48 protein-coding genes are annotated in these 57,671 nt (G+C 70.0%); 34 read left to right on the top strand and 14 right to left on the bottom strand.

The genetic code is table 11. From position 1 onward, the window contains the following. Positions 1-122: 122 nt before the first annotated feature. Together queF and ilvA are read right to left on the bottom strand one after the other, a co-directional pair. Positions 123-956: an NADPH-dependent 7-cyano-7-deazaguanine reductase QueF gene (gene queF / locus KF708C_RS00915; protein ID WP_059410450.1), complete on the bottom strand. Its 834-nt coding sequence runs from the start codon at positions 954-956 to the stop codon at positions 123-125. A gap of 105 nt (positions 957-1,061) precedes the next feature. Further along, positions 1,062-2,588, bottom strand: coding sequence for a threonine ammonia-lyase, biosynthetic (gene ilvA, locus KF708C_RS00920; protein ID WP_020205858.1), 1,527 nt, complete (start codon positions 2,586-2,588; stop codon positions 1,062-1,064). 249 nt (positions 2,589-2,837) lie between these two features. Between ilvA and otsB the strand changes: the two genes are divergently transcribed. The 3 genes from otsB (at position 2,838) to otsA (ending at position 6,976) form a co-directional block, all read left to right on the top strand. Continuing rightward, positions 2,838-3,689 carry a trehalose-phosphatase gene (otsB, locus tag KF708C_RS00925; RefSeq protein WP_059410451.1) on the top strand — a complete coding sequence of 284 codons (852 nt, stop codon included), beginning with the start codon at positions 2,838-2,840 and terminating at the stop codon, positions 3,687-3,689. A 97-nt stretch (positions 3,690-3,786) separates the two neighbouring features. Continuing rightward, entirely contained in the window at positions 3,787-5,544 is a 1,758-nt protein-coding gene (locus tag KF708C_RS00930) for a glycoside hydrolase family 15 protein (protein WP_052166018.1), read from the top strand. 40 nt (positions 5,545-5,584) lie between these two features. After that, entirely contained in the window at positions 5,585-6,976 is a 1,392-nt protein-coding gene (otsA, locus tag KF708C_RS00935) for an alpha,alpha-trehalose-phosphate synthase (UDP-forming) (RefSeq protein ID WP_029044212.1), read from the top strand. Positions 6,977-7,048: 72 nt separating this feature from the next. Here the strand turns inward: otsA and KF708C_RS00940 are convergent, their stop codons facing one another. The 8 genes from KF708C_RS00940 to KF708C_RS00975 all read right to left on the bottom strand — a co-directional run bounded on the left by KF708C_RS00940 (position 7,049) and on the right by KF708C_RS00975 (position 15,353). Further along, a complete protein-coding gene (locus tag KF708C_RS00940) occupies positions 7,049-7,648 on the bottom strand; it encodes a nucleotidyltransferase family protein (protein WP_059410452.1) in 600 nt (199 codons plus the stop codon). Beyond that, entirely contained in the window at positions 7,645-8,673 is a 1,029-nt protein-coding gene (locus KF708C_RS00945) for an XdhC family protein (protein WP_059410453.1), read from the bottom strand. Before KF708C_RS00945 ends, KF708C_RS00940 begins: the two co-directional genes overlap by 4 nt. Beyond that, positions 8,646-9,251 (bottom strand): CoxG family protein, encoded by a 606-nt coding sequence (locus KF708C_RS00950; RefSeq protein ID WP_059410454.1) that lies wholly within the window; start codon positions 9,249-9,251, stop codon positions 8,646-8,648. The genes KF708C_RS00945 and KF708C_RS00950 overlap by 28 nt, the downstream gene beginning before the upstream one ends. Further along, positions 9,242-10,531: a vWA domain-containing protein gene (locus KF708C_RS00955; protein WP_059410455.1), complete on the bottom strand. Its 1,290-nt coding sequence runs from the start codon at positions 10,529-10,531 to the stop codon at positions 9,242-9,244. The genes KF708C_RS00950 and KF708C_RS00955 overlap by 10 nt, the downstream gene beginning before the upstream one ends. A gap of 3 nt (positions 10,532-10,534) precedes the next feature. Further along, the gene (locus KF708C_RS00960; protein WP_020205866.1) at positions 10,535-11,428 is read right to left on the bottom strand and encodes an AAA family ATPase; all 894 of its coding nucleotides are present in this window, start codon (positions 11,426-11,428) and stop codon (positions 10,535-10,537) included. 213 nt (positions 11,429-11,641) lie between these two features. After that, a complete protein-coding gene (locus KF708C_RS00965; protein WP_059410456.1) occupies positions 11,642-12,442 on the bottom strand; it encodes an FAD binding domain-containing protein in 801 nt (266 codons plus the stop codon). Between the two features lie 14 nt (positions 12,443-12,456). After that, positions 12,457-14,850, bottom strand: a complete 2,394-nt coding sequence (locus tag KF708C_RS00970) for a xanthine dehydrogenase family protein molybdopterin-binding subunit (protein ID WP_059410457.1) — start codon at positions 14,848-14,850, stop codon at positions 12,457-12,459. An 11-nt stretch (positions 14,851-14,861) separates the two neighbouring features. Continuing rightward, on the bottom strand, positions 14,862-15,353 hold the full coding sequence (locus KF708C_RS00975) for a (2Fe-2S)-binding protein (protein ID WP_020205869.1): 492 nt from the start codon (positions 15,351-15,353) through the stop codon (positions 14,862-14,864). Here KF708C_RS00975 and KF708C_RS00980 point away from each other — a divergent pair. The 18 genes from KF708C_RS00980 (at position 15,352) to KF708C_RS01065 (ending at position 36,648) form a co-directional block, all read left to right on the top strand. After that, the gene (locus KF708C_RS00980) at positions 15,352-15,588 is read left to right on the top strand and encodes a hypothetical protein (protein WP_059410458.1); all 237 of its coding nucleotides are present in this window, start codon (positions 15,352-15,354) and stop codon (positions 15,586-15,588) included. The two genes, KF708C_RS00975 and KF708C_RS00980, sit on opposite strands and share 2 nt — an antisense overlap. A gap of 183 nt (positions 15,589-15,771) precedes the next feature. Next, on the top strand, positions 15,772-16,350 hold the full coding sequence (locus KF708C_RS00985) for a YqaA family protein (protein ID WP_020205871.1): 579 nt from the start codon (positions 15,772-15,774) through the stop codon (positions 16,348-16,350). A 168-nt stretch (positions 16,351-16,518) separates the two neighbouring features. After that, positions 16,519-20,493 carry a DUF3683 domain-containing protein gene (locus KF708C_RS00990; RefSeq protein ID WP_029044214.1) on the top strand — a complete coding sequence of 1,325 codons (3,975 nt, stop codon included), beginning with the start codon at positions 16,519-16,521 and terminating at the stop codon, positions 20,491-20,493. A gap of 100 nt (positions 20,494-20,593) precedes the next feature. Further along, entirely contained in the window at positions 20,594-21,028 is a 435-nt protein-coding gene (locus KF708C_RS00995; protein WP_059410459.1) for an HIT family protein, read from the top strand. A 136-nt stretch (positions 21,029-21,164) separates the two neighbouring features. Next, positions 21,165-23,057, top strand: coding sequence for an ABC transporter ATP-binding protein/permease (locus tag KF708C_RS01000; RefSeq protein WP_059410460.1), 1,893 nt, complete (start codon positions 21,165-21,167; stop codon positions 23,055-23,057). Positions 23,058-23,110: 53 nt separating this feature from the next. Further along, complete coding sequence (locus tag KF708C_RS01005) at positions 23,111-23,524, top strand: gamma-butyrobetaine hydroxylase-like domain-containing protein (protein WP_059410461.1); 414 nt, start codon at positions 23,111-23,113, stop codon at positions 23,522-23,524. A gap of 101 nt (positions 23,525-23,625) precedes the next feature. Continuing rightward, complete coding sequence (gene ubiE / locus KF708C_RS01010) at positions 23,626-24,357, top strand: bifunctional demethylmenaquinone methyltransferase/2-methoxy-6-polyprenyl-1,4-benzoquinol methylase UbiE (protein WP_020205876.1); 732 nt, start codon at positions 23,626-23,628, stop codon at positions 24,355-24,357. Positions 24,358-24,408: 51 nt separating this feature from the next. Beyond that, complete coding sequence (locus KF708C_RS01015; RefSeq protein WP_059410462.1) at positions 24,409-25,389, top strand: Tim44 domain-containing protein; 981 nt, start codon at positions 24,409-24,411, stop codon at positions 25,387-25,389. Positions 25,390-25,590: 201 nt separating this feature from the next. After that, a complete protein-coding gene (locus KF708C_RS01020) occupies positions 25,591-26,277 on the top strand; it encodes a ubiquinone biosynthesis accessory factor UbiJ (protein ID WP_020203143.1) in 687 nt (228 codons plus the stop codon). Between the two features lie 70 nt (positions 26,278-26,347). Continuing rightward, positions 26,348-27,925, top strand: a complete 1,578-nt coding sequence (gene ubiB / locus KF708C_RS01025; protein WP_020203144.1) for a ubiquinone biosynthesis regulatory protein kinase UbiB — start codon at positions 26,348-26,350, stop codon at positions 27,923-27,925. Positions 27,926-27,977: 52 nt separating this feature from the next. Further along, on the top strand, positions 27,978-28,652 hold the full coding sequence (locus tag KF708C_RS01030) for a methyltransferase domain-containing protein (RefSeq protein WP_059410463.1): 675 nt from the start codon (positions 27,978-27,980) through the stop codon (positions 28,650-28,652). A 286-nt stretch (positions 28,653-28,938) separates the two neighbouring features. After that, a complete protein-coding gene (locus KF708C_RS01035; protein ID WP_020203146.1) occupies positions 28,939-30,375 on the top strand; it encodes a sodium:solute symporter family protein in 1,437 nt (478 codons plus the stop codon). Positions 30,376-30,583: 208 nt separating this feature from the next. Beyond that, positions 30,584-30,955 (top strand): FmdB family zinc ribbon protein, encoded by a 372-nt coding sequence (locus KF708C_RS01040; protein ID WP_059410464.1) that lies wholly within the window; start codon positions 30,584-30,586, stop codon positions 30,953-30,955. A gap of 14 nt (positions 30,956-30,969) precedes the next feature. Further along, positions 30,970-31,671 (top strand): DUF502 domain-containing protein, encoded by a 702-nt coding sequence (locus tag KF708C_RS01045; RefSeq protein WP_020203148.1) that lies wholly within the window; start codon positions 30,970-30,972, stop codon positions 31,669-31,671. Between the two features lie 43 nt (positions 31,672-31,714). Next, on the top strand, positions 31,715-33,520 hold the full coding sequence (gene aspS, locus KF708C_RS01050) for an aspartate--tRNA ligase (RefSeq protein WP_029043640.1): 1,806 nt from the start codon (positions 31,715-31,717) through the stop codon (positions 33,518-33,520). A 349-nt stretch (positions 33,521-33,869) separates the two neighbouring features. After that, entirely contained in the window at positions 33,870-34,760 is an 891-nt protein-coding gene (locus tag KF708C_RS01055; RefSeq protein WP_059410465.1) for a TauD/TfdA dioxygenase family protein, read from the top strand. Positions 34,761-34,773: 13 nt separating this feature from the next. Next, the gene (locus KF708C_RS01060) at positions 34,774-35,634 is read left to right on the top strand and encodes an HpcH/HpaI aldolase family protein (protein WP_059410466.1); all 861 of its coding nucleotides are present in this window, start codon (positions 34,774-34,776) and stop codon (positions 35,632-35,634) included. A gap of 27 nt (positions 35,635-35,661) precedes the next feature. After that, positions 35,662-36,648 carry a Bug family tripartite tricarboxylate transporter substrate binding protein gene (locus KF708C_RS01065; protein ID WP_059410467.1) on the top strand — a complete coding sequence of 329 codons (987 nt, stop codon included), beginning with the start codon at positions 35,662-35,664 and terminating at the stop codon, positions 36,646-36,648. 13 nt (positions 36,649-36,661) lie between these two features. Here the strand turns inward: KF708C_RS01065 and KF708C_RS01070 are convergent, their stop codons facing one another. After that, the gene (locus KF708C_RS01070; protein WP_063922930.1) at positions 36,662-37,405 is read right to left on the bottom strand and encodes an IclR family transcriptional regulator; all 744 of its coding nucleotides are present in this window, start codon (positions 37,403-37,405) and stop codon (positions 36,662-36,664) included. A 153-nt stretch (positions 37,406-37,558) separates the two neighbouring features. On the opposite strand from KF708C_RS01070, the gene KF708C_RS01075 reads away from it, so the two are divergent. The 6 genes from KF708C_RS01075 (at position 37,559) to KF708C_RS01100 (ending at position 42,688) form a co-directional block, all read left to right on the top strand. After that, the gene (locus KF708C_RS01075; RefSeq protein WP_059410469.1) at positions 37,559-38,461 is read left to right on the top strand and encodes an isocitrate lyase/PEP mutase family protein; all 903 of its coding nucleotides are present in this window, start codon (positions 37,559-37,561) and stop codon (positions 38,459-38,461) included. Then, positions 38,458-39,702, top strand: a complete 1,245-nt coding sequence (locus KF708C_RS01080) for an aconitase family protein (protein ID WP_020203155.1) — start codon at positions 38,458-38,460, stop codon at positions 39,700-39,702. Before KF708C_RS01075 ends, KF708C_RS01080 begins: the two co-directional genes overlap by 4 nt. Further along, positions 39,699-40,226, top strand: a complete 528-nt coding sequence (locus KF708C_RS01085) for a hypothetical protein (RefSeq protein WP_020203156.1) — start codon at positions 39,699-39,701, stop codon at positions 40,224-40,226. Before KF708C_RS01080 ends, KF708C_RS01085 begins: the two co-directional genes overlap by 4 nt. Positions 40,227-40,396: 170 nt before the next feature. Beyond that, the gene (locus tag KF708C_RS01090) at positions 40,397-41,323 is read left to right on the top strand and encodes a hypothetical protein (protein ID WP_059410470.1); all 927 of its coding nucleotides are present in this window, start codon (positions 40,397-40,399) and stop codon (positions 41,321-41,323) included. A 112-nt stretch (positions 41,324-41,435) separates the two neighbouring features. Then, the gene (gene nudB, locus KF708C_RS01095) at positions 41,436-41,909 is read left to right on the top strand and encodes a dihydroneopterin triphosphate diphosphatase (RefSeq protein ID WP_020203158.1); all 474 of its coding nucleotides are present in this window, start codon (positions 41,436-41,438) and stop codon (positions 41,907-41,909) included. Next, entirely contained in the window at positions 41,906-42,688 is a 783-nt protein-coding gene (locus KF708C_RS01100) for an endonuclease/exonuclease/phosphatase family protein (protein WP_043366615.1), read from the top strand. Before nudB ends, KF708C_RS01100 begins: the two co-directional genes overlap by 4 nt. Before the next feature lie 88 nt (positions 42,689-42,776). Here the strand turns inward: KF708C_RS01100 and mobB are convergent, their stop codons facing one another. Further along, positions 42,777-43,310, bottom strand: a complete 534-nt coding sequence (gene mobB, locus KF708C_RS01105) for a molybdopterin-guanine dinucleotide biosynthesis protein B (protein WP_059410509.1) — start codon at positions 43,308-43,310, stop codon at positions 42,777-42,779. A 118-nt stretch (positions 43,311-43,428) separates the two neighbouring features. Here mobB and clsB point away from each other — a divergent pair, with 118 nt between their 5' ends. From clsB to KF708C_RS01135, 6 genes are all read left to right on the top strand, one after another. Continuing rightward, positions 43,429-44,775, top strand: coding sequence for a cardiolipin synthase ClsB (gene clsB, locus KF708C_RS01110; RefSeq protein ID WP_059410471.1), 1,347 nt, complete (start codon positions 43,429-43,431; stop codon positions 44,773-44,775). 376 nt (positions 44,776-45,151) lie between these two features. Then, entirely contained in the window at positions 45,152-45,742 is a 591-nt protein-coding gene (locus tag KF708C_RS01115; protein WP_029043643.1) for a TetR/AcrR family transcriptional regulator, read from the top strand. A 75-nt stretch (positions 45,743-45,817) separates the two neighbouring features. Beyond that, on the top strand, positions 45,818-47,605 hold the full coding sequence (locus tag KF708C_RS01120) for an acyl-CoA dehydrogenase C-terminal domain-containing protein (RefSeq protein WP_059410472.1): 1,788 nt from the start codon (positions 45,818-45,820) through the stop codon (positions 47,603-47,605). A 246-nt stretch (positions 47,606-47,851) separates the two neighbouring features. After that, positions 47,852-50,275 (top strand): 3-hydroxyacyl-CoA dehydrogenase/enoyl-CoA hydratase family protein, encoded by a 2,424-nt coding sequence (locus KF708C_RS01125; RefSeq protein WP_059410473.1) that lies wholly within the window; start codon positions 47,852-47,854, stop codon positions 50,273-50,275. 18 nt (positions 50,276-50,293) lie between these two features. After that, positions 50,294-51,493 carry an acetyl-CoA C-acyltransferase gene (locus tag KF708C_RS01130; RefSeq protein ID WP_029043644.1) on the top strand — a complete coding sequence of 400 codons (1,200 nt, stop codon included), beginning with the start codon at positions 50,294-50,296 and terminating at the stop codon, positions 51,491-51,493. A gap of 127 nt (positions 51,494-51,620) precedes the next feature. Further along, the gene (locus tag KF708C_RS01135) at positions 51,621-52,397 is read left to right on the top strand and encodes an enoyl-CoA hydratase (RefSeq protein ID WP_020203166.1); all 777 of its coding nucleotides are present in this window, start codon (positions 51,621-51,623) and stop codon (positions 52,395-52,397) included. Positions 52,398-52,401: 4 nt separating this feature from the next. Here the strand turns inward: KF708C_RS01135 and KF708C_RS01140 are convergent, their stop codons facing one another. Both KF708C_RS01140 and KF708C_RS01145 read right to left on the bottom strand, forming a co-directional pair. Beyond that, the gene (locus tag KF708C_RS01140; RefSeq protein ID WP_059410474.1) at positions 52,402-54,606 is read right to left on the bottom strand and encodes a TonB-dependent receptor; all 2,205 of its coding nucleotides are present in this window, start codon (positions 54,604-54,606) and stop codon (positions 52,402-52,404) included. Positions 54,607-54,879: 273 nt separating this feature from the next. Next, positions 54,880-55,284, bottom strand: a complete 405-nt coding sequence (locus KF708C_RS01145; protein ID WP_020203168.1) for an acyl-CoA thioesterase — start codon at positions 55,282-55,284, stop codon at positions 54,880-54,882. Between the two features lie 190 nt (positions 55,285-55,474). Between KF708C_RS01145 and KF708C_RS01150 the strand changes: the two genes are divergently transcribed. Then, on the top strand, positions 55,475-57,373 hold the full coding sequence (locus KF708C_RS01150; RefSeq protein ID WP_059410475.1) for an ABCB family ABC transporter ATP-binding protein/permease: 1,899 nt from the start codon (positions 55,475-55,477) through the stop codon (positions 57,371-57,373). Positions 57,374-57,671: the final 298 nt, after the last annotated feature.

Below are 57,671 nucleotides of genomic sequence, written 5' to 3' on the forward strand. Positions count from 1 at the left end.
TTTGACTTTGAAGTGGCTTTTGACTTTGAAGTCAAGCAGTTGACTTCGAAGCTAAGCAATTGAATTCAAAGCCTCTGAGTATAAACTACCAAGAAATCCAAAACTCCCCCAATCAAAAAAATCTACTGCCGACCATTCCGTCGATTATCCGGCCACGGAGTATTATAATTAGTCCGAAACGGATTAATATCAAGCCCCCCCCGCCGCGTATACCGCGCATAAACCGCCAGCTTCACCGGCCTGCACTCCCGCATCACATCAACAAAAATCCTCTCCACGCACTGCTCATGAAACTCGTTATGGTTGCGAAACGAGATCAGATACTTGAGCAGCCCTTCCTGGTTGATCGGCGCGCCGACATATCGGATCTGCACGCTGCCCCAGTCGGGCTGGCCGGTGACGAGGCAGTTCGACTTGAGCAGGTGCGACACCAGCGTTTCCTCGACCGGCGGCTCGTCCTGGTTCGCGCGCAGCAGGTGCGGCGCGGGTTCGTAGATGTCGGTCTCGATGTCGAGGCGGTCGAGCTGGATGCCGTCGAGTTCGCCCATCTTCTGGCTGCCGAGGTCGGCCTCGTTCACCAGGCGGACCTGCACGGTGCCGCCGGTGGCTTCGGAGAGGTCGTGGTGCAGCAGCTGCTGCACGGCCTCGGGCGAGGCGATCTTGCTCTGGTTGAACGAGTTCAGGTACAGCTTGAACGACTTGGACTCGACGATGTTCGGCGTGTCGGCGGGAATGATGAAGCTGGCCAGCGCGACCTGCGGCTTGCCTTTCAGGTTCAGCCACGACAATTCGTAGGCGTTCCAGATGTCCACGCCGAAGAAGGGCAGGGCGCGGCCTTCGGCCAGGCCGATCTCGGTGCGCTTGGGCTGGCGCGGGATCGGGAACAGCAGCGTGGGATCGTATTCGGTCTTGTAGGCCGAGGGCTTGCCCAGCGGCGAGTGTTCGGGGAGGCTCATGGGGGCTCCGGGGCGGTGGGTTTTCTCCCTCTCCCGCCGGCGCGGGAGAGGGAGGAAGACCTCGGCTATCGGTCAGGTGGCCGGGCGGTCCGGCGTTTCGGCAAATCAGGACAGGAACAGCTTGTACACCGGATTCTCCGTCTCTTCCCAGTGTACGTAGCCCAGCGTGGCGAGGAAGGCGCGGAACGCGCGTTTCTCGTTCTTGGGCACCTGGATGCCGACCAGGATGTTGGACGTGTCGCCGCCCTGGTTGCGGTAGTGGAACAGGCTGATATTCCAGTTCGGGCTCATGCTGGAGAGGAAGCGCATCAGCGCGCCCGGGCGCTCGGGGAACTCGAAGCGGTACAGCAGTTCGTCGTGCGCGAGCGGCGAATGGCCGCCGACCATGTAGCGGATGTGCTGCTTGGCCAGTTCGTTGTTGGACAGGTCCACCGTCTCGAAGCCGTGGCGGCGGAAGCCCGCGGTGATCTTCTCGTTTTCCGCGCGGCTGCTGATCTGCACGCCGACGAAGATGTGCGCGGTGCTGTTGTCGGCGATGCGGTAGTTGAACTCGGTCACGTTGCGCGTGCCGACCTGTTCGCAGAAGCGGCGGAAGCTGCCGCGCTCCTCGGGGATGCTGACCGCGAACACGGCTTCGCGCGCCTCGCCCACCTCGGCGCGCTCGGCGACGAAGCGCAGGCGGTCGAAGTTCATGTTGGCGCCGCAGGCGATGGCCACCAGGTGCTGGCCCTTGAGCTTCTCGCGCTCGGCGTAGAGCTTGAGGCCGGCCACGGCCAGCGCGCCGGCCGGCTCGAGGATGCTGCGGGTGTCCTGGAACACGTCCTTGAGGCCGGCGCAGATCGCGTCGGTGTCCACCAGCACGATCTCGTCGACCAGCTCGCGCGTGATGCGGAAGGTTTCCTTGCCGACCAGCTTGACCGCGGTGCCGTCGGAGAACAGGCCCACTTCCTTGAGTTCCACGCGCTTGCCGGCGTCCACCGAGCGCTTCATCGCGTCGGAATCCACGGTCTGCACGCCGATCACCTTGATCTCCGGGCGCACCGCCTTGATGTACGAGGCGATGCCGGAGATCAGCCCGCCGCCGCCGATGGCCACGAACACCGCGTGCAGCGGGCCCGGGTGCTGGCGCAGGATTTCCATCGCGATGGTGCCCTGGCCGGCGATCACGTCGGGGTCGTCGAACGGGTGGATGAAGGTCAGCTTGTGCTTCTTCTCCAGTTCCGCCGCGCGGTTGTAGGCGTCGCTGTAGGAGTCGCCGTGCAGCACGATCTGCACCCATTCGCCGCCGCGCTCGCGCACCGCGTCGATCTTCACCTGCGGGGTGGTGACGGGCATCGCGATGATCGCCTTGCATTGCAGGCGCGCCGCCGACAGCGCCACGCCCTGCGCATGGTTGCCGGCCGAGGCGGCGATCACGCCGCGCCGCAGTTCCTCGGGCGTGAGCGAGGCCATCTTGTTGTAGGCGCCGCGCAGCTTGAACGAGAACACCGGCTGGGTGTCCTCGCGCTTGAACCACACCGAGTTGCCGGTGCGCGCGGACAACTGCTGGGCAAAGGTGAGATCGGTTTCCTGCGCCACGTCATACACTTTGGTGGTCAGGATTTTTCTCAGGTAATCGGTTTTGCGGGTCATCGTGGACAGCCAGGGCAGGGATGGCGAAACCGTCAATGATAAAGGATGGCGCGCCGCCCGATGCCCGCGCCGGCACCCGGCGCGCGCGCAGCGCGGGCCGCGCAGCGCGCCGGGAGCAGGCTGGCGCACGTGCCCGGCGCCCGCACCGCGGCGGTGCAGGCGCCGGCGTGGTGCAGCCCGCGCGGCCGCGCACCATGTAGGACGGCGCCCGGTGGACGCTGTCAAAACACTCTGATACGGTGTAGCGCAATGCCTCCCTTGCCTCTCATCGAACCCGACACGGCGCTGTTCCTGGATTTCGACGGTACGCTGGCGGACCTCGCGCCCCGCCCTGACCTGGTACGGGTCGAACCGGAACTGGTGGGGACCCTGCGCGCCCTGCACCGCCACCTGGACGGCGCCGTGGCGCTGGTGTCCGGGCGGCCCATCGCCGAGCTCGACGACTTCCTCAAGCCCCTGCAATTGCCCGCGGCCGGCGTGCACGGCGCGGAACTGCGCGACGCCGGCGGCCGCCGCCTGCGCGAGCCCGATCCGGGCGTGCCGCTGCTGCTGCCGCCGCTGCAGGCGCTGGTGGCGGCGCACGCGGGGCTGCAGCTCGAGCGCAAGTCCGTCGCGGTCGCGGTCCATTACCGCGCCGCGCCCGAGCTGGAGGGGCTGGTGCGCGACTTCGCCGCGCGCCTGGCCGCCGGCGCGCCGGGCATCGAGGTCCTGCACGGCAAGATGGTGGTGGAGCTCAAGCCGGCCGGCATCGACAAGGGCGGCGCCATCGACACCTTCATGCGCGGCCCGCCGTTCGCGCGGCGCCGGCCGCTGTTCGCCGGCGACGACATCACCGACGAAGCCGGCTTCGCGGTGGTGCGCCGCCTCGGCGGCCTGGGCGTGCTGGTCGGCGAGCGGCCCAGCGCGGCCTCCGTCAGCGTGGCCGGGCCGGCGGCGCTGCGCTGCTGGCTGCACCGCTCGGCCAAGGCGCTGGAAGTCATGGCGGCGGCCGGCAATATGCCCACGGCGCCCACGGCGCCTACAGCGCCCGCTTCGCACGCTTCGCCTACGCCGTCCGCGCCACCCGCCGAGTCCGCCCCCACATCCACGACGACGCCTTGAGGGAGAAATCGCTGTGAGCCAATCATCCACCGAGGACAGCCAGCCGCGTGCCGCCGGCGCCACCCGCCACCATGCCGATCCCTCGCTCTCGCTGGGCATGATCGGCAACTGCGCGATCTCCGCGCTGGTCGACGGGCGCGGCCGCTACGTCTGGTGCTGCCTGCCGCGCTTCGACGGCGACCCGGTCTTCAACGCGCTGCTCGACCCGGGCGAGAACGCCGGCCACTTCGCCATCGAGATCGAGGATTTCCAGGAAGCGCAGCAGTGGTACGAGCCGAACACCGCGGTGCTGCGCACGCGGCTGACGGACCGCCACAACAACTGCATGGAGATCACCGATTTCGCGCCGCGCTTCTTCCGCCTGGGCCGCTATTTCCGGCCGACCACGCTGATCCGGCGCATCCGCCCGGTGCGCGGCGCGCCGCGCGTGCGGGTGACGGTGGCGCCGCGCTTCGACTGGGGCCGCGTGGCGCCCGAGATCACGCGCGGCAGCAGCCACGTGCGCTACATCGGCGACGGCATGACGCTGCGCATGACCACCAACGCGCCGCTGACCTATGTGCTGTCGCGCACGCCCTTCCTGCTCACGCGCAGCCTCGACTTCATCCTCGGCCCCGACGAGACGCTGCAGGGCGGGGTGGAGGAGATCGCGCGCGACTTCGAGCAGGAGACCACCGCCTACTGGCGCCTGTGGAGCCGCCGCCTGGCGGTGCCGCGCGAATGGCAGGATGCGGTGATCCGCGCCGCCATCACGCTCAAGATGTCGCTGTTCGAGGAGACCGGCGCCATCGTCGCGGCCATGACCACCAGCATCCCGGAGGCGCCCGGCAGCGGCCGCAACTGGGATTACCGCTTCTGCTGGCTGCGCGACGCCTTCTTCGTGATCCGCGCGCTCAACAGCCTGTCCGAGGTGGGCACGATGGAGGACTACCTGCGCTGGCTGTCCAACGTGGTGATGCAGTCCAAGGACGGCCACATCCAGCCGCTGTACGGCATCGGCCTGGAGCTGGAGCTGCCCGAGAGCGTGCTCGATCACCTCTCCGGCTACCGCGGCATGGGGCCGGTGCGCGTGGGCAACCAGGCGCAGGAGCACTTCCAGCACGACGTGTACGGCAACGTGGTGCTGGGCGCGGCGCAGGCGTTCCACGACCACCGCCTGCTGCACCGGGGCGGCGCGGCCGAGTTCCGCGTGCTGGAGACCGTGGGCGAGCAGGCGGTGCGCGTGTTCGGCACGCCCGACGCCGGCATGTGGGAGCTGCGCACGCGCGCGCGCGTGCACACCTCGTCGGCGCTGATGAGCTGGGCCGCGTGCGACCGCCTGGCCAAGATCGGCGACGCGCTGCAGCTGGCGGGCCGCGCGGCGTACTGGCGCCGGCACGCGGACGTGATGAAGGAGCGCATCGTGCGCGAGTCGTGGAGCGAGGAGCGCCAGGCGTTCGCCGAGAGCTTCGGCGGGCGCGAGCTGGACGCCAGCGTGCTGCTGATGGCCGAGGTCGGCTTCATCGCGCCGCAGGACGAGCGCTTCATGTCCACACTCCGGGCGATGGAAGCCTCGCTGTGCGACGGACCCTACATGCGCCGCTACGAGGCGCCCGACGATTTCGGCAAGCCCGAGACGGCGTTCAACATCTGCACCTTCTGGCGCATCGACGCGCTCGCCCGCGTGGGGCGCCGCGAGGAGGCGCGCGAGATCTTCGAGGCCATGCTGGCGGCGCGCAATCCGCTCGGCCTGCTGTCCGAGGACACCCATCCCGTCACCGGCGAGATGTGGGGCAATTTCCCGCAGACGTATTCGATGGTGGGCCTGATCAATGGCGCCACGCGCTTGTCGGCACCGTGGGACGCGGTGATCTGAGCCGGCGGGCGGGCCGCGGCGCCGCACCACAAAGGAAGACATGGGCAGACTAGTTGCGGTATCCAACCGCGTGGCCGACCCCCGCAACATCGCCGCGGGCGGGCTGGCGGTGGCGCTGGGCGAGGCGCTCAAGGCCACCGGCGGCGTCTGGTTCGGCTGGAGCGGCAAGATCGTGGAGACCGCGCAGGGCGGCACGCCGGGCGAGGGCGAGCTGCACATCCAGCAGGCCGGCAACGTCACGCTGGCCACGGTGGACCTGTGCCGCGAGGACCACGACGCGTATTACCAGGGCTACAGCAACGGCGTGCTGTGGCCGGTGTTCCACTACCGCATCGACCTGGCGGATTTCGATTCGGCCCACCTCAACGTGTACCGCCGCGTCAACCAGCTGTTCGCGCGCAAGCTCGCGCCGCTGCTGCGCCCCGACGACGTGATCTGGATCCACGACTACCACCTGATTCCGCTGGCGTCGGAGCTGCGCGCGATGGGCTGCGGCCAGCGCATCGGCTTCTTCCTGCACATCCCGCTGCCGCCGCCGCTGATCCTGGCCGCGATCCCGCAGCACGAGTGGCTGATGCGCGCGCTGTTCGCCTATGACCTGATCGGCTTCCAGAGCCAGCTCGACCTCGAGCATTTCTCGCGCTACGTGCAGCGCGAGGCGCAGGCCGAGCCGATGGGCGACAACCGCTTCCGCGCGTTTCACCGCACCGTGCGCGCGCAGGCCTTCCCGATCGGCATCGACGTGGACGAATTCGCCGCGCTGGGCCGGGGCGACGAATCGCGCGAGACCTACGAGATGATGCGCGGCCAGTACGCCACGCGCCGGCTGCTGCTGGGCATCGACCGCCTCGATTATTCCAAGGGCCTGCCGCAGCGCCTGAAGGCGGTGCGGCAACTGATGGCGCAGTACCCGGAGAACCGCCGCAGCGCCACGCTGATCCAGATCGCCGCGCCCTCGCGCGAGACCGTGGACGCCTACGCCGACCTGCGGCGCGAGATGGAGGGGCTGTCGGGCGCGATCAACGGCGAGTACGGCGAGCTGGACTGGATGCCGGTGCGCTACATCCACCGCACCACCGCGCGCCGCCGCCTGCCGGGGCTGTGCCGCGCGTGCCGCGTGGCGCTGGTGACGCCGCTGCGCGACGGCATGAACCTGGTGGCCAAGGAGTTCGTCGCCGCGCAGGACCCGGACGACCCCGGTGTGCTGGTGCTGTCGCGCTTCGCCGGCGCGGCCGAGCAGCTGCGCGAGGCGCTGCTGGTCAATCCCTACGACATCAACGCCACCGCGCAGGCGATCCAGCAGGCGCTGCACATGCCGCTGGCCGAGCGCCAGTCGCGCCACCAGAAGCTGCTCGAGCGCATCCGCGCGCAGGACGTGCACTGGTGGCGGCGCGAGTACCTGCGGACGCTCTCGGAGTCGGACGGCAACTGACGGCGGGACGACGAGACGACGAGACGACGAGATGGCCGGGCGGCGCCGGCGCGGCGGCTGCCGGCCGGGCGCTCAGCCCGCCAGGTCGCCGGCCACGTCCACGTCACGGAAGGCGCCTTCGTCTTCGGTCGGGATGCGGATCACCGGCTGGCTTTTCAGCAGCGCGCGCGCGCCTTCGTCGCCGTCGAGCGCGAGCAGCGCCGCGCGCCAGGCCGCGCCGAACCCCACCGGATGCCCGCGCCGGCCGTCGCGCCACGGCGCGGCGATGGCCCCGGGCGCGGTGACGGCCAGCGCCACCGCGCGGATCAGCTCCGCGGACAGCCACGGCATGTCGGCCAGCGCCACCACCCAGCCGCGCGCGGCCGGCGTGGCGGCGATGGCCGCGGCCAGCGCGGCGCCCATGCCGGCCTCGGCGGCCGGGGCCTCGAGCACGCGGCAGCCGGCCGCGCGCAGCTCGTGCGCCAGCGCCGGGTGGCCCGGGCGGATCACGGCCAGCGCGCCGGGCAGCGTGGCGGCCAGCGTGCGCGCGCTGCGCCCGGCCACGGTGTGGCCGTCGGGCAGCCGGGCGAGCAGCTTGTTCTGCCGGCCGCTGGCGTCGAAGCGGCGGCCGTAGCCGGCCGCCAGCAGGATGCCGGTGGGCGGCCCGGCGGCATCGGGCGCCGCCCCGCTCACGAGTCGACGCCGCAGGAGCTGGCCGGGTCGGCGGCCAGCTCGCGCGCGGCCTTGGCGCCTTCGACCTGGAGGATGTCGGGCAGCGAGACGTGGTTCTTGGCGGCCACCACCTCGGCCAGGATCGAGATGGCGATCTCCGGCGGCGTGCGGCTGCCGATGTAGATGCCGACCGGGCCGTGCAGGCGCGCGAGCTGCAGGTCGTTGAGGTCGAATTCCTTGAGCCGCTCGCGGCGCGCCTGGTTGTTGCGGCGCGAGCCGAGCGCGCCCACGTAGAACGCGCGCGTGCGCAGCGCTTCCATCAGCGCGAGGTCGTCGAGCTTGGGGTCGTGGGTGAGGGCGATCACGGCGCTGCGCTCGTCGAGCTTCATCTCCATCACGGTGTCGTCCGGCATGGTGCGCACCATCGTCACGCCGGGGATGTCCCAGGTCTCGGTGTATTCCTCGCGCGGGTCGCACACCGTGACCTGGAAGCCCAGCCCGACCGCGATCTGGCACAGGTACTTCGACAACTGCCCGGCGCCGATCACCAGCATGCGGTAGCGCGGGCCGTGGATGGTGAGCAGCGTGCGGCCGTCGAAGGCAAGGCCGTCGGTGGCCTCGGCGTGGCCGAGCGTGGCGCGGCCGCTGGCCATGTCCAGCGAGCGCGCCACCAGCCGGCCTTCCTCCACCGCGGTTAGCAGCTCGGCCAGCCCGCTGGCGGGGCCGAGCGGCTCCGTCACCAGTTCGATGGTGCCGCCGCAGGGCAGGCCGAAGCGGTGCGCTTCCTCGGCGCTGATGCCGTACTTGACGGACTCGGGGCGCGCGCCGGCGATGCCCTCGCGCCGCACGCGGTCGATGAGGTCATCCTCGATGCAGCCGCCCGAGACCGAACCGACCACCAGGCCGTCGTCGCGCACCGCCAGCATGGCGCCTTCGGGCCGGGGCGACGAGCCCCAGGTCCTGACCACCGTCACCAATAGCGTGCGGTGGCCTTCGGCCATCCAGCGCACGCTGCTTTTCAGGACTTCGAGATCCACGCTGTCCATGATCGTTTCCGCTTCGATTCACCGTTCTGTTCACCGGGCGCGCCGCCGTCGACGGCTGGCGCCCCATCCGTGGCGGTATCGTCCGCCGTTGTTGTCTCCCCCTGCGCCTGGGCTTCTGCCTGCGCCTGCGGGTCGCCGCCCAGCGCCGCCGTGAAGCGGTCGAAGAAGGCGTCGGCCATCTTGCGCGCGGCCGCATCCACCAGCCGCGAGCCGATCTGCGCGATCTTGCCGCCGACCTGGGCGTTGACCGTGTAGGTCAGCAGCGTGTGCTCGCCTTCGGGCGCCAGCGTCACGTGCGCGCGGCCCTTGCCGAAGCCGGCCGCGCCGCCCTGTCCGTCGAACTGGATGGTGTAGCTGTCGGGCGCCTGGATGTCCTGCAAGGCCATGCGTCCCTTGAAGCGCGCCTTGACCGGGCCGACCGCCGCGGTCAGCGCCAGCAGGTAGGCGTCGCCGAGGTCGCCGTCAGGCTCGATGCTCTCACATCCCGGGATGCACTGCTTGAGCAGGGCCGTGTCGTTGAGGGCTGCCCAGGCGGCCTGCTGCGCCACCGGCAATTGCCTGGTCTGTGTCATTTCCATGATGGGGCGGTCTCCTTGTCTTGTCTGCCGGGTCTTGTCTGCAACGGGTGCGTGGCGGGCGGCGCGTGGCGCGGCTCGGCCAGCAGCGCCTCGAGCGCGAACAGGTTGTCCAGGTTGTGGGCCGGACGCAGCGCGTCCACGTGGGGCAGGATGGCCTGCACGCCACGCGCGCGCGGCGTGAAGCCGGCGTAGCGCAGCAGCGGGTTGAGCCACAGGATGCGGTGGGCGAAGCGGCGCAGGCGCGCCATTTCGGTCTCCAGCAGGCCGATGTCCTCGTGGTCCAGGCCGTCCGTGACCAGCAGCACGGTGGCGCGCCCGGACAGCGTGCGGCGCGCCCACTGGCGGTTGAACGCGGCCAGCGCGGCGCCGATGCGGGTGCCGCCGGCCCAGTCGCGCACCTGGCCGGCGATGGCCTCGACCGCCTCGTCCGGGTCGCGCTCGCGCAGCGCGCGCGTGATGTTGGTCAGGCGGGTGCCGAACAGGAACACCGAGAGCCGCTCGCGCGACTGCATCAGCGCGTGGCAGAAGTACAGCACCGCGCGCGAGTACTGGCTCATCGAGCCGGAGATGTCGAGCAGCAGCACCAGCGGCGGGCGGCGCTCGGCCTGGCGGCGGAATTTCCAGCGCAGCCATTCGCCCTGCTGGCGCACCGCGAGCCTGGCGCTGGCGCGCAGGTCGGCGCGCGGCCCGCTGGCGGCGGCGCGCAGGCGGCGCGTGCGCTCGGTGGCCAGGCGCGCGTGGCGCGCGCGGATCATGTGCCGCAGCGCGCGCCATTCCTCGGCGCCGAGCGTCTCGAAATCGCGCTGCGCGAGCCGCTCCTGCGCCGAGAAGGTGAGCGGGGCGCCGAAGCGTTCCCCGGTTTCCTCGTTCTCCTTTTCGCGCCGGGCGGCCCGGGGCGGCTGCCGCGCGGCCAGCGCGTCGGCCAGGCGGTTGCCGCGCCGCGGCGGCGGCGTGCCCGCGTCCACGCGCGGCAGCAGCAGCGCGCGCAGCTTGCCTTCCCAGTCGGGGTCGCGCCAGAACAGGTCGAAGGCGGCGTCGAACAGGGGCCGCTGGTCGGGGCCGCCGACCATCAGCGCGGCCATCGCCGCGCGCACTTCGTCGCGCCGGCCGATGTCGACGTATTGCAGCGCGTCCAGCGTATCCGCCGCGTGCGCCGGCGACAGGCCGAAACCGGCGTCGCGCAGCAGCCGCACGAAGTGCGCGACATTGCGCGCCAGCATGGGCAGGGCGCCGGCGGTGGGCGTGCCGGCGGGCGTGGCGTCGGGGTGCAGCCTCGGCATGGCTCAGCCTCCCGGCGCGCCGGCCAGCAGCTCGGCCACGGTGGGGCCGTCCACGCGGGCGAGGTCGTCCTGGTATTTCAGCAGCACGCCCAGCGTGTCGCGCACCGACTGCGGGTCGAGCTCGCTCACGCCGAGCGCGGCCAGCGCGCGGCACCAGTCGATGGCCTCGGCGATGCCGGGCGCCTTGAACAGGTCGATGCCGCGCAGCCCGTGCACGAAGCCGATGGCCGCGAGCTGCAGCGCGGCGGCGGCCTCGGGGGCGCGCGCGGCGACGATCTGCAATTCGCGCTCGCGCTGCGGATAGCCCATCCATTGATAGAGGCAGCGCCGCTTGAGCGCGTCGTGCACCTCGCGCGTGCGGTTGGACGTGACCACGATCAGCGGCGGCTGTTCGGCCTGCACCACGCCGATCTCGGGAATCGACACCTGGTATTCGGACAGCACTTCCAGCAGGAAGGCCTCGAACGGCTCGTCGGCGCGGTCGATCTCGTCGATCAGCAGCACGCGCGGCATGCCGGGCGCGGCCGGGTCGGGCAGCAGCGATTCGAGCAGCGGGCGCTTGAGCAGGAAATCGTCGTGGTAGAGCGACTGCGCCTCGGGCCGCTCGCCGCGCGCCTCGGCCAGGCGCAGCGCCATGATCTGGCGCGGGTAGTCCCACTCGTAGAGCGCGCTCGACGCGTCCAGCCCTTCGTAGCATTGCAGGCGCAGCAGCCGCGTGCCGAGCGCGCCGGCGATGGCGCGCGCCAGCGCGGTCTTGCCCACGCCGGGCTCGCCTTCGAGGAACAGCGGGCGCTGCATGCGCAGCGCCAGGTAGAGCACGGTGGCGGTCTCGCGGTCGGCGAAGTATTGCTGCGCCTCCAGCAGGGCGGCGGTGTGGTCGATGGAGGTGGGGAGCATGGTGTTGGGGGCGCGGAGCGAGGCGGTGGGTTTGCGTGGGCTTGGTGGTGCTGCAGGCGCTGGCCCTCTCCCCCAGCCGCTCTCCCGCGTGCGGGAGAGGGGAGAATACCGACGGTGCCTGCATTGCTGTCGGCGTGCTCCCCTCTCCCACTTGTGGGAGAGGGGTCGGGGGAGAGGGCGGGCGCCCGCCAGTGCGAAAGCGCCCGCGCGGCCTCAGCCGCCGCCGGCCTGCTCCACCGCCCGCGCCGCCAGCACCGGGATCAGGTGCGCGCGGTACTCGGCCGACGCATGCAGGTCGGCGTTCAGCCGGCCCGCGTCCACCGTGACCGCGCGCGCCGCTGCCGGCGTGAAGCTGGCCGACAGCGCCTGCTCCAGCGGCGCGCAGCGGAACACGCTGTCGGCCGCGCCGGTGACGGCCACGCGCACCGCGTTGCCGAAGCGCGCCACCATCACGCCGACCAGCGCGAAGCGCGAGGCCGGGTTGCGGAACTTGACGTAGGCGGCCTGCCCGGGGACGCGGAAGCGCACGGCGGCGATCAGCTCGTCGGGCTCCAGCGCCGTCTCGTAGAGGCCCTTGAAGAAGTTGTCGGCGGCGATGTTGCGGCGGTCGGTCACCACCGTGGCGTCGAGCGCGAGCACCGCGGCCGGGTAGCACGCGGCGGGGTCGTCGTTGGCCAGCGAGCCGCCGAGCGTGCCCATCGCGCGCACCTGGCGGTCGCCGATGCCGCCGGCCAGCGCGGCCAGCGCGGGAATCGCCCTGGCCACTTCCGCGCTGGCGGCGACGTCGGCGTGGCGCGCGGCCGCGCCGATCACCAGCTCGCCGTTGTCCATGCGGATGTCGGCCATGCCGGCGATGCGCGACACGTCGATCAGCGCCGACGGCGCCGCCAGCCGCAGCTTCATCGCGGCCAGCAGGCTCTGGCCGCCGCCGAGGAACTTGGCGTCGGGGTCGCGCTTGAGCGCGGCCACCGCGGTCCTGGCATCCGCGGCGCGTTCGAAATGGAATGCGTACATGGTCTGCCTCCGGTTCAGTTGGCGCCTTGCGCGTGGTGGTCCGCCTGCCGGATCGCCTGCCATACGCGGTGCGGGGTGGCGGGCATCTGGATGTCGCGCACGCCCAGCGGCGCGAGCGCATCGACCAGCGCGTTGATGAAGGCCGGCGGCGAGCCGATCGCGCCGGCCTCGCCGCAGCCCTTCACGCCGAGCGGGTTGTGCGTGCAGGGCGTGCCCTTGGCGGTCTCCACCGTGAAGTCCGGCAGGTCGGCGGCGCGCGGCATGGCGTAGTCCATGTAGGAGCCGGTCAGCAACTGGCCGCTGTCGTCGTCGTAGATGCACTGCTCCAGCATGGCCTGCCCGAGGCCCTGGCCGATGCCGCCGTGCACCTGGCCTTCGACGATCATCGGGTTGATGATGTTGCCGAAGTCGTCCACGGCGGTGAACTTGACCACCTGGCTCTCGCCGGTGTCGGGGTCCACCTCCACCTCGCACACGTAGGCGCCGGACGGGTAGGTGAAGTTGGTCGGGTCGTAGAAGGCGTTCTCGTTGAGGCCCGGCTCGAGCTTGTCGAGCGGGTAGTTGTGCGGCACGTAGGCGGTCAGCGCGATCTCGCCGAAGGTCTTGCTGCGGTCGGTGCCGGCCACGCTGAACACGCCGTCCTTGAACTCGATGTCGGCGTCGGACGCTTCCAGCAGGTGGGCCGCGATCTTCTTGGCCTTGGCCTCGATCTTGTCGAGCGCCTTCATGATGGCCGAGCCGCCCACCGCCAGCGAGCGCGAGCCGTAGGTGCCCATGCCGAACGGCACGCGGCCGGTGTCGCCGTGCACGACCTCCACCGCGTCGAGCGCGATGCCGAGGCGGTCCGCCACCACCTGCGCGAAGGTGGTCTCGTGGCCCTGGCCGTGGCTGTGCGAGCCGGTGAACACGGTCACGGTGCCGGTCGGGTGGACGCGGATCTCGCCCACCTCGAATAGCCCCGCGCGCGCGCCCAGCGCGCCGGCGATGTTCGACGGCGCCAGCCCGCAGGCCTCGATGTAGCACGAGTAGCCCAGCCCGCGCAGCTTGCCGCGCTGCCTGGCCTCGTCGCGCCGCGCCGGGAAGCCCTTCACGTCGGCGAGCTCCTGCGCGCGCGCCAGGCACGGCTCGTAGTCGCCGGTGTCGTAGGTCAGGCCGACCGGCGTGGCGTAGGGGAAGTCGCGGATGAAGTTCTTGCGGCGCAGCTCGGCGGGGTCCATCTTCAGTTCGCGCGCGGCGGTCTCCACCAGCCGCTCGACCACGTAGGTGGCCTCCGGGCGGCCGGCGCCGCGGTAGGCGTCCACCGGCGCGGTGTTGGTGAACACCGCGCGCACCTCGGCGTAGATCGCCGGCGTGGCGTATTGTCCGGCCAGCAGCGTGGCGTAGAGGATGGTGGGCACGCTCGAGGAGAACGTGGACAGGTAGGCGCCCATGTTGGCCACCGTGTGCACGCGCATCGCCAGGAACCTGCCGTCGGCGTCGAGCGCCAGTTCGGCCTTGGTGACGTGGTCGCGCCCGTGCGCGTCGGTGAGGAAGGATTCCGAGCGTTCGGCGGTCCACTTGATCGGGCGCCGGACTTTCTTCGAGGCCCAGGTCAGCGCCACGTCCTCGGCGTACAGGAAGATCTTGGAGCCGAAGCCGCCGCCCACGTCCGGCGCGATGATGCGCAGCCGCGACTCGGGCAGGCCGAGCACGAAGGCGCCCATCAGCAGGCGTTCCACGTGCGGGTTCTGGTTGGCCACGTAGACGGTGTAGCTGTCGTCCTGCTTCGTGTAGCTGGCATTGACCGCGCGCGGCTCGATCGCGTTGGGGATCAGGCGGTTGTTGACGATCTCCAGCGTGGTCACGTGGGCGGCGCGCGCGAACGCGGCGTCGGTGGCGGCGCGGTCGCCGTGGCCCCACACGTAGCTGGTGTTCTCCGGCACGTCGTCGTGCACCAGCGTGGCGGCGCAGGCGGCCTGCGCGGTGTTGACCACGGCCGGCAGTTCTTCGTAGTCGACCTCGATCTTCTCGGCGGCGTCCCTGGCCTGCTGCAGGGTCTCGGCCACCACCAGCGCGACCTGGTCGCCCACGTGGCGGGCCTTGCCCTGCGCCAGCACCGGGTGCGGCGGCTCCTTCATCGGGCTGCCGTCGATGCTGTGGATCAGCCAGCCGCACGGCAGGCCGCCGACCTTGTCGGCGGCGATGTCGTCGCCGGTGAAGACGGCGATCACGCCGGGCGAGGCCAGCGCCTCGGCCTTGTCGATGGCGCGGATGCGCGCGTGCGCGTGCGGCGAGCGCACGAAGTAGCCGTAGCTTTGCTGCGGCAGCACGATGTCGTCGGTGTACTGGCCGTTGCCGGTCAGGAAGCGATAGTCTTCCTTGCGCCTGACCGGGGCGCCGATCAGGTGCTGGTGTTCGGGTGCGTTCATGGCGGGTCCCCTTACTCGGCGCTGGCGGTGGCGGCGCCAAGCATGGCGGCCTGGCCTTCCTGCACGGCGCGCACGATGTTGTGGTACCCGGTGCAGCGGCACAGGTTGCCGTCGAGCTGCTCGCGGATGGCGGCGGCGTCGGCCCCGGGCCGGGCCTGGACCAGGGCGGTGGCGCTCATCACCATGCCGGGCGTGCAGAAGCCGCACTGCAGGCCGTGGCAGTTGCGGAAGGCTTCCTGCATGGGGTGGAGCTGGCCTTCGGGGGCCAGCCCCTCGATGGTGGTGACGCGGGCGCCGTCCGCCTGCAGCGCCAGCAGGTTGCACGACTTGACCGCGCGGCCGTCCAGGTGCACGGTGCAGGCGCCGCACTGGGCGGTGTCGCAGCCGACGTGGGTGCCGGTGAGGCGAAGCTGGTCGCGCAGGAACTGGACGAGAAGGGTGTTGGGTTCTACCTGGGCCTCGACGGCGCGGCCGTTGACGGTCAGGCGGATAGGAATCGCCATGCTTGTCTCCATGTGGGTGGACACGTGCATGACCAGAGCCGCGAATCCCGACATGCTGCGCGGGACTGGCCACGACGCGTTACTGCCGTTTGGTGATGTTGCTGCTGACGGCTATTTCGTGATGTTGGTACTGCGGTGCTGCGGCTGCCTGTTGACGCTGCTGGTTGACGCTGTCCGCCGCGGCTGCCGGCCGATGCGGCCTGTCGCGATTCGCCGCAATCCGCGCCGCCGGTAAGATGCGTGCGGACGACGGCTGCTGGCGACCGCTGCGGACGACCCATGCAGACAACGCATGCGCGCGAACGTTTGCCCGCGGCCGGCTCTAACAGTTAATCACAAATCACCGGCGCCTGCCATGCGGGTTGCCCCCCTGGGGCGGCCCGCGCGGCGGCGCGGAACCACAGGACCACTTTTGCCAATGGAAGGCTTCATCGACTGGCTGTTCGGCACCATCGCCCTGCCCAAGGTGGGGCTGCCGGCGATCTTCGTGGTCAGCCTGGTGTCGGCCACGCTGCTGCCGCTCGGTTCGGAGCCGGCGGTGTTCGGCTACATCAAGCTCAACCCGCACATGTTCTGGCCGGCCATCGCCGTGGCCACGCTCGGCAACACCGCCGGCGGCGCCATCGACTGGTGGCTCGGCTACGCCGCCAAGCTGGCGCTGGTGCGCTACCGCAGGCGCCGCCAGCAGCGCGCGCACGAGCAGGAGCACGCCGGGCACCGGCTCCATCCGCGCCACGCGCGCAAGCCGGCGCTGGACCAGCGCTATTTCCGCTGGATGCGCCGGCTCGGGCCGCCGACCCTGCTGGCGTCGTGGCTGCCGGCCATTGGTGATCCTTTGTGCACTTTAGCGGGGTGGCTGCGGCTGCCGTTCGGGCCCAGCCTGGTTTACATGGCGATCGGCAAGTTTCTGCGCTACCTTGCCATGACCGTCGCGCTGCTGACGGTGCCGGACAGCTTCTGGCACGGTATTGGTGCGGGCCTGCGCAGCCTGTTCTAGCGCGCGCCGGCCGGGCGGCGGCCGCCAGGCGAGGCCCGGCGGGGGTTCCAGGGGGGTATTCCATTCCCGCATGCTGCGGTGCGGCGAAAGCAGGCGTTGAAGTACAATTGCCCTTTAAAGACGATCCGGCGCACCGTCCCCGTGCGCTACAGGTAGCGGTCCCTCCCCATGAACGCCCCACTCGTGCTCGATGCCAAACTCGCCGCGCAGGATGCCCAGCCGCGCCTGCGTGAGATCCCCTATAACTACACGTCTTTCTCGGACCGCGAGATCGTCATCCGGCTGCTGGGCGAGGAAGCCTGGCGCATCCTGCACGAGCTGCGCGGCGAGCGCCGCACCGGCCGCTCGGCGCGCATGCTGTACGAAGTGCTGGGCGACATCTGGGTGGTGCGCCGCAATCCCTACCTGCAGGACGACCTGCTCGAGAATCCCAAGCGCCGCCAGATGCTGGTGAGCGCGCTGCACCACCGCCTGTCCGAGGTGGAGAAGCGCAGCGCCGCCGACCGCGCCGAGCACGCCGAGCCGGCCGCCGAGGACCGCTCCCACCGCGTCGAGCAGCTGGTCAGCTTCGCCAAGCAGGCCATCGAGGACTTCAAGCAGGAGTTCGCCGACGCCTACGAGCTGCGCAAGCGCACCCAGCGCGTGCTGGGCCGCGTCACGCAGAAGGACAACATCAAGTTCGACGGCCTGTCGCGCGTCTCGCACGTGACCGACGCCACCGACTGGCGCGTGGAATACCCGTTCGTGGTGCTCACGCCGGACACCGAGGAAGAGATCGCCGGCATGGTCAAGGGCTGCTTCGAGCTGGGCCTGACCATCATCCCGCGCGGCGGCGGCACCGGCTACACCGGCGGCGCCGTGCCGCTCACGCCGATGAGCGCGGTCATCAACACCGAGAAGCTGGAGCAGCTCGGGCCGGTCGAGCAGAGCGACCTGCCGGGCGTGGCGCGCAAGGTCGCCACCATCTTCTCCGGCGCCGGCGTGGTGACGCGCCGCGTGGCCGACGCGGCCGACCGCGCCGGGCTGGTGTTCGCGGTCGACCCGACCTCGATCGACGCCTCGTGCATCGGCGGCAACGTGGCCATGAACGCCGGCGGCAAGAAGGCCGTGCTGTGGGGCACCGCGCTGGACAACCTGGCGTGGTGGCGCATGGTGGACCCGGAAGGCAACTGGCTCGAAGTCACCCGGCTGGACCACAACCTGGGCAAGATCCACGACGTGCCGGTGGCTTCGTTCGAGTTGAAGTGGTCGGACGGCAGCCGCGGCCCCGGCGAGAAGGTGCTGCGCACCGAGACGCTCGCCATCGAGGGCCGCAAGTTCCGCAAGGAAGGCCTGGGCAAGGACGTCACCGACAAGTTCCTGGCCGGCCTGCCCGGCATCCAGAAGGAAGGCTGCGACGGCATCATCACCAGCGCGCGCTGGATCCTGCACCGCATGCCGGCGCACGTGCGCACCGTGTGCCTGGAGTTCTTCGGCCAGGCGCGCGACGCGATTCCGAGCATCGTCGAGATCAAGGACTACCTGGACGTGGAGTCGCGCACGCCGGGCGGCGCCGTGCTGGCCGGCCTGGAGCATCTGGACGAGCGCTACCTGCGCGCGGTCGGCTACGCCACCAAGAGCAAGCGCAACGCCTTCCCGAAGATGGTGCTGATCGGCGACATCGTCGGCGACGACCAGGACGCGGTGGCGCGCGCCACCTCGGAAGTCATCCGCATGGCCAACGGCAAGAGCGGCGAAGGCTTCGTCGCGGTCAGCCCCGAGGCGCGCAAGAAATTCTGGCTGGACCGCTCGCGCACCGCCGCGATCGCCAGGCACACCAACGCCTTCAAGATCAACGAAGACGTGGTGATCCCGCTGCCGCGCATGGGCGAGTACACCGACGGCATCGAGCGCATCAACATCGAGCTGTCGATCAAGAACAAGCTCAAGCTGACCGACGCGCTGGAAGCGTTCTTCGCGCGCGGCAACCTGCCGCTGGGCCGCAGCGACGACGCCAACGAGATTCCCAGTGCCGAGCTGCTGGAAGACCGCGTGCAGCACGCGCTGCAGCTGCTGCGCGAGATCCGCTCGCGCTGGATCTACCTGCAGGACCACCTCGACACGCCGCTGGCCAGCGCGCGCGCCGCGCTGATCGGCCACGGCCTGGGCCTGCTCGGCCAGGCCTTCGAGGCGCGCCTGGCGCAGCAGCCGGACGCCACCGTGTTCCACCTGCTGCAGGACCGCACCATCCGCGTGTCGTGGAAGAACGAGCTGCGCGCCGAGCTGCGCAACATCTTCAACGGCGGCGAGTTCAAGCCGATCCTGGACGAGGCGCAGAAGATCCACAAGCAGGTGCTGCGCGGGCGCGTCTTCGTGGCGCTGCACATGCACGCCGGCGACGGCAACGTGCACACCAACATCCCGGTCAACTCCGACGACTACGACATGCTGCAGGACGCCCACCGCGCGGTGGCCCGCATCATGGCGCTGGCGCGCTCGCTCGACGGCGTGATCTCCGGCGAGCACGGCATCGGCATCACCAAGCTGGAATTCCTGACCGAGGACGAGATCGGCGAGTTCCGCCAGTACAAGCAGCGCGTGGACCCGCAGGGCCGCTTCAACAAGGGCAAGCTGCTGCCCGGCGCGGACCTGCGCAATGCGTACACGCCGTCGTTCGGGCTGATGGGGCACGAGTCCATCATCATGCAGCAGAGCGACATCGGCGCCATCGCCGACAGCGTCAAGGACTGCCTGCGCTGCGGCAAGTGCAAGCCGGTGTGCGCCACCCACGTGCCGCGCGCCAACCTGCTGTACAGCCCGCGCAACAAGATCCTGGCGACCTCGCTGCTGGTGGAGGCGTTCCTGTACGAGGAGCAGACCCGGCGCGGCATCTCGATCAAGCACTGGGACGAGTTCTCCGACGTGGCCGACCACTGCACGGTGTGCCACAAGTGCGTGACGCCGTGCCCGGTCAAGATCGACTTCGGCGACGTGTCGATGAACATGCGCAACCTGCTGCGCAAGATGGGGCAGAAGAAGTTCAACCCCGGCACCGCGGCGTCGATGTTCTTCCTCAACGCCACCAGCCCGCAGACCATCAACATGACCCGCAAGGTCATGATCGGCTGGGGCTACAAGGCGCAGCGCCTGGGCCACGACGTGCTCAGGAAGCTGGCGAAGAAGCAGACCGCGCACCCGCCCGCCACGGTGGGCCGCGCGCCGGTGCAGGAGCAGGTGATCCACTTCATCAACAAGAAGATGCCGGGCAACCTGCCCAAGAAGACCGCGCGCGCGCTGCTCGACATCGAGGACAACGAGATCGTGCCGATCATCCGCGACCCGAAGCGGACCTCGCCCGAGACCGAGGCGGTGTTCTACTTCCCGGGCTGCGGCTCCGAGCGGCTGTTCTCGCAGGTCGGCCTGGCCACGCAGGCCATGCTGTGGCACGTGGGCGTGCAGACCGTGCTGCCGCCGGGCTACCTGTGCTGCGGTTATCCGCAGCGCGGCAACGGCCAGTTCGACAAGGCCGAGAAGATCGTCACCGACAACCGCGTGCTGTTCCACCGCGTGGCCAACACGCTCAACTACCTCGACATCAAGACCGTGGTGGTGAGCTGCGGCACCTGCTACGACCAGCTGGCCGGCTATGAATTCGACAAGATCTTCCCGGGCTGCCGCATCATCGACATCCACGAATACCTGCTGGAGAAGGGCGTCAAGCTCGAAGGCGTGACCGGCACGCGCTACATGTACCACGACCCGTGCCACACGCCGATCAAGACGATGGACCCGACCAAGCTCGTCAACGCGCTGATGGGCGGCAACGAGGGCGGCGGCAAGATCGAGAAGAACGAGCGCTGCTGCGGCGAGTCGGGCACGCTGGCGGTGAGCCGCCCGGACGTCTCCACGCAGATCCGCTTCCGCAAGGAAGAGGAGATGACCCGGGGCGCGGACAAGCTGCGCGCCGACGGCTTCGGCGGCGACGTCAAGATCCTGACCAGCTGCCCGTCGTGCCTGCAGGGCTTGTCGCGCTACAAGGAAGACGCCACGGTGCAGGCCGACTACATCGTGGTCGAGATGGCCAGGCACCTGCTGGGCCAGGACTGGATGCCCGAGTACGTGGCCCGCGCCAACGCCGGCGGCATCGAGCGGGTGCTGGTGTGATGGCGGCGAGCGCCGCGGGCGCCGGCAGGCGGTCGGTTCGCGCCCCTCTCCCGCGGCGGGAGAAGGGAGCAAGACGCCGGCATCGCGGAGGCATCGCGGCATGAGCATCGTCCCCGACTGCCCCCTCTGCGAAACCGACGGCGGCGAGCTGGCCTGGCGCGGCGAGCGCGCCCGCATCATCCTGGTCGAGCACGCGCGCTTCCCCGGCTTCTGCCGCGTGGTCTGGAACGGCCACGTGGCCGAGCAGACCGACCTGCCCGACGACGACCAGGCCTGGCTGATGCGGCTGGTGGCGCGCGTCGAGCGCGTCGTGCGCGAGGTGATGACGCCCGACAAGGTCAACCTCGCCGCCTTCGGCAACATGGTGCCGCACCTGCACTGGCATGTCATTCCGCGCTATCGCTGGGACACGCATTTCCCGGAAGCCGTGTGGGCCGCGCCGCAGCGCGAGGCCGACGCGGCGCGGGTGGCGGAACTGGCGTCGCGGCTGCCGGTGCTGCGCGACGCGCTGGCGCACATCGGGGAGATGGGCTAGGCGTGTCCACGCCATGCCGGCGCGCCGCGTTGTAGTGGCTGGGGAACCCGGCACGCGCTGCCGGCTTCTAAGAGGCTAATATCTTCCACGAGCGCAGGCCGACGGCCGTGCGTGACCTGCTTGCGCGAAAGGTGCCATGTCCACACCGACTTCCGTTACCGTACCCGGCCCGGCCGTGCCGGCCCGTGCCCTCAAGATCCAGAGCCGCCTGCGCGTGGCCGAGACCTGGGCGCTGATCAAGCCCTACTGGAAGTCCGAGGACCGCAAGGCCGGGCTCGGGCTGCTGGCCTTCGTGGTGGCGCTCAATCTCGGCATCGTCTACATCAACGTGCTGCTCAACGAGTGGAACCGGGTGTTCTACAACGCGCTGGAGCAGCATGACTACACCTCCTTCAAGGCGCTGCTGATCCGCTTTTCGTGGATCGCCGGCTTCTTCATCGTGGCGGCCATCTCGCGGCAGTACTACACCATGATGCTGCAGATGCGCTGGCGCACCTGGATGACCGGCCAGTTCATGGACCACTGGCTCAGCCACCAGGCCTACTACCGCATCGAGCAGACCCACGCCACCGACAACCCCGACCAGCGGCTGGCCGACGACCTGCGCTCGTTTACCGACGGCGCGCTGTCGCTCTCGCTCGGGCTGCTCAATTCGGTGGTCACGCTGCTGTCCTTCGTCGGCATCCTGTGGGCGGTGTCGGGGCCGATCAGCTTCGCGCTGGGCGGCACCACGCTCACCATTCCTGGCTACATGGTGTGGTTCGCGGTCGGCTACGCGGTGATCGGCTCGCTGATCGCCCACATGGTGGGGCGCCCGCTGATCGGCCTGAACTTCCAGCAGGAGCAGTACGAGGCGGATTTCCGCTTCACGCTGGTGCGCCTGCGCGAGAACAGCGAGCCGGTGGCGCTGTACCGCGGCGAGCCGACCGAGCAGGCCGGCCTGCGCTCGCGCTTCGACCGCATCCGCGCCAACTGGAACCAGCTGATGCGCTATACGCGGCGGCTGACCTTCGTCAATTCCGGCTACAGCCAGTTCGCCATCATCTTCCCGCTGATCGTGGCGGCGCCGCGCTACTTCGCCGGCAAGATGACGCTGGGCGGACTGATGCAGATGAGCTCCGCGTTCGGCCAGGTGCAGGGCGCGCTGTCGTGGTTCGTCGACAGCTATGCCACGCTGGTGGGCTGGAAGGCCGCGGCCAACCGGCTGATCGACTTCGGCGACGCCATCCGCGTGGCCGAGCGCCAGGACCGGGAGCACACCGGCGTGCGCGACATCGAGGTGGACCAGGCCGACGGCGCGGCCATCCGCATCGACACGCTGGCGCTGGCGCTGCCGGTGCGCACCGGCAACCGCGGCGAGATCCGGCAGCGCCCGCTGGTGGCGCCGTTCTCGCTGCAGATCGCGCCGGGCGAGCGCTGGCTGGTGAGCGGCCCGTCCGGCTGCGGCAAGAGCGTGCTGTTCCGCGCGCTGGCCGGCATCTGGCCCTACGGCAGCGGCACGGTGTCGATGCCGCGCGCGGCGCGCATGCTGTTCCTGCCCCAGCGCAGCTACCTGCCGATCGGCTCGCTGGCCGACGCGCTGGCCTATCCCGACGCGGGCACCCTGCACAGCACCGAGGCGCTGCAGCGGGTGCTGGTGCAGGCCCGGCTCGGCGCGCTGACCGGGCAACTGGACGTGTTCGACAACTGGTCGCTGCGGCTGTCGCCGGGCGAGCAGCAGCGGCTGGCGTTCGCGCGCGCGCTGCTGCAGAAGCCCGACTACCTGTTCCTCGACGAGGCCACCAGCGCGCTCGACGAGGAAACCGAGGAAGCCATGTACCGCCTGATGGTGGAGTCGCTGCCCGGCGCGGCCATCGTCAGCATCGCCCACCGCAGCACGGTGGCGGCCTTCCACGGCCGCCGCCTGCGCTACGTGGCCGCCGACGGCGCGCACTGGGAGGCGGAGCCGGACGGGCGGGGGGCGCAAAGCGGGCAAAGTGGGCAAGCAGAGGCGGCTGCGGTAAGCTATCGGGTCGTACACGAAGCGTGAAGGCGGGTGTGGCCGCGGCCTGCGGCGTCCCCGCTGCCGCGCGCACCCATCACATGGCAGGCCTCGAAAAAGATACTCCCCATCCCACCGCCCTCACCGTGCACACCCAGTCGCGCGTGCTGGAGGTGGGCTTCGACAACGGCGCCAGCTTCCGGCTGCCCTTCGAATACCTGCGCGTCAACTCGCCCTCGGCCGAGGTGCAGGGCCACGGCCCCGGGCAGGAAGTGCTGCAGACCGGCAAGCGCGAGGTCGCCATCGCGGCGGTCGAGCAGGTCGGCAACTACGCCATCCTGATCCGGTTTTCCGACGGGCACGACACCGGCATCTATTCGTGGGAACTGCTGTACCGCCTCGGCGCCGAGCAGGACGCCATCTGGCAGGCCTACCTGAAGCGGCTGGAGGCGGCCGGGATCGACCGCGACGCCCCGATGCCCGCCGCCGGCGGCCACGCCTGCGGCAACCATTGAGCCCGGGCGCCGCGCGCGCCTGCCGTCGCGGCCATCGGCACGATGACCGGTGCGACCACCGCCGCGCATACCGACGAGATTACTGAATTACGGAGCAAGCCATGAGCGAAACCCATTTCGGGTTCGAGAAAGTCAGCGAAGAGGAAAAGGCCGGCAAGGTGGCCGGCGTGTTCCATTCGGTGGCGAGCAAGTACGACGTCATGAACGACCTGATGTCGGGCGGCATGCACCGGCTGTGGAAGATGTTCACCATCGCCCAGGCCGGCGTGCGGCCGGGCTTCAAGGTGCTCGACATCGCCGGCGGCACCGGCGACCTGGCCAAGGCCTTCGCCCGCCAGGCCGGCCCGACCGGCGAGGTCTGGCTGACCGACATCAACGAGTCGATGCTGCGCGTGGGCCGCGACCGCCTGCTCAACAAGGGCGTCGTCACCCCGGTCTGCCTGTGCGACGCCGAGCACATCCCGTTTCCCGACAACCACTTCGACCTCGTCACGGTGGCCTTCGGCCTGCGCAACATGACCCACAAGGACGCCGCGCTGGCGGAGATGCGCCGCGTGGTCAAGCCGGGCGGCAAGGTGATGGTGCTGGAGTTCTCCAAGGTCTGGAAGCCGCTGGAAAAAGCCTACGATATCTACTCCTTCAAGGTGCTGCCCTGGCTGGGCGAGCGCGTGGCCCAGGATGCCCACAGCTATCGCTACCTCGCGGAATCGATCAGAATGCACCCAGACCAGGTTTCACTTGTACGCCTGATGGAACATGCGGGCCTGGAAAATGTCGAATACTTCAATCTGACGGCCGGGGTCGTGGCTCTTCACGTCGGGCGGAAGTACTAGACTGATATAGGCTCAATGAAGATGAGCGAACTTGACAGGGGAAGTGCAAAAATGTCGCAAATTCGCGGAAAATTCATGGCGGTGGTGCTGATCGGCACCCTCGCTCTCGGCATGGCGCTGGACGCCAATGCCAAGCGGCTGGGCGGCGGCTCGCGCAGCTTCGGCAAGCAGTCGTCGAACGTGACGCAGCGCCAGCAGACACCGCCGCAGCAAGCGCCCAGCCAGACGCCGGCCCAGCAGCCGGGCCAGCAGGCCGCGCCCGCCGGTGCCGCGGCTGGCGCCGGGGCAGCCGCCGCGGCCGCGCCCAAGCGCAACTGGGGCGGCATGCTGGGCGGCATCGCCGCCGGCCTGGGCATCGGCTGGCTGCTGTCGCACTTCGGCCTGGGCGGCGCGGCGATGAGCTTCCTGTCCAACCTGATCCTGATCGCGCTGGCGGCCTTCGTGGTGATGTGGCTGATCCGCAAGTTCCGCGGCGGCGCCGGCCGCGCGCAGCAGCCGGCCTATGCCGGCGGCGGCCTGGGCGGCATGAATGGCGGCTCGGTCGGCAGCAGCGAGCCGGTCCTGCGCCAGCAGGTGCCCGGCGGGGCGGCCAATCCCGTGATGCCCGCGGCCGGCGCGGCCGCGCCGGCGATGGCGGGCGCCGCGCAGCCGTGGGGCGTGCCGGCCGATTTCGACACCGCCGCCTTCCTGCGCAACGCCAAGGTCTACTACGTGCGCCTGCAGGCCGCGTGGGACGCCGGCAACCTCGAGGACATCCGCGAGTTCACCACGCCGGAAATGTTCGCCGAGATCAAGATGGATCTGGCCGAGCGCGGCGCCGAGGTCAACAAGACCGACGTGGTCACGCTGGAAGCCGAGCTGCTGGGCATCGAGGACAGCCCGGCGCAGCATCTGGTCAGCGTGCGCTTCTCCGGCATGATCCGCGAGAAGGCGGGCGAGCCGGCGCAGCCGTTCGCCGAGGTCTGGAACCTGGCCAAGCCGGTCAGCGGCAGCGGCGGCTGGGTGCTGGCCGGGATCCAGCAGGTGTCCTGAGCCTGCTGGCCAGGCGGGCTGCCGCCCGCCTGCAGGTGGCTTAGAATGGAGGCCCACGTGAAAACGTGGGCTTTCTTTTTGTCCGGCGCCGCGGTGCCGGCGCCAGCCACCCGGACTTCACGGACCTCACGGATTCCCACGGACCCCCACGGATCTCAACCCGCAAGCACTGAAAGGCCCCGCCCCCAGCCCGACCCCCTTATGCCCACCCTCCCCACCGCCCTGACCACGCCTCCGATCACCGCCCTGAACCACCTGCTCGAGCAGGAGCCGTGGGCGCTCTCGCTGCTCCAGCCGTTCGCCGGCCGCGCGCTGCGCTTCGACGCGGCCGCCTTCACGGTGGTCCTGCGCGTCACCGGCCAGGGGCTGGTCGAACCGGCGCCGGCGGAGGAGGCCCCCGCGGTGACGCTGACCGTGCCGCTGCAGCAATGGCCGCTGGTGGCATCCGACATCGCCGACGGCGGGCAGGCGGCGGCGATGAAGCACGTGCGCATCGAGGGCGATGCCGAGCTGGCCAATACCGTGTCGACGCTGGCGCGCAACCTGCGCTGGGACGCCGCCGAAGACCTGTCGCGCGCGCTGCGCGGCATCCTCGGCGGCCCGCTCAGCGACAGCGTGGCGCAGCGCGTGGTGCAGGGCGCGCAGGACGCCCGTGCGCAGGCCGCGCGGCTGGGCCGCACGCTGGTCGAGAACGTGACCGAATACCTGCTCGACGAGCAGCCCACCCTGGTGCGCCACGCCGCGCTCGACACGTTCGGCACCGGGGTGCGGGCGCTCGGCGACGATCTCGCGCGGCTGGAAAAGCGGCTGGAGAAGCTGGAGCAGCGCGCCCGCCCGCAAGGCGGCGCGGCCGCGGGGGCGGGCAGCCTGCCGTCCGCCCACCGCTGAACGCCGCCCGCCCATGCCGATGGCTGTGCCCGCATCGGCCAATCCGTAGCGCCCAAATACTGAAACCTGCATGACCCGCTTCCTGCGCCTTTGCAAGATTGTCTTCGTCATCCTCTACTACGGGCTGGATGAACTCGTGCTGTCCGGCTTCAAGAGCCGCCGCATCCGCTTCCTGGTGCGCGTCATCACCATCGGGCGCAAGCTCGACATGCCGCGCGGCGAGCGCCTGCGGCTGGCGCTGACGCGGCTCGGGCCGATCTTCGTCAAGTTCGGCCAGGTGCTCTCGACCCGGCGCGACCTGATGCCGGCCGACATCGCCGACGAGCTGGCCAAGCTGCAGGACCAGGTGCCGCCGTTCGACCCGGTGGTGGCGGTCAAGATCATCGAGCGCTCGCTGGGCCGGCCGCTGGCCACGCTGTTCGAGAGCTTCGACCACCAGCCGGTGGCCAGCGCGTCGATCGCGCAGGTGCACTTCGCCACGCTCAAGGGCGGCTCCAGCCACGGCCGCGAGGTGGCGGTGAAGGTGCTGCGCCCGGGCATGCTGCCGGTGATCGACAGCGACCTGGCGCTGATGCGCGACCTCGCCGCCTGGCTCGAGCGCTTCTGGGCCGACGGCAAGCGCCTCAAGCCGCGCGAGGTGGTGGCCGAGTTCGACAAGTACCTGCACGACGAGCTCGACCTGATGATCGAGGCCGCCAACTGCAGCCAGTTGCGCCGCAACTTCAACGACACCAGACTGCTGCTGGTGCCCGAGGTGTTCTGGGACTTCTGCAGCAGCGAGGTGTTCGTGATGGAGCGCATGCACGGCGTTCCCATCTCGCGCAACGAGGCGCTCAGGGCGGCCGGCGTGGACATGCACAAGCTGGCCGAGGAGGGCGTGGAGATCTTCTTCACCCAGGTCTTCCGCGACGGCTTCTTCCATGCCGACATGCACCCCGGCAACATCCTCGTGTCGGTGGCGCCGCAGACGCTGGGCCGCTACATCGCGCTGGACTTCGGCATCGTCGGCGCGCTGTCCGAGTTCGACAAGAACTACCTGGCGCAGAACTTCATCGCCTTCTTCCGCCGCGACTACCACCGCGTGGCGCTGCTGCACGTGGAGTCCGGCTGGGTGCCGCCCGACACGCGCGTGGAAGAGCTCGAAAGCGCGGTGCGCGCCTGCTGCGAGCCGTACTTCGACAAGCCGCTCAAGGAGATCTCGCTGGGCATGGTGCTGATGCGCCTGTTCCAGACCTCGCGCCGCTTCAACGTCGAGATCCAGCCGCAACTGGTGCTGCTGCAGAAGACCCTGCTCAACATCGAGGGCCTGGGCCGCCAGCTCGATCCCGACCTCGACCTGTGGCAGACCGCCAAGCCCTTCCTGGAAAAATGGATGCACGAGCAGGTCGGCTGGAAGGGCGCGTGGGAGCGCATCCAGGTCGAGGCGCCGCAATGGGCCAAGATGCTGCCGGACTTCCCGCGCCTCGCGCACCAGTTCCTCGAGCGCCGCGCGCTGGTGGACAACGGCCAGCAGGAGAAGCTGCTCGGCACGCTGATCGCCGAGCAGCGCCGCACCAACCGCCTGATCGCCACGGCGCTGCTGCTGGCCGGCGGCTTCCTCGCCGGCATCGTGCTGACGGAACTGCTGAGCCTGGGCGGCTACCTGTAGCCCGCCGCGTTCGCGGCCCGCATCGGGAAGGACAATCACAAGGAGACACGGCGTGACCGAAGCCAACAAGGGCGGCAAGGACAGCAAGGACAGCAAGGCGCGCAAGGACAGCGACCCCGGCAGCGCCGCCGCGCCCGCCTTCGCCACCCGCGACGCCGCCGACCCGGCGTTCTGGGACGAGCGTTTCGAAAAGGGCTTCATGCCGTGGGACCTGGGCGGCGTGCCGGCCGAGTTCGCCGCCTTCGCCACGGCGCTGGCGCCGTGCCCCACGCTGGTGCCCGGCTGCGGCAACGGCTGGGAAGCCGGCTGGCTGCACGCGCGCGGCTGGCCCGTGACCGCGATCGACTTTTCGCCGCAGGCCGTGGCCAGCGCGCGCCACGCGCTGGGGCCGGCCGGCGCCGTGGTGCGCGAGGCGGATTTCTTCGCCTTCGCCCCGGAGCCCGCCTGCCGCCTGATCTACGAGCGCGCGTTCCTGTGCGCGCTGCCGCCGGCCATGCGCGCCGCCTACGGCGCGCGCGTGGCGGCACTGCTGCCGGCGGGCGGCCTGCTGGCCGGCTATTTCTTCCTGGACGAGACCCGCGGCGGCCCGCCGTTCTCGATCCCGCGCGCCGGGCTGGAGGCGCTGCTGGCGCCGGCCTTCGAGCTGGTGGAGGACCGTCCCGCCACCGGTTCGCTGCCGGTGTTCGCCGGGCGCGAGCACTGGCAAGTCTGGCGCCGGCGCGCATAGGCGCCCGCGTTTTCCCGGGGCGCCGGCGCGCGCGGGCCCGCCTGTGGCGCCCGCGCTGCACCGCTTCGGGGATTTGCCCGGCGCCCGGAATTTTTTTCTCCCGCGGCGGCCTGCGTGGCTATAATCCGCGTTTTGATTCGGCTACGACCGCAGGCTAGATCAGCCACCCATGCGGCCCCGACCGATGAATTGGACCCGGGGCAGGGCGGCACAGGCACAGGCAGCATCCCGCCCACCCGGCAACCGGTTTTTCGCCGCAAGGGCATTTTTGGGATAGGGCAGCGCCATGCTGATCTGGTTCGTCGTCATCTACTGGATAATCTCGGTCGGCATCGGCCTGTGGGCCGCGCTGCGCGTGCGCAACACCACGGACTTCGCGGTCGCCGGCCGCAGCCTGCCTTTCTACATCGTCACCGCCACCGTCTTCGCCACGTGGTTCGGCTCGGAGACGGTGCTCGGCATCCCCGCCGTGTTCCTCAAGGAGGGCCTGTCCGGGGTGGTGTCCGATCCCTTCGGTTCCTCGCTGTGCCTGATCCTGGTCGGCCTGTTCTTCGCGCGTCCGCTGTACCGCATGAACCTGCTCACCATCGGCGACTACTATCACAACCGCTACGGGCGGCTGGCCGAGGTGCTGACCACGCTGTGCATCGTGATGTCCTACCTGGGCTGGGTGGCCGCGCAGATCAAGGCGCTCGGGCTGGTGTTCTTCACCGTCTCGGACGGCGCGCTGTCGCAGGAGGCCGGCATGATGATCGGCGCGGCCAGCGTGCTGGTCTACACGCTGTTCGGCGGCATGTGGTCGGTGGCCGTGACCGACTTCATCCAGATGATCATCATCGTGATCGGCATGGTGTACATCGGCGTCGAGGTCAGCGGCCAGGCCGGCGGCGTGGCCGCGGTGGTGTCGCACGCGGCGGCGGCCGGCAAGTTCACCTTCCTGCCGTCGCTGGACCTGGTGCAGATCATCGGCTTCGCGGCGGCGCTGTTTACCATGATGCTGGGCTCGATCCCGCAGCAGGACGTGTTCCAGCGCGTGACCTCGTCGCGCACCGAGCAGATCGCCGGGCGCGCCTCGGTGCTCGGCGGCGTGCTGTATTTCTGCTTCGCCTTCATCCCGATGTTCCTGGCGTACTCGGCCACCATGATCGATCCGCAGATGGTGGAGAAGTACATCAACACCGACTCGCAGCTGATCCTGCCCAAGCTGATCCTGACCCACGCGCCGATGTTCGCCCAGGTGATGTTCTTCGGCGCGCTGCTGTCGGCCATCAAGAGCTGCGCCTCGGCCACGCTGCTGGCGCCGTCGGTGACGTTCGCCGAGAACATCCTGCGGCCGTACTTCCGCCACCTCGACGACCGCCGCTTCCTGCGCGTGATGCAGACCGTGGTGCTGTGCTTCGCGGTGCTGGTGACGCTGTTCGCGCTGAACTCGCACCTGTCGATCTTCCACATGGTCGAAAACGCCTACAAGGTCACATTGGTCTCGTCCTTCGTGCCGCTGGCGTTCGGCATGTTCTGGAAGCCCGCCACGCGCCAGGGCGGCCTCGCCGCCATCCTGCTGGGGCTGGCGTCGTGGCTGTGCTGCGAGGTCGCCTTCCCCGACGCGGCGGTGCCGCCGCAGATGGTCGGGCTGATGTTCTCGATCGGCGGCATGGTGCTCGGCTCGCTGCTGCCGCAGTGGATCGGCGACCATCCGCGCGTCAAGGAAGTCCACCTGGCCTGAGCGGCGCCGGCATCGCATCCCGCCTGGCGTGCGTCCGGATGCATTTTCTGCCCCTTTTCCTGCGGCCCGGCTCACGCAGAACGGTTTATAATTCAAGGCTTTGCACCGCCATGCGGCGGCCCGGGAACGGCAACTTCCCGGCCGGCACGGCGGCGCCTTCCGATCCGTCCATCCAGTTTCCGTTCCAGAATCCTCGCGGAGAGCCACTATGCCGATTTATGCCTACCGTTGCGACGCCTGCGGCCACGGGCGCGATGTGCTGCAGAAAATGAGCGATGCTCCGCTCACCGACTGCCCATCCTGCGGCGCGGCGGGCACCTTCAAGAAACAACTGACCGCGGCGGGCTTCCAGCTCAAGGGCTCGGGCTGGTACGTCACCGACTTCCGCGGCGGCAACGGCGGCACCTCCGCGCCGGCCACCGCGCCCGCCGCGGGCGGCGACAGCGCCGGCGGCACGCCGGCAGCGTCGGGCGAGCCGGCCGGCGGCGCCGCGGCCTCTTCGACCGCTTCGGCGGCCTCGGGCACCACCGCATCGACAAGCCCGGCCGGCGGTTGCGGCAGCGCTTGCGCCTGCCATTGAAAGCAGAACGCACCGTGCCGGCGAAGAAGACCTCCGCCCTCAAGACCTGGTTCCTGACCGGGCTGCTTGTCCTGGTGCCGCTGGGCATCACGCTGTGGGTGCTGAGCCTGGTCATCGGCACGATGGACCAGAGCCTGGCGCTGCTGCCCGAGACCTGGCGCCCGGACCGGCTGATGTTCGGCAAGCGCGTGACCGGCCTGGGCGCGATCCTGACGCTGCTGTTCATCCTGCTGGTCGGCATGCTGGCCCACAACTTCATCGGCCAGCGGCTGGTGCGCTGGTGGGAGGCGCTGCTGGGCCACATCCCGGTGGTCGGGCCGATCTACACCAGCGTCAAGCAGGTGTCCGACACGCTGCTGTCGTCCTCGGGCAATGCCTTTCGCAAGGCGCTGCTGGTGCAGTACCCGCGCGAAGGCTCGTGGACCATCGCCTTCCTCACCGGCCGCCCCGGCGGCGACGTGCAGAACCATCTCCAGGGCGAGTACGTCAGCGTCTACGTGCCGACCACGCCCAACCCGACCTCGGGCTTCTTCCTGATGATGCCCAAGGCCGATACCATCGAACTCGACATGACCGTCGACGCCGCGCTGAAGTACATCGTCTCGATGGGCGTGGTGGCGCCGACCGAGCTGCCGCGCAAGAGCGACACGGCGCGCGACGACGGGGCGCCGGACGAAGCCCTCGCCGAGCCCGCCGACACAACGTCTTCAAATTGATCGCCGGCCGCACCAGCGGCCGCGTTATTCCGGGAATTCTCTTATGTCCTCCATGCGTACTCACTATTGCGGTCTCGTGACCGAACAACTGACGGGCCAGGAAGTGGCCCTGACCGGCTGGGTGCAGCGCCGCCGCGATCACGGCGGCGTGATCTTCATCGACCTGCGCGACCGCGAAGGCCTGGTCCAGGTGGTGTGCGACCCCGACCGCCCCGAGATGTTCAAGGCGGCCGAAGAGATCCGCAACGAGTTCTGCATCCGCATCACCGGCAAGGTGCGCGCGCGCCCGGCCGGCACCGAGAACGCCAACCTGACCTCGGGCAAGATCGAGGTGCTGTGCCATGAGCTGACCGTGCTCAACCCGTCGGTCACGCCGCCGTTCCAGCTCGACGACGACAACCTGTCGGAAACCACGCGCCTGACGCACCGCGTGCTGGACCTGCGCCGCCCGCAGATGCAGTACAACCTGCGCCTGCGCTACAAGGTGGCGATGGAAGTGCGCAAGTTCCTCGACGCGCAGGGCTTCATCGACATCGAGACGCCGATGCTGGGCAAGAGCACGCCGGAAGGCGCGCGCGACTACCTGGTGCCGTCGCGCACCAACCCGGGCCACTTCTTCGCGCTGCCGCAGTCGCCGCAGATCTTCAAGCAGATGCTGATGGTGTCGGGCTTCGACCGCTACTACCAGATCACCAAGTGCTTCCGCGACGAGGACCTGCGCGCCGACCGCCAGCCCGAGTTCACGCAGATCGACTGCGAGACCTCGTTCCTGACCGAGCAGGAGATCCGCGACCTGTTCGAGGACATGATGCGCACGGTGTTCAAGAACGCCATCGACGTGGACCTGGACGCCCGGTTCCCGGTGATGGAGTTCCGCGAGGCGATGGCCCGCTTCGGCTCGGACAAGCCCGACCTGCGCGTCAAGCTTGAATTCACCGAGCTGACCGACGTCATGAAGGACGTCGACTTCAAGGTGTTCTCCGGCCCCGCCAACAGCGACAACGGCCGCGTGGTCGGCCTGCGCGTGCCGGGCGGCAGCGCCATCTCGCGCGGCGAGATCGACGCCTACACCCAGTTCGTCGGCATCTACGGCGCCAAGGGCCTGGCCTGGATCAAGGTCAACGAAGTGGCCAAGGGCCGCGACGGCCTGCAATCGCCGATCGTCAAGAACCTGCACGACGCCGCCATCGCCGAGATCCTCAAGCGCACCGGCGCCCAGGACGGCGACATCATCTTCTTCGGCGCGGACAAGGCCAAGGTGGTCAACGACGCCATCGGCGGCCTGCGCCTGAAGATCGGCCACTCCGAGTTCGGCAAGAGCAACGGCCTGTTCGAGGACGTGTGGAAGCCGCTGTGGGTGATCGACTTCCCGATGTTCGAGTACGACGAGGAAGACGCCCGCTGGGTCGCCATGCACCACCCGTTCACCAGCCCCAAGGACGAGCACCTGCAATACCTGGAGACCGATCCGGGCAAGTGCATCGCCAAGGCCTACGACATGGTGCTCAACGGCTGGGAAATGGGTGGCGGCTCGGTGCGGATCTACCGCGAGGACGTGCAGAGCAAGGTGTTCCGCGCGCTCAAGATCGGCGAGGAAGAAGCCCGCGCCAAGTTCGGCTACCTGCTCGACGCGCTGCAGTACGGCGCGCCCCCGCACGGCGGCCTGGCCTTCGGCCTGGACCGCATCGTCACGATGATGGCCGGCGCCGACTCGATCCGCGACGTGATCGCCTTCCCCAAGACCCAGCGCGCCCAGGACCTGCTGACCCAGGCCCCGAGCACGGTCGACGAGAAGCAACTGCGCGAGCTGCACATCCGCCTGCGCTCGGCCGAGCCGAAGACCGCCTGAGTGCCGGGCGGCCTGCGGGCCGCCCGCCGCATGCCGCTCAGGAAGCCCTGCGTGGCGCCGACCCCGGTTGGCGCGCGCAGGGCTTTTTTTTACCCGCGCAAGGCCGGGGCCCGCGCGTTGCGTGCCCTGCCGCACGCGCGCGGCGCGCGGCGGCGGCCCGCCGGGCCGCGCCACAGGCGGCTTTGCGGCATTTCGGCGTGCGCGTAGGCAGAAACCCGCAGTCGCCTCGATTTGTCCATCCAGTGGACAACCTGCATTGAGGGTGCCCGCACCCGTCCCGATAATGGCTCCATCCCGCGCCGGCCCCCCTGGCCAGAAGCGTGGCGGACAGACCAGAAAGGAGACAGAGGTGCATTTCCGCAAGCTATCCAATTCCCTCGGCGCAGAAGTCGTCGGCTTCAGGATTACCGCCGACTGCGCGCCGGACGATCTCGCCGGGATCCGGCAGGCATTCGCGCAGTACCAGGTGCTGCTGTTCCGCGACCAGGACATCTCGTTCGACACGCACATCGCGTTCAGCCGGAAGTTCGGGCCGCTCGAGCAGCACGACGCGATCCCCGAGTACCGCCACCCGGACCATCCCGAGCTGATCGTCGTCACCAACGAAGGCAAGGAGCGCTCCAAGGTGTTCGGCCAGCAGTGGCATTCGGACCACTCGATGACGCTGCGCCCGAGCATGGCCTCGCTGCTGCACGCGCACGTGATTCCCGAGGTGGGCGGCGACACCATGTTCGCCAACATGTACGAGGCCTACGACACGCTCTCGGATGGCATGAAGCGCCTGCTCGCACCGATGCGCGCGGTGCACACCGTGATCGCCGCGAAGCACCTGCGCGGGCTCGACGAGAAGACGCTGGCCGCCAAGGCCAGGAACAACCCGCCGGTGGTCCACCCGGTGGTGCGCATCCATCCGGTGACGGGGCGCCCCGCGCTCTACGTCAACGAAATGCTGACCAGCCATTTCGAAGGCATGACGGTGGCCGAGAGCCAGCCGCTGCTGCAGTACCTGTTCGCGCACTCCACGCGGTCCGAGTCCGTCTACCGCCACCAGTGGCGCAAGCACGACGTGCTGATGTGGGACAACCGCTGCACCATGCACCTGGCGCTGATGGACTATGACCACCAGCAGCTGCGCCGCCTGTTCCGCACCACGCTCGAAGGCGACTGCGCGGGCGAGTATCTCGACGCCGCCGCCACCGCCGCCGCCACCGCCACCGCTACCGCCACCGCCACCGCCTGAACGGGAGACCACCATGCTATTCAGGGAAAACAGGATCAGGGCGGCGCTGGCCGCGGGCAGCGCGCCGATCGGCGCGTTCGTGCAGATGGCCTGCCCGGAGATCGTCGAGGTGGCGGGCAACGCCGGCTACGACTACGTGTGGATCGACGGCGAGCACGGCTCGTTCGGGCTCGAGGCCACGGTGCAGATGATCCGCGCGGCCGAGGCCACCGGCATGACGCCGATGGTGCGCGTGCCCAGCCACGACCCGGCCGGCATCGCCAAGGCGCTCGACGCCGGCGCGATGGGCGTGATCGTGCCGCAGGTGGCCACGCGCGCGCAGGCCGAGGCCGTGGTGGCGGCCGCGCGCTACCGCAACGCCGAGTGGCCGCAGGGCCGGCGCGGCGCCTGCCCGCTGATCCGCGCCACCGGCCACCAGACGCTGGACTGGAAGGGCTACGCCAAGTGGGCCAACGACAACGTCATGGTGTGGCTGCTGGTGGAGACCGTGGAAGGGCTGGACAACCTTGGCGAGATTCTCCAGGTGCCCGGCATCGACGCCATCGTGCTGGGCGCGTTCGACCTCGCGGTGTCGATGGGCCATGACGGCGACCGCCACCACCCGGCCGTGGCCGCGCGGCTCGACGGCATGATCGGCATGGTGCGCGAGCACGGCGTGGAAGTGGTGGCGCTGCTGTTCGACGCCGACATCGCGGACATGAAGGCGGCCCGGCGCCACTACGCGGACAGCGGCTGCCGCATCCTCATCGCGGGCAGCGACCGGCGCATCATTTCCAATGCTTTCGGCGCCATCCACGACGCCATCCGAGACGCTGCGCAGGACACTGGCGACGTTGCCGCGCGGGATGCCATCCGCGCTGCCGTCCCGGCCTGACGCCGGCGCAAACGGGAGACAACCATCATGCATTCCATTCCCTCCATCGCGGGGCGCGTGCTCATTGCCGCGGCCCTGGCCTGCGGCGTGGCGCGCGCGCAGCCGCAGCAGCCCTATCCGTCCAAGCCGGTGCGCGTGGTTGCGCCGGCGCCGGCCGGCGGCGGCACCGACTTCCTGGCGCGCCTGATCGGCGTGAAGATCGGCGAGAAATCCGGCCAGCCGTTCGTGGTCGACAACGTCACCGGCGCCAACGGCAATATCGGCGCCGCGCAGGTCGCGCGCGCCACGCCGGACGGCTACACCCTGCTGATGTCCTACGTCGGCACGCAGTCGATCAACCCGAGCCTGTACAAGTCGATGCCCTACGACCCGTCGACCGACCTCGAGCCGATCGCCAAGGTGGCGTCGTATCCGTTCGTGATCGCGGTCAACGTCAGCGTGCCGGTGAATTCGCTCAAGGAGCTGATCGAGTACTCGCGCGCCAATCCGACCAAGCTGAGTTTCGGCACGGCCGGCGTCGGCAGCGGTGGGCATCTCGTGGGCGAGATGTTCAACCGGCGCCACGGCACGCATATCGCGCACGTGCCGTACCGCGGCAGCGCGCCGGTCATCACCGACCTGATGGCCGGGCAACTGCAGGTCATCTTCGACACGCTTAACACCGCCGGGCCGTACATCCGCGCCGGCAAGATCAAGGCGCTCGCCGTGACCAGCGAGACCCGCGTGCCGTCCTTTCCGGAGATTCCCACGGTGGCGGAGCAGGGCTTTCCCGACATGGTGATCAGCGGCTGGTACGGGCTGTTCGCGCCGCGCGCCACGCCCGCGCCAATCGTGGCCACGATCCGCAAGCAGGTCGGCGAGGTGCTGGCCAGCGCCGACTACCGCGACAAGGTCGCGGCGGCCGGCTACGTGCCGGCGCCGCCGCAGGCCGGCGGCCAGTTCCGCGAATTCGTCAACGCCGAGACCCGGCGCTGGGCGGTGCTGGTCAAGGACAGCGGCGCCAGCATGGAGTGAGCGCGGCGCGGCGTCAGTGGCCCGCGGCCTTGATCTCGGCCTGCATGATCGCGACCGCTTCGCGCTGGCGCGGGATCGACATCCGGTCCAGCGGCGCGGTCACGCTCATGGCGGCCTGCCCGAGGCCGCCCGAGGCCTTCATCGGCACGCCCACGGCCAGGATGCCCTTGAGCGAGTAGTTGCCGACCACGGCGTAGCCGCGCTCGCGGCAGTTCTCGACCAGGCGGCGCACGGTGGAGACATGGAGGTTGCCGTAGTTCAGGTAAGCCTCGGTGTTGGCCTTGAGCAGCGCCGTCACCTGGCGCGCGCCCATCGTGGAAAGCAGGGCCACGCCGGCCGCGCCGACGCCCAGCGGCTGGCGCCCGCCGACCGGCAGCGACAGGATCTGGATCGGGTAGGTGCCGATCTCGCGATGCAGGCAGAGCAGGTCGTTGTCCTTCTGGCGCACCAGGAACACGGCGTTGCCGGTGCGCTGCGCGATGCGGCGCATCACCGGCTCCATCTGGCGCACGAACGCGCCCCAGCGGTCGTCGGGATTGTCGACTGCGGCCGCCAGCGTGAACGACTTGCCGTCCGCCTCGCGCGCCACGAAGCCTTCGGCCTCGAGGATCTCGAGCAGGCGGTACACGGTGGGGCGCGGGATGCCGGTGAGCGCGGCGAGCTCGGCCGCGCGCAGCGCCGCGGCGTCGCGCAGCGCGCCGAGGATGCGCAGGCCGCGGCGCAGGGCGCCGGGTTCCATCGGCTCGGTGGGGGGCATGTCCGGGGACGTATTCGGGGGCGTGTCCATAGGATGGACATATTAGTGGGCAACGGCGGCGCTGGCAAAGCGCGCCGCTGCCGGTAGCAGCGCCGGCCCCGCCGCGGGGCCACGGCGATTTCCCTTCGTGCATTTCTGAACAAGGAGCAGGCAATGACCAACCCAAGCGCAGGCGCCCGGCTGCGGGCACTGATCCAGCGCGGCAGCATCGCCGTCGCGCCCGGCTGCTACGACGGCCTCACCGCGCGCCTGGTCGAGCAGGCCGGGTTCGAGGCAGCCTACATGTCCGGCCTGTGCGTGGCCGCCACGCTGGGCGAGCCGGACGTCGGCGCGATCAGCGTGGACGCGATGGTCGAGCGGGCCCGGATCATCGCGCAGTCCACCTCGCTGCCGCTGATCGTCGACGCCGACAGCGGCTACGGCGGCGCCTACAACGTGTTCCGCGCCACGCGCGCGTTCGAGGCGGCCGGCGCGGCGGCGCTCCATCTCGAAGACCAGCCGTTCCCGAAGAAATGCGCGGCGATGCCGGGCAAGACGCTGGTCGGCGCCGCCGAGATGGTGGCGCGCATCCGCGTGGCGCTGGAAGCGCGCACCGACCCCGATTTCATGATCATCGCGCGCACCGATGCGTTCGCGGTCGAAGGTCTCGACGCGGCCATCGCGCGCGCGCAGGTCTACGAGCAGGCCGGCGCCGACGCCACCATCATCATGTCGGTGGCCGCCGAGGCCGACATGGCGCGCATCACCGCGAGCCTGAAGAAGCCGACCATCGTCATGATGGTGGAGAACCTGCGCCCGCTGGTGCCGGCCGCGCGGCTGCAGGCGATCGGCTATCCGCTGGTGGTCTATCCGGTGTCGCTGCTGCAGGGGCAGGTGCACGCGCAGGCCCGCATGCTGGCCGCGCTGCGCGAGGACGGCAGCACCGCCGCGAGCGCGGCTGCGGCGGTCACGCTGGGCGACATCGCCGGCCATCTCGACCTGCCGCGCGCCAGCCGCGTGGATGCGGACTACGCGCGGTACGTGGCGCAGGCCCGCGACGGAGTCGCCGCGCAATGAGCCGCCCGTCGCTGACCGTGGCCGAGAAGATCCTGGCGCGCGCCGCCGGCCTCGGCGCCGTGCGCGCCGGCGACGTGGTGTGGGCGGTGCCCGACCTGATCGTCGCCCACGACCTCAACTACCACCGCCACCGCAAGATGCTGGACGGGCTCGGCTACGCGAACCTGGCCGCGCCCGGGAAGGTCTTCGTCACCATCGACCACACCACCAACTCGGCCGCGCCCGGGCACCTGGAAGCGCACGCCTTCATGCGCGGCGATGCGCGCGCGCAGGGCGTGGGCTGGTTCCTCGACACCGGCCGGCACGGCATCAGCCACAACGCGCCGCTGGACTTCGGCATCGTCAGGCCCGGCATGCTGGTGGTGGCCGCCGACACGCGCGCGCCGGCGCTCGGCTGCGCCGGCGCGCTCGGCGTGGCGCTGGGGCTGAGCGTCACGCTGGCGCTGGCCACCGGCAAGGTGTGGCTGCGCGTGCCCGAGACCATCCGCGTGCGCCTGTCGGGGCCGGTGCGCGCCGGCGTGATGAGCCGCGACGTGGGCCAGTGGGTGGCGGCGGCCATCGGCGCGGAGCGCGGCGACTACCGCTGCATCGAGTTCCACGGCAGCTACGTCGACGCGCTCGGCGAGGACGAGCGCCACACGCTGTGCAACGCGATGGTGGACATCGGCGTCAAGGCCGCGGTGTGCCCGGCCACCGATGCGCACGGCGTGCGCTGGGCCAGCGATCCCGGCGCGCGCTTCGCCGAGGACATTGCCTTCGACGTCTCCGGGCTGGACCTGCAGGTGTGCCTGCCGCCCGACCCGCAGCACACCGTGCCGCTGGCGCGGGCGGCCGGCGTGCCGATCACCTCGGCCTTCATCGGCTCGTGCATCGGCGGCAAGATGGAAGACCTGCGCGCGGCGGCGGCGGTGCTGGCCGGGCGGCGCGTGCATGCGGGCGTGCGGCTGACCGTGATCGCCGCGACCCAGGCGATCTACCAGCAGGCCATGCGCGAGGGGCTGCTGGCCATTCTCTCGGCGGCCGGCGCGGAGATCTCCGCCGGCATCTGCGGGCCGTGCTACGGCACCTACGCGCCGCTCGGCGACAACGACGTTTCCATCTGCACCGCCACGCGCAACGACCACGGCCGGCTCGGCAGCGAGCGCGCGCCGGTGTACCTTGCCAACGCCGCGGTGGTGGCGGCATCCGCCGTGATGGGCCGCATCGCGGCGCCGGCCGAACTGACCCGGGAGGCAGCATGACCACGACATCCGGCGGCACGCTGGTGCAGCGCGGCCGCGTATGGCGCTTCGGCGACGACGTGCTCAACGACGGCCAGATCATGGACATCGAGATGACCCGCCAGGTGGTGTACGACCCGGCGCGGCTGGCGCCGCTGGCCATGTGCGGGCTCGACAAGGACTTCGCCGGGCTGGCGCGGCATGGCGATTTCGTGGTGGCCGGGCGCAACTTCGGCAAGGGGCCGATGCACATCCAGGGGCCGCTCGCGCTGGGCGCGCTCGGCGTCTCGGTGCTGGCCGAGTCGATGGCGCGCTCGTTCTTCCGGCTGGCCGTGTCGGTGGGCCTGAAGACGCTGCCGTTCGCCGCCGGCATCACGGCCTTCGCCGGGCAGGGCGACGACATCGAGGTCGATTTCATCAGCGGCGAAGTGCTCAACCACACACGCGGCACGCGCGGCGGCTTCGGCGCCATGTCGCCGGCGCTGGTGGAGATCGTGCGCGCCGGCGGCGAGCAGGCCTGGCTGAAGGCGCAGGCGGGCGCCTGAACGCGCGGGCCGGCGGCGTTCCGGGGGGCGGCGTAGCGCCGCCGCCACCCCGGCTGGTTTCCAATTGTTACATCGCGGAACGAAGGGCCCCGGCCCTCGGTCTTCTTCCTTTAGGCGCGAAGCCGCAAGCCCGTTTCGAAGGCACGCCGGCCGCGCGGGAGGAATCTGCCGTGTCCCTGGATATAGAACTGATCCGCCAGTTCTTGCTGGCCCATGCCGAAACCATCCTGACCTGGCTGGTGGCCGGGCTGGCGATGATGTTGCTGGCGCGTTTCGAGCTGCGGCGCGCGGTGCGCCGCTCGGCCATCGCCATGTCCGAGTCGGTGGCCACCACGGTGGCGGCCTGCGTGCCGGAGATCGCGCATGCCGCGCAGAGCGGCGGCGCGGGCGCGGCACCCCAGCCCGAGCCGGTGGAGCTGCAGCGCGCCGAGGCGCTGCGCCGGGTCGCGCTCGATACCGTCGGCACCGTGATGGCGCGCGGGCGCTGGCTGGAAGACCTGGGCAACCTGCGCGTGGCCGACGACGCGCTGCTGCCGGGCGGCCGGGCCGGCGGCGCCGATCCGCTGCTGGTGGTGGCGCCGCAGCCGGTGGTGCAGGCCTACCTGGCGGCGCAGCGCAGTTTCGAGGAGCATGCCGCGCAACTGCGCGACGAGCGCCGCGAGGCCATGCGGCTGGCCGACGCGCTGCAGGCGCTGGCCGACGAGGCCGCCCACGTCGAGCAGGAAACCACCAGCATCGTGATGCGCTTCGAGCAGGCCAACGCGCAGGCCGGGCAGGGCGTGGAGCCCGGCGACTACCACCGCTTCCTGATCCAGAAGTACAACGCGCTGGGCGTGCGCGAGAAGGAGATCGGGCAGGAATGCACGCAGCTCCATGCGCAGGCGCGGCAGGCCGCCGACCGCCTCGCCGCGCATGCCAACGCGGCCTCGCGCGACTACACGCAGGCGCTCACGCCGCTGATGCAGCAGCTGCGCGCGGCGTGGGGCCACGGCGACTCGCCGGGCGTGTTCGAGACCTGGCTGCGCGAGGCGCCGGCCCATCCATCCGCCGAGCCGCCCGCCGAGCCGCCGTCCCAGTCCAGCGTGCACGCCGCCTGAGTACCGGGCGGGACCGCGCCGAAGCCTTCCGTGAACCACGGCGCCACCGTGTTTTCCCGTGGCGGCCGCGTCCATCTGCGGTAAGCTTGGGGTCGTTGCCCGCCCCCATCCCATGCCCTACAAGATTCCTCAATCCGTGCTGGTCGTGATCCATACGCCGGACCTGCAAGTGCTGTTGCTGGAGCGCGCCGACCGGCCCGGTTACTGGCAGTCCGTCACCGGCAGCCTGGATGCGCCCGACGAGCCGCTGGCCATGACCGCCGCGCGCGAGGTGGCCGAGGAAACCGGCCTCGTCGCCGCCGAGCACCGGCTCGAAGACTGGCAGCACACCCTCGACTACGAAATCTACCCGCAGTGGCGCCACCGCTACGCCCCCGGCGTGACGCGCAACACCGAGCACTGGTTCGGCCTGCGCGTGGCGCGCCCGGTGCCGGTGACGCTGGCGCCGCGCGAACACCTGCAATGGCAGTGGCTGCCGTGGCGCGAAGCCGCCGCGCGCTGCTTTTCGAGCAGCAACGCGCAAGCCGTGCTGCAACTGGACTGGCGCGTGCAGGGCCTGCGCGCGCCGCGTGGAGCCGATTCATGAGATTGCGTGTGGTCACCTACAACATCCACAAGGGCGTGACCGGCATCGCGCGCAAGCCGCGCATCCAGAACGTGCGCACCGGCCTGCATACGGTCGATGCCGACATCGTGTTCCTGCAGGAAGTGCAGGACCGCAACGACCGCCTGGTGGCCGCCGAGCTGTTCGACGCCGACCACACCCAGCTCAACTACCTCGCCACCGACGCCTATCCGCACTCGGTGTACGGGCGCAACGCGGTGTACGACCACGGCCACCACGGCAACGCGATCCTGTCGCGCCACCCGATCCTGATGTCGGAGAACCTCGACATCTCCGACCACCGCTTCGAGCAGCGCGGCCTGCTGCACGCGGTGGCGGACATGAACGGCACCGAGGCGCACCTGATCTGCGTGCATTTCGGCCTGTTCGCGCGCAGCCGCGCGCGCCAGGCCGAGGCGCTGGTCAAGCGCGTGCGCGACGTGGTGCCGGCCGAGGCGCCGCTGGTCATCGCCGGCGACTTCAACGACTGGAACCACCGGCTGGACAACCTGATCTGCTCCACGCTGGGCGCCACCGAGGTGTCCCACGCCGGCGGCGCGCGCCTGCACACGTTCCCGAGCCACATGCCGTGGTGGCAGCTCGACCGCATCTACGTGCGCGGCTTCGAGATCGAGCGCGCCAGCGCGCTGACCGGGCGCGACTGGGCGCAGCGCTCCGACCACGTGCCGCTGATGGCGGAGCTGGCCCGCATCGCGGTGCCGGAGCGGCCGCTCGCGCGCACCGACGGCGGCGGCGCCTGACGGCGCGCGAGGCCGCCGTTCGTTTTTTCCCGGGAAGCGCGTTGCCCTGCCGTGGTGCCGCAGGCGGTTCAGGCCGCGGCGGCCAGGCTTATTGTGCCTGGCGAGTCCCGCAGGCCGGGCTGGCCTGCGCGAGCACCAGCGCGGCGATGGCGTCCAGGTCGGCCAGGTCCAGCACCGGCAGCGCGGTGGCCGCCGCCACTGTCCGCGGCTCGTCGGTGGCCACGGCCACCACGCCGGGCAGGCCGGCCCACAGCGGTGGGCGGCCCAGCGCGGGGCGGTAGACCTCCAGCTTGGGGAAGCTGCTGCGCTTGTAGCCTTCCACCAGCACCAGGTCGGTGGCGGCGGGCAGCACGGCGAGCGCGTCGGCCAGTTCGGGCGAGGGTTCGGTTTCCGGGTAGTGGCGCATCAGCGTCAGGTGGCGCGCCCCGACCAGCACCACGTTGGCGCAGCCGGCCTCGCGCATGCGCCAGGAATCCTTGCCGGGCGTGTCGGGGTCGAAGCCGTGGTGGGTATGCTTGACGCCGGCCACGCGCAGGCCGGCGGCAACGAAATGCGGGATCAGCCGGTCCAGCAGCGTGGTCTTGCCGCTGCCGGACGAGCCGGAAATGCCGAAAACCTTCACGATATGGGGGCGCGTGGCGGGATAAAGCGCCGAAGATAGCAGAGAACGGCGCGCGCGGCGCGGCGCGTGCGCGGCGCGGAACATGCGCATGACACCGGCGTGCCTGATAATGTGCCCCATGCCGCCGCTTTCGCCCCCGCATCCGCACGCCTGCCCGGTGCCGCCGTCCCGCGCCGGCATCGCCGCGCTGCGCGACGACGCCGATGCCGATGCGGGCGCGCCGCCGCAGGCGCCGCGCCGGGCCGGCCCGCTGCGTTCCGAGTGGCGCCGCGGCAAGCCGCTCGGCGGCAATGCCGTGCGGCTGCTGCGCGGCGGCGCCGAGTTCTTCCCGGCGCTGATCGCCGCCATCGACCGCGCGGTGTTCTCGGTCTCGCTGGAAACCTATATCTACGCCGACGACGAGGTCGGCGCGGCCGTGACCGGCGCGCTGGTGCGCGCGGCCGCGCGCGGCGTGACCGTGCGGCTGGTGGTGGACGGCTTCGGCGCCGGCGACATGCCGGCCGCGCTGGCCGCGCGCCTGCGCGACGGCGGCGTGGCGCTCAAGGTGTTCCGCCCGCTGCGCGGCTTTCGCCTGGCGCGGCGCAACCTGCGCCGGCTGCACCGCAAGCTCGCCGTGATCGACCAGCAGGTCGGTTTCGTCGGCGGCATCAACATCATCGACGACCACAACCACGGCCCGTTCGAGAGCGCCGGCCTGGGCCCGCGCTACGACTTCGCCGTGGAGGTGCGCGGCCCGCTGGTCGGCCAGATCGCGCTGAGCGCGGAGCGCCTGTGGTGGCAGCTCACGCTGCGCGGCGAGATGCGCAGCGTCGGCCTGGCCGGGGTGGCGGCTGAATTCCCGCTCATCACCGACCTGCCGCTGCCGCGCCAGGACGCGGCCGGCGGCATGCGCGCCGCGCTGCTGCTGCGCGACAACCTGCGCAACCGCCGCGCCATCGAGCGCCAGTACCTGCAGGCGCTGGGCAGCGCGCGACGCGAGGTCATCATCGCCAATGCGTATTTCCTGCCCGGCTACAAGATGCGCCGCGCGCTGCTGGCCTGCCGCGAGCGCGGCGTGCGGGTGCGCCTGCTGCTGCAGGGCATGGTCGAGTACCGGCTCCAGCACTACGCCACGCATGCGCTCTACGCCACCCTGCTGGCCGCCGGCGTGGAGATCCACGAATATGCCGACAGCTTCCTGCACGCCAAGGTGGCGGTGGTGGACGATGCCTGGGCCACGGTCGGCTCCAGTAATATGGATCCCTTCAGCCTGCTGCTCGCGCGCGAGGCCAACGTCGCGGTCTACGACGCCGGTTTCTGCGCCGGCCTGCGCCAGGAGCTGGAGCGCGCCATCGCCACGCGCAGCAGCGAGGTCAAGGCCGCCACCCACGCGCGCCGCTCCGCGCTGCGCCGCCTGGGTAGCTGGGCCGCGTACATGGTGCTGCGCATCGGCGTGGTGGTGGCGGGGGTGACGGGGCGCTACTGACGCGGCCGGCCAGCCGCCTGCTGCTCTGCGGTGGCGGCGGCGCAGCGAAGCGCGGGCGCGGCGCGGCGTCGCCATGCCCCGGCTTGTTGCGCCGCACCGAACCCGGCCGCTGCGTTTAGAAACGCCGGTCTAATTAAATGCTTGCCGCCGCGGGGCGCCATCACAATAATCTGAACGACCGTTCTTTTTTGCCTTAGACTGCGTGCATTCGCGTCTGCCGGGCAGCGCCTTTCAGGGCCGCCGGGCAGCGTAAATCAGCATTACGTCAGGGTCATTGCGCGGCCGCGAACAGGAATCGCACCGCCAAGAACGGAGAAAAATCATGCGACACCAGTCTGCCCGTCTCGAATCCGCCGCTTCCGCGTCCCCCGCGCCCATGCGCAAGGGGGAAATGACGCGCGTGGCGATTCTGGATGCCGCGCTGGAACTGTCGTCCCGCGACGGGCTCGAGGGTTTGACCATCGGGCTGCTCGCGGAACGCATGCAGATGAGCAAGAGCGGCGTGTTCGCGCATTTCGGTTCGCGCGAGGACCTGCAGGTGGAAGTGGTGCGCGAGTATCACCGGCGTTTCGAGCAGGAGGTGTTCTACCCCTCGCTGCACGAGCCGCGCGGGCTGCCCCGGCTGCAATCCATGGTGCGGCGCTGGATGGAAAAACGCATCCAGGAAGTGACCACGGGCTGCATCTACATCAGCGGGGCGGTGGAATACGACGACCGCGCGGAAAGCCCGGTGCGTGACGAGCTGGTCAAGAGCGTCACCATCTGGCGCGCCGCGCTCACGCGCGCCATCGACCAGGCCAAGGAAGAGGGGCACCTGCGCGCGGACTGCGATCCGCGCCTGATGCTGTTCGAGATGTACAGCCTTGAGCTAGGCTTGCATCATGACGCCCGCTTCCTGCGCCTGCCCGCCAGCGCCGAGCTTGCGATGGTCGCGCTCAACAAGTTGATCCAGTCTTACCGAACCTGACGCCGCGTGGCGTTCCGTGCCGGGATCGTGCACGGGCGGCGTGGCGGCTTTACAGATACCTCCAAGGAGTCTTTGATGGGCCAGTACACCGCACCGTTGCGCGACATGCAGTTCGTGCTCCATGAATTGCTCGGCGTGGAAGCCGAACTCAAGGCGCTGCCGAAGCACGCCGACGTCGACGCGGAGACCATCAACCAGGTGCTCGAGGAGGCCGGCAAGTTCTGCTCCGAGGTGGTGTTCCCGCTCAACCAGAGCGGCGACCGCGAAGGCTGCACCTATGTCGGCGACGGCGTGGTGACGGCGCCCAAGGGCTTCAGGGAAGCCTACCGCCAGTACGTGGAAGCCGGCTGGCCGGCGCTGGGCTGCGACCCCGAATACGGCGGCCAGGGCCTGCCCATCCTGGTCAACAACGCGCTGTTCGAGATGCTGAACTCGGCCAGCCAGGCGTGGACCATGTACCCCGGCCTGTCGCACGGCGCCTACGAGGCGCTGCACGCGCACGGCACGCCCGAACTGCAGCAGACCTACCTGCCCAAGCTGGTGTCCGGCGAGTGGACCGGCACCATGTGCCTGACCGAGCCGCACTGCGGCACCGACCTCGGCATCCTGCGCAGCAAGGCCGAGCCGCAGGCCGACGGCGCATACCGCATCACCGGCACCAAGATCTTCATCTCGGCCGGCGAGCACGACCTCTCCGACAACATCATCCACCTGGTGCTGGCGCGCCTGCCGGACGCGCCGCAGGGCACCAAGGGCATCTCGCTGTTCGTGGTGCCCAAGTTCATCCCGGACGCGGCCGGCAACCCCGGCGAGCGCAACGGCATCAAGTGCGGCTCGATCGAGCACAAGATGGGCATCCACGGCAACGCCACCTGCGTGATGAACCTGGACGGCGCGCGCGGCTGGATGGTGGGCGAGCCCAACAAGGGCCTCAACGCCATGTTCGTGATGATGAACGCGGCGCGCCTGGGCGTGGGCATGCAGGGCCTGGGCCTGACCGAGGTGGCGTACCAGAACTCGCTGGCCTACGCCAAGGACCGCCTGCAGATGCGCGCGCTGACCGGCCCCAAGGCGCCGGACAAGCCGGCCGACCCGATCATCGTGCACCCCGACGTGCGCCGCATGCTGCTGACGCAGAAGGCCTACGCCGAAGGCGGCCGCGCGTTCAGCTACTGGACCGCGCTGCAGATCGACCGCGAGCTGTCGCACCCGGACGAAGCCGTGCGCAAGGAGGCCGGCGACCTGGTGGCGCTGCTCACGCCGGTGATCAAGGCGTTCCTGACCGACAACGCCTTCACCGCCACCAACGAAGGCATGCAGGTGTTCGGCGGCCACGGCTACATCGCCGAGTGGGGCATGGAGCAGTACGTGCGCGACGCCCGCATCAACATGATCTACGAAGGCACCAACACCATCCAGGCGCTGGACCTGCTGGGCCGCAAGATCCTCGGCGACATGGGCGCCAAGCTCAAGGCCTTCGGCAAGATCGTGCAGGCGTTCGTCGAGCAGGAGGGCACCAGTGAAGCCATGCAGGAGTTCGTCAACCCGCTGGCCGACCTGGGCGACAAGGTGCAGAAGCTGACCATGGAAATCGGCATGAAGGCGATGGCCAACCCCGACGAGGTCGGCGCCGCCGCGGTGCCTTACCTGCGCGTGGTGGGCCACCTGGTGTTCTCGTACTTCTGGGCGCGCATGGCCCGCATCGCGCTGGACAAGGAAGCCGGCGGCGACAAGTTCTACGCCAGCAAGCTGGCCACGGCCCGCTTCTACTTCGCCCGGCTGCTGCCGGAGACCGCCGCCGAGATCCGCAAGGCGCGCGCCGGCTCGGCCAGCCTGATGGCGCTGGACGCGGATCTGTTCTGATCTTCGCGGTTGCCATTGCGCGTGCGCTTCCGGCGATGCGGCAGGTTGGCTCCCCTCTCCCATGCAATGGGAGAGGGGCCGGGGGAGAGGGCCGGCGGTTCGACAGGCGACGTCGCCTGAACGAGCGCCCGCCCTCTCCCCCAACCCCTCTCCCGCAAGCGGGAGAGGGGAGCCAGCCGCCAGCATGACCGGACGCACGCGGACAACCCCTTCTCTTCTCAACGCTCACTTCTCCTAGGAGCGCGCATGTCCAATTTCATCGTCAAGAAGGTCGCCGTGCTGGGTGCCGGCGTCATGGGGGCGCAGATCGCGGCGCATCTCGTCAACGCCCGCGTGCCGGTGGTGCTGTTCGACCTGCCTGCGAAGGAAGGCCCGAAGAACGGCATTTCGCTCAAGGCCGTCGAGAACCTCAGGAAGCTGTCGCCGGCACCGCTCGGCATCAAGGAAGACGCCGCGCTGATCCGGGTCGCCAACTACGAGGACGACATCGGCCTGCTCAAGGAATGCGACCTCGTGATCGAGGCGATCGCCGAGCGCATGGACTGGAAGCACGACCTGTACAAGAAGGTCGCGCCGTATCTCGCGCCGCACGCGATCTTCGCCACCAATACCTCGGGCCTGTCGATCACCGCGCTGTCGGATGGCTTCGACGCGGACCTCAAGTCGCGCTTCTGCGGCGTGCACTTCTTCAACCCGCCGCGCTACATGCATCTGGTCGAGCTGATCCCGACCGCCGCCACGCAGCCGGCCATCCTGGACCGCCTGGAAACGTTCCTCACTTCCACGCTCGGCAAGGGCGTGGTGCGCGCCAGGGACACGCCCAACTTCATCGCCAACCGCGTCGGCATCTTCTCGATCCTGGCGGTGTTCGCCGAGGCCGAGAAGTACGGCATCCCGTTCGACGTGGTGGACGACCTGACCGGCGCCAAGCTGGGCCGCGCCAAGTCCGCCACCTTCCGCACCGCCGACGTGGTGGGCTTGGACACGATGGCCCACGTCATCAAGACCATGCAGGACACGCTGCGGGACGACCCGTTCGCGCCGGTCTACAAGACGCCGGCCGTGCTCAAGGGGCTGGTGGACGCGGGCGCGCTGGGGCAGAAGACCGGCGCCGGCTTCTACAAGAAGGAAGGCAAGGCCATCAAGGTGCTAGACCCGAAGACCGGCCAGTACGTCGACGCCGGCAAGAAGGCCGACGAGATCGTGGTGCGCATGCTGAAGAAGGAGCCGGCCGAGCGCATCAAGCTGCTGCGCGAGTCAACCAACCCGCAGGCGCAGTTCCTGTGGGCGGTGTTCCGCGACGTGTTCCACTACATCGCCGTGTATCTCGAGCAGATCGCCGGCTCGGCCGCCGACATCGACCTGGCGATCCGCTGGGGCTTCGGCTGGAATTCCGGTCCGTTCGAGGACTGGCAGGCGGCAGGATGGAAGCAGGTGGCCGACTGGGTGAAGGAAGACGTGGATGCGGGCAAGGCGCTGGCGAAGGTCGCGCTGCCGGCATGGGTGTTCTCCGGCCCCGTGGCCGAGGCCCAGGGCGTGCATGGCGCGCAGGGCTCGTGGTCGCCCGCGGCCAACGCCTTCGTCAAGCGAGCCGAGCTGCCTGTCTATCAGCGCCAGGTGTTCCGCGCCGCCCTGAAGGGCACGGCCGCGGCCGATCCGCGCAAGGGCGGCCGCACCGTGGAGGAGAACGACGCGGTGCGCATCTGGGTGAGCGAAGGCCAGGACGACGTGCTGGTGGTCTCGTTCAAGAGCAAGATGAACACCATCGGGCCGGACGTGATCGCCGGCCTCACGCGCGCGGTCGACCTCGCCGAGGCCGGGTACAAGGGCCTGGTGGTGTGGCAGCCGACCTCGCTGCAACTGGGCGCGCCGGGCGGCCCGTTCTCCGCGGGCGCCAACCTGGAAGCCGCGATGCCGGCCTTCATGATGGGCGGCGCCAAGGGCATCGAGCCCTTCGTCAAGACGTTCCAGGACGGCATGATGCGCGTGAAGTACAGCGCCGTGCCGGTGGTGGCGGCGGCGTCCGGCATCGCGCTGGGCGGCGGCTGCGAGCTGATGCTGCATTCGGCGGCGCGCGTGGCCGCGCTGGAGACCTACGTCGGCCTGGTGGAGGTGGGCGTCGGGCTGGTGCCGTCCGGCGGCGGGCTGAAGGAGGCGGTGCTGGCCGCGGCGCGCGCGGCGCAGGCCGCCGGCAGCACCAACTACCTGCAGTTCGTCACCGGCCGCTTCCAGAGCGCGGCCACGGCCAAGGTCTCGGCCTCGGCGCTGGAGGCGCGCGCGATGGGCTACCTGCAGCCGTCGGACGCCATCGTCTTCAACGTGCACGAGCTGCTGCACGTGGCGCAGAACACCGTGCGCGCGCTGGCCGATGCCGGCTACCGCGCGCCGCTGCCGGCGCTGGTGCCGGTGGCGGGCCGCTCGGGCATCGCCACCATCAAGGCGCAGCTGGCCAACATGCGCGACGGCGGCTTCATCTCCGCGCACGACTTCCTGATCGCCAGCCGCATCGCCGAGGTGGTGTGCGGCGGCGACGTGGAGGCCGGCTCGCTGGTCAGCGAGGAATGGCTGCTGGCGCTGGAGCGCCGCGCCTTTGTCGATCTGCTCGGCACGGGCAAGACCCAGGAACGCATCATGGGCATGCTGCAGACCGGCAAGCCGGTGCGCAACTAAGGCAAGCGAGGAACCGACATCATGAAACAACTGCAAGACGCATACATCGTTGCCGCGACCCGCACGCCGATCGGCAAGGCGCCCAAGGGCGCGTTCAGGAACACCCGGCCGGACGACCTGCTGGCCACCATCCTGCGCGCGGCCGTGGCGCAGGTGCCCGGGCTCGATCCCGCGCTGATCGAGGACGCCATCGTCGGCTGCGCGATTCCCGAGGCCCAGCAGGGCCTGAACGTGGCGCGCATCGGCGCGCTGCTGTCGGGCCTGCCGGTCAGCGTGGGCGGCATCACGGTCAACCGCTTCTGCGCCTCGGGCCTGTCGGCGGTGGCGATGGCGGCCGACCGCATCCGCGTGGGCGAGTCCGACGTGATGATCGCCGCCGGCGTGGAGTCGATGAGCATGGTGCCGATGATGGGCAACTCGCCGTCGATGTCGCCGTCGATCTTCGCGCGCGACGAGAACATCGGCATTGCCTACGGCATGGGCCTGACCGCCGAGAAGGTGGCCAGTCAGTGGCAGGTCAGCCGCGAGGACCAGGATGCGTTCTCGCTGGCCTCGCACCAGAAGGCGATCCGCGCGCAGCAGGCCGGCGAGTTCGCCGACGAGATCACGCCGGTGGAGATCGTGGAGAAATTCCCCGACCTCGCCACCGGGCAGGTCGACGTCAAGACGCGCACCATCGCGCTCGACGAAGGCCCGCGCCCGGAGACCTCGCTCGAAGGGCTGGCCCGGCTGCGCCCGGTATTCGCCAGCAAGGGCAGCGTCACCGCCGGCAACAGCTCGCAGACCTCGGACGGCGCCGGCGCGCTGATCCTGGTCTCGGAGAAGATCCTCAAGCAGTTCAACCTGGTGCCGCTGGCGCGCTTCGTCTCGTTCGCGGTGCGCGGCGTGCCGCCCGAGATCATGGGCATCGGCCCCAAGGAAGCGATTCCGGCCGCGCTCAAGGCGGCGGGCCTGACCCAGGACCGGATCGACTGGATCGAGCTCAACGAAGCCTTCGCCGCGCAGGCGCTGGCGGTGACGCGCGACCTCGGCCTGGACCCGGACAAGGTCAACCGCATGGGCGGCGCCATCGCGCTGGGCCACCCGCTCGGCGCCACCGGCGCGATCCGCTCGGCCACCGTGGTGCACGCGCTGCGCCGCCACGACCTGAAGTACGGCATGGTGACGATGTGCGTGGGCACCGGCATGGGCGCGGCGGGGATCTTCGAGCGCGTCTGAACGCGCCGCGGGCGACGTAGTCGAGACGGGCCACGGAACACGGACTCGCGCCGTGCCGCCGTGGCCCGTCTTGCCATTCTTCCGGCCCGTTGCGCGACCGGGCCGGCCAGCAAGGAGCGGACATTCCATGAGCATTCTCACCACCATCGGGCAGGGCATCCTGACCATCGAGTTCGACCGGCTCGACAAGAAGAACGCCATCACCGCGGCGATGTACCAGGCGATGGCCGACGCGCTGCGCGCGGCCGAGACCGACCCGGCCGTGCGCGTGGTGCTGCTGCGCGGCAAGCCCGAGGTCTTCACCGCCGGCAACGACCTCGACGACTTCATGAAGCGCCCGCCCACCGGCGGCGAAGGCGAGCCGCCGGCGCCGGTGTTCCAGTTCCTGCAGCAGATCAGCCAGGCCGGCAAGCCGCTGGTGGCCGCGGTGAGCGGGCCGGCTGTCGGCGTGGGCACCACCATGCTGCTGCATTGCGACCTGGTCTACGCCTCCGAGACGGCGCGGCTGTCGCTGCCGTTCGCGCAGCTCGGGCTGTGCCCGGAAGCGGCCTCGAGCCTGTTGCTGCCGCGCCTGCTGGGCTACCAGCGCGCCGCGGAAAAGCTGCTGCTGGGCGAAGCCTTCGGCGCGCACGAAGCGCAGCAGATCGGGCTGGTCACGCGCGTGCTGCCGGTGGCCGAGCTGCACGAGTTCGCGTTGCAGCAGGCGCGCAAGCTGGCCGCGCTGCCGGCCTCGTCGCTGCGCGCGACCAAGCGCCTGATGAAGGGCGGCGACATGGCCGCGGTGCAGGCGCGGATGCAGGAGGAAGGCGAGACGTTCCGGCGCATGCTGCAGGCGCCGGAGGCGAAGGAGGCCTTCACCGCGTTCTTCGAGAAGCGCCGCCCGGATTTCTCGCGCTTCGACTGACGCGTCAGAACGAGTAGACCGCGCTCAGGACGGCGGCGCGGCCGTCGCCGTATTCGAGCGCCGACGAGCGCGAGGCGCTGCCCAGCGACTGCCGCACCCGCTCCACGTAGGCCTTGTTGAACAGGTTGTCGACGTTCAGCTGGAACCGGAGGCGCTTGTTCGGCGCATAGCCGAGCATGGCGTTGTGCACCAAATAGCTGCCGAGCTTGCCGTCGCCGGCCGAGGTCACGTTGCGCCTGCCGACGTAGCGCGCGCCGTAGCCGAGCGTCCAGCCGGCCGCAAGCTGGTAGGTGGTCCACAAGCTGAGCGAATGCGCCGGCGTGTTGGCCAGCGCCTTGCCTTCGCGCGCGGGCGCGAGAGGCGACCGGCGCGTCGCGCTGTTCAGGTAGGTGTAGCTGGCCAGCAGGTCCCATTGCGGCGTCAGCTTGCCGGCCGCGCCCAGTTCCACGCCGCGCACGCGCTGCTTGCCCGCCAGCGCGTAGCTGCCGTCGGCCAGCCGTTCGCGCGCATTGTTCTTGTCGACCTGGAACAGCGCCGCGTTCACGCTCAGGCGCCGCGCCAGGAATTCCCATTTGGTGCCGGCCTCGAAGGTCCTGTTCTTTTCCGGCGCGAGCGAGGCCGTGTTCTTGTCCACGCCCGAGCCGGTGGTGACGAGATGCTCGGCGGACGGATTGAAGGCGGTGCCATAGGCGGCATAGACGCGGCCGTTGTCCGTGGGCTTGAAGACCACGCCCGCGCGCGTGCTGAGCTGGCGGTCGGCGCTGTCCGCGCGCTCGGTGGGTTTGCCCGCCGGCGTGTTTTGCGAGCTGCCGTCCATCCAGTCGTAGCGCATGCCCAGGCTCAGGTCCCAGGCCTTGCCCAGGGCGATGGTGTCGAGCGCGTAGAGCGCCTTCACGTCCAGCCAGGTCCGGTTGTAGCCGCTGTCCTGCCGGTTGGCCGGGCCGCTCCAGAAGCCGGGCGGGTTGCGCAGGTCGTAGCCGCCGGCGGGGTAGTGGCCGGAGAGATTGTAGGAATAGGTGCCGCGCTCGTAGGTCTCGCGCGAGATCTCGAAGCCGCCGACCAGCGTGTGCGCCAGCCCGAAGGTATCGAACCGGCCGGTCAGGTTGGTCTGGTTGATCCACATGGCGGTGGTCGAATCGCGGCCGTAGCCCTGCGGGCCGGCCGGCTTGTAGCGCCCGGGCGGCAGCCCGGTCTGGTCGACGTGCGAGGCCGAGATGACGGTGTCGCGGTGCAGGCGCGAGTAGCGCGTCAGGTTCTGCAGCTTGAGCCTGTCGCTGAACTCGTGTTCGAGCCGGGCGGTGATCGCGTCGGTGGTGATGTCTTCCTTGTCGAGGTTGCGCCAGCCGAAGTAGCCGTGGCGGCCCGCGCCGGCCAGCGGGTGGCCGTTGAGCGCCGGCACGCCGTAGTCGGGCAGGTTGTCGTCGCGCTGGTGGAAGTAGCTCAGGGTCAGCTGCGTGGGCGATCGCAGGCCGAACACGACCGACGGCGCGACGCCCCAGCGGCGCCGGTCGACCGGGCCGCGGCCCGGCACGTCGTTCTCGTGCGCCATCAGGTTCAGGCGCACCGCGGTCGATGCCGCGCCCCACGGCAGCACCTGGTTGGTGTCCAGCGTCAGGCGGCGGAAGTTGTCGGTGCCGAGGCCCGCGCCGGCGTGCGTGAAGCTGTCCGCCCCGGGCTGCTTGCTGATCATGTTGATGCTGCCGCCGGTGGTGCCGGCGCCGCCGAACACCGAGTTCGGCCCCTTGATGACCTCGACCGCCTCCAGGTTGAACAGGTCGCTGCGGTTGTTCTGGCCGCTGTCGCGCAGGCCGTCGATCTGCATGTTGGCATTGGCGCTGAAGCCGCGGATGTTGATGCTGTCGCCCGAGCCGCCGCCGCCCTCGCCGGCGTTGAAGGTGATGCCGGAAACGTTGGACAGCACCTGCCGCAGGCTCAGCGCGTTCTGCTCCTCCATCACCTGCCGCGGCACCACCGAGATGGTCTGGGGCGTGTCCAGCAGCGGCATCGCGTACTTGGCCGAGCCCGAGGCGTCCACCTTGGCGCCCGGCAGGAGCGCTTCGCGCAGCGTGACCGTTTCCAGCTCGACGTGCCGGCCTCGCCGTTCGCGGTCCTCGGCCAGGACCGGCGCGGCGCAGGCCGCCATCGCCAGCACGGTGCAAGCCAGGGGGCGGCGCGGCGGCAGCGCGACGGATTTTATGTAGCTGCTCATTCTTTGCTCCTGAAACACGGTTGATAATCATTCGCATTTAAGGATCGAAAGACAGGCCGGGGACTCGGAAGCAGCCCAATTCACGGAGGGAAATTTCCGCTTTTCAACCGGAGAGCGTGCACCTGCCGGGTGGCCGGCCGCGCGCCGGCGGCCCGGGGCGGGCCGGGCGGCGGCATGGCGGGGGTGCTGTCGATGAGGCTGGCGGCGTGCCCGCGGGGATTCCCGCGAGGATTCAGGCGGCGGCCTGGGCGGCAGTCCGGCCGGGGAGGGCGGTCAGATCGCCGGCAGCACGCGCGGCTGCCGGCTGTCGTCGGTAGCCACGTAGGTCAGCGTGGCTTCCGTGACCTTGACGATCTCGTTGCTGTGGCGCATGCGTTGCGCGTAGACCTCCACCGACACCGTGATCGAGGTGCGGCCGGTCTTCTCGATGTCGGCGTAGAAGCTCACCAGGTCGCCGACGAAGACGGGATGCTTGAACAGGAACGAGTTGACCGCCACCGTGGCCACGCGGCCCTGGGCGCGCTCGACCGCGGGGATCGAGCCGGCCAGGTCGACCTGCGCCATGATCCAGCCGCCGAACACGTCGCCGTGCACGTTGGCGTCGGCCGGCATGGGGACGACGCGCAGCGCGGGATATTTGCCGGGCGGCAGGCAGGGGTGGTCGATGGCTTGGGTCATGATGGCTGGGGCAGAAGAGACAGGGTTGGGGCGGCGCCGTGCCGCGGGGCCGGGCGATGCGTGCCGGAGTGCGTTGGCCGCCGTGCGGCCCCGGCATCGCGGCGTGGCCGCGGTCGGGCGGATGCGATGGTGGCGCCGGCCAGCCGGGCCGATCTCTGCCACAATCGCATATTCGCCCGAATTCTAACGTATGCGACGCTATTCCCCGCCGGCCGAGCCGTCCCCCGCCCGGCCCGCTTCCTCCTTGTTCGCCAAGTCTGGCGTGCCACGCAGCGACTGGCAGACCGTGCGCAATCTGCTGCCCTACGTATGGCACTACAAATGGCGCGTGATGCTGGCGCTGGTCTGCCTGGTGGCGGCCAAGGTGGCCAACCTCGGCGTGCCGGTGCTGATGAAGAAGCTGGTGGACAACATGAACGTGCCCGCCGGCAGCGCCGCCGCGCTGCTGGTGGTGCCGGTCGGGCTGATCGTGGCCTACGGCGTGCTGCGGCTGTCCGGCACGCTGTTCACGGAGCTGCGCGAGATCCTGTTCGCCAAGGTCACGCAGAGCGCGGTGCGCGAGATCGCGCTGCAGGTGTTCCGCCACCTGCACGCGCTGTCGCTGCGCTTTCACCTGGAGCGGCAGACCGGCGGCATGAGCCGCGACATCGAGCGCGGCACGCGCGGCATCCAGTCGCTGATCTCGTATTCGCTCTACAGCATCCTGCCGACCCTGGTCGAGATGGGGCTGGTGATGGGCTTCTTCATCCTGCACTACGACATCTGGTTCGCCGCCATCACCGGCTGCGCGCTGGTGAGCTACATCGTCTTCACCATCGTGGTGACGGAGTGGCGCACGCACTTCCGCCGCAGGATGAACGAGCTGGATTCGCGCGCCAACCAGAAGGCGATCGACTCGCTGCTCAACTTCGAGACCGTCAAGTACTTCGGCAACGAGGAATACGAGGCGCGCCGCTACGACGAGAACCTGCTGACCTACCGCTCGGCGGCGATCCGCTCGCAGAACTCGCTGTCCTTCCTCAACTTCGGCCAGCAGGCCATCATCGCCACCGGGCTGATCCTGATCCTGTGGCGCGCCACCGTGGGCGTGGCCGCGGGCAAGCTCACGCTGGGCGACCTGGTGCTGGTCAACACGCTGATGATCCAGCTCTACATCCCGCTGAACTTCCTCGGCGTGATCTACCGCGAGATCAAGCAGGCCACCACCGACATGGACCGCATGTTCGTGCTGCTGGGCACCAACCGCGAGGTGGCCGACGCGCCGGGCGCGCCGGCGCTGCGCGTGCAGGGCGCGGCGGTGCGCTTCGCCCACGTGGGCTTCGGCTACGAGAGCAACCGCGCCATCCTCGAGGACGTCGACTTCACCATCGCGGCGGGCACCACCACCGCGGTGGTGGGGCACAGCGGCTCGGGCAAGTCCACGCTGGCGCGGCTGCTGTTCCGCTTCTACGACGTGGGCAGCGGCGCCATCGAGATCGACGGGCAGGACATCCGCGCGGTCACGCAGGACAGCCTGCGCCGCGCCATCGGCATCGTGCCGCAGGACACCGTGCTGTTCAACGACAGCATCTACTACAACATCGCCTACGGCCGGCCCGAGGCCAGCCACGAGGAAGTCATCGCGGCCGCGCGCGCGGCGCAGATCGATACCTTCATCCGCGAGCTGCCGCAGGGCTACGACACGCCCGTGGGCGAGCGCGGCCTCAAGCTCTCGGGCGGCGAGAAGCAGCGCGTGGCGATCGCGCGCACGCTGCTCAAGAACCCGCCCATCCTGGTGTTCGACGAAGCCACCTCGGCGCTCGACTCGCGCACCGAGCAGGCCATCCAGGCCGAGCTGATCCGCCTGGCGCAGAACCGCACCACGCTGCTGATCGCGCACCGGCTCTCGACCGTGGTGCACGCCGACCAGATCCTGGTGATGGACCACGGCCGCGTGGTCGAGCGCGGCACCCATGCCGAGCTGATGCGCATGGATGGCCGCTACGCCGAGATGTGGCGCATCCAGGCGCGCAGCGCCGCGCAGAACGCCACGCCGGTGGAAGACGCGACGCTGGCCGTCGAGGCCGGCGACGCCACGCAGGACGCCTGAACATCTGATTGCCTGAAGCGGCGGCGGGGCGGACACGCCCGGCGCGCGCAATCCGCGCAATCCGCGCGCGCGGATTGCCGACAATCCGGCGCGGCAAACGGCGCCGGCGCATCGGCTTGCGCAAGTCCGGTTCGACAAACCGATGCGGGCTCGCCCAGGCCTGGTGCGCCTTCGCATGGCATGCCGCTTGCAGACGGACTCTCCACGAAAACGATCAACAGGAGAGAGAGTCCATGCCGCAATCCCGTGCCGCCAACCCGATCGAAGTCATTGCCGCCGCCACCGCCGCGCCGGCCGC

The sequence above is a fragment of the Cupriavidus basilensis genome (assembly GCF_000876015.1).
Classification (GTDB): domain Bacteria; phylum Pseudomonadota; class Gammaproteobacteria; order Burkholderiales; family Burkholderiaceae; genus Cupriavidus; species Cupriavidus basilensis_B.

Excerpts from the sequence above, each read along its gene's own strand:
- KF708C_RS01060 (WP_059410466.1), top strand. The coding sequence starts at position 34,774 with ATGCTATTCAGGGAAAACAGGATCAGGGCGGCGCTGGCCGCGGGCAGC.
- KF708C_RS00945 (WP_059410453.1), bottom strand. The coding sequence starts at position 8,673 with ATGGACAGCGTGGATCTCGAAGTCCTGAAAAGCAGCGTGCGCTGGATG.
- KF708C_RS01000 (WP_059410460.1), top strand. The coding sequence starts at position 21,165 with ATGTCCACACCGACTTCCGTTACCGTACCCGGCCCGGCCGTGCCGGCC.
- otsB (WP_059410451.1), top strand. The coding sequence starts at position 2,838 with ATGCCTCCCTTGCCTCTCATCGAACCCGACACGGCGCTGTTCCTGGAT.
- KF708C_RS01145 (WP_020203168.1), bottom strand. The coding sequence starts at position 55,284 with ATGACCCAAGCCATCGACCACCCCTGCCTGCCGCCCGGCAAATATCCC.
- KF708C_RS01015 (WP_059410462.1), top strand. The coding sequence starts at position 24,409 with ATGTCGCAAATTCGCGGAAAATTCATGGCGGTGGTGCTGATCGGCACC.
- KF708C_RS01115 (WP_029043643.1), top strand. The coding sequence starts at position 45,152 with ATGCGCAAGGGGGAAATGACGCGCGTGGCGATTCTGGATGCCGCGCTG.
- ubiE (WP_020205876.1), top strand. The coding sequence starts at position 23,626 with ATGAGCGAAACCCATTTCGGGTTCGAGAAAGTCAGCGAAGAGGAAAAG.
- KF708C_RS00970 (WP_059410457.1), bottom strand. The coding sequence starts at position 14,850 with ATGAACGCACCCGAACACCAGCACCTGATCGGCGCCCCGGTCAGGCGC.
- KF708C_RS01070 (WP_063922930.1), bottom strand. The coding sequence starts at position 37,405 with ATGCCCCCCACCGAGCCGATGGAACCCGGCGCCCTGCGCCGCGGCCTG.
- KF708C_RS01100 (WP_043366615.1), top strand. The coding sequence starts at position 41,906 with ATGAGATTGCGTGTGGTCACCTACAACATCCACAAGGGCGTGACCGGC.
- KF708C_RS01065 (WP_059410467.1), top strand. The coding sequence starts at position 35,662 with ATGCATTCCATTCCCTCCATCGCGGGGCGCGTGCTCATTGCCGCGGCC.
- ubiB (WP_020203144.1), top strand. The coding sequence starts at position 26,348 with ATGACCCGCTTCCTGCGCCTTTGCAAGATTGTCTTCGTCATCCTCTAC.
- KF708C_RS01080 (WP_020203155.1), top strand. The coding sequence starts at position 38,458 with ATGAGCCGCCCGTCGCTGACCGTGGCCGAGAAGATCCTGGCGCGCGCC.
- queF (WP_059410450.1), bottom strand. The coding sequence starts at position 956 with ATGAGCCTCCCCGAACACTCGCCGCTGGGCAAGCCCTCGGCCTACAAG.
- KF708C_RS00930 (WP_052166018.1), top strand. The coding sequence starts at position 3,787 with ATGATCGGCAACTGCGCGATCTCCGCGCTGGTCGACGGGCGCGGCCGC.
- aspS (WP_029043640.1), top strand. The coding sequence starts at position 31,715 with ATGTCCTCCATGCGTACTCACTATTGCGGTCTCGTGACCGAACAACTG.
- KF708C_RS00955 (WP_059410455.1), bottom strand. The coding sequence starts at position 10,531 with ATGCCGAGGCTGCACCCCGACGCCACGCCCGCCGGCACGCCCACCGCC.
- KF708C_RS00990 (WP_029044214.1), top strand. The coding sequence starts at position 16,519 with ATGAACGCCCCACTCGTGCTCGATGCCAAACTCGCCGCGCAGGATGCC.
- KF708C_RS00980 (WP_059410458.1), top strand. The coding sequence starts at position 15,352 with ATGCTTGTCTCCATGTGGGTGGACACGTGCATGACCAGAGCCGCGAAT.
- KF708C_RS00960 (WP_020205866.1), bottom strand. The coding sequence starts at position 11,428 with ATGCTCCCCACCTCCATCGACCACACCGCCGCCCTGCTGGAGGCGCAG.
- KF708C_RS01150 (WP_059410475.1), top strand. The coding sequence starts at position 55,475 with ATGCGACGCTATTCCCCGCCGGCCGAGCCGTCCCCCGCCCGGCCCGCT.
- KF708C_RS00985 (WP_020205871.1), top strand. The coding sequence starts at position 15,772 with ATGGAAGGCTTCATCGACTGGCTGTTCGGCACCATCGCCCTGCCCAAG.
- KF708C_RS01035 (WP_020203146.1), top strand. The coding sequence starts at position 28,939 with ATGCTGATCTGGTTCGTCGTCATCTACTGGATAATCTCGGTCGGCATC.
- KF708C_RS01020 (WP_020203143.1), top strand. The coding sequence starts at position 25,591 with ATGCCCACCCTCCCCACCGCCCTGACCACGCCTCCGATCACCGCCCTG.
- KF708C_RS00995 (WP_059410459.1), top strand. The coding sequence starts at position 20,594 with ATGAGCATCGTCCCCGACTGCCCCCTCTGCGAAACCGACGGCGGCGAG.
- ilvA (WP_020205858.1), bottom strand. The coding sequence starts at position 2,588 with ATGACCCGCAAAACCGATTACCTGAGAAAAATCCTGACCACCAAAGTG.
- KF708C_RS01085 (WP_020203156.1), top strand. The coding sequence starts at position 39,699 with ATGACCACGACATCCGGCGGCACGCTGGTGCAGCGCGGCCGCGTATGG.
- KF708C_RS01135 (WP_020203166.1), top strand. The coding sequence starts at position 51,621 with ATGAGCATTCTCACCACCATCGGGCAGGGCATCCTGACCATCGAGTTC.
- KF708C_RS01140 (WP_059410474.1), bottom strand. The coding sequence starts at position 54,606 with ATGAGCAGCTACATAAAATCCGTCGCGCTGCCGCCGCGCCGCCCCCTG.
- KF708C_RS00950 (WP_059410454.1), bottom strand. The coding sequence starts at position 9,251 with ATGGAAATGACACAGACCAGGCAATTGCCGGTGGCGCAGCAGGCCGCC.
- KF708C_RS00975 (WP_020205869.1), bottom strand. The coding sequence starts at position 15,353 with ATGGCGATTCCTATCCGCCTGACCGTCAACGGCCGCGCCGTCGAGGCC.
- KF708C_RS01075 (WP_059410469.1), top strand. The coding sequence starts at position 37,559 with ATGACCAACCCAAGCGCAGGCGCCCGGCTGCGGGCACTGATCCAGCGC.
- clsB (WP_059410471.1), top strand. The coding sequence starts at position 43,429 with ATGCCGCCGCTTTCGCCCCCGCATCCGCACGCCTGCCCGGTGCCGCCG.
- nudB (WP_020203158.1), top strand. The coding sequence starts at position 41,436 with ATGCCCTACAAGATTCCTCAATCCGTGCTGGTCGTGATCCATACGCCG.
- KF708C_RS01120 (WP_059410472.1), top strand. The coding sequence starts at position 45,818 with ATGGGCCAGTACACCGCACCGTTGCGCGACATGCAGTTCGTGCTCCAT.
- KF708C_RS01040 (WP_059410464.1), top strand. The coding sequence starts at position 30,584 with ATGCCGATTTATGCCTACCGTTGCGACGCCTGCGGCCACGGGCGCGAT.
- KF708C_RS01125 (WP_059410473.1), top strand. The coding sequence starts at position 47,852 with ATGTCCAATTTCATCGTCAAGAAGGTCGCCGTGCTGGGTGCCGGCGTC.
- otsA (WP_029044212.1), top strand. The coding sequence starts at position 5,585 with ATGGGCAGACTAGTTGCGGTATCCAACCGCGTGGCCGACCCCCGCAAC.
- KF708C_RS00965 (WP_059410456.1), bottom strand. The coding sequence starts at position 12,442 with ATGTACGCATTCCATTTCGAACGCGCCGCGGATGCCAGGACCGCGGTG.
- KF708C_RS01005 (WP_059410461.1), top strand. The coding sequence starts at position 23,111 with ATGGCAGGCCTCGAAAAAGATACTCCCCATCCCACCGCCCTCACCGTG.